The sequence below is a fragment of the Candidatus Neomarinimicrobiota bacterium genome (assembly GCA_030743815.1).
GTDB lineage: Bacteria > Fidelibacterota > Marinisomatia > Marinisomatales > S15-B10 > UBA2146.
Genome location: JASLRT010000046.1, coordinates 1 through 41606, shown reverse-complemented (window position 1 = coordinate 41606; position 41606 = coordinate 1). Strand labels below are relative to the sequence as shown.

The window sequence follows — 41606 nt, the reverse complement described above, 5'->3', positions numbered from 1 at the left end:
TTCGCAAGAAGAACTATGATGACATACGACATCGAGCCGAAGCAATTGTGGAACGTTTGGCTTCTTTTTGAAGTCTACATTTCCGTTTCGTCACAATTGGGCTCATAACCCGATTGGAGATTTATTGATTCTAATAGGGGGTTTTTTTGTTTGTGGATTTAGGTCGGTCTCGTAACCCGACGATTATTTTATTAACCTTTTTGTAAATGCAGTGTCTCTTTATCAATTAAAACCACGAAACCAGGAGAACAAAAATGACACTTAACAAATTTATAGTGTTCTTTCTTGGTTCTTTTGTACTGATCAATAGTATAAATAGCCAGGGGTTTTACGACATCAATACAATAAATACCATAGAAATCACTTTTGTTGAATCCAATTGGGATCAGATTTTGGATCAGTTATACGCGGCCGGAGATGAAGAACGACTGGTTGGGACGGCCCTGATCAATGGTGTGCAATTCAACAGTGTCGGCGTGCGTTACAAAGGCAATAGCTCTTATAGACCCAATCAAATCAAGAATCCGTTGAATATTAAACTGGACCACATTATTAACGATCAAGAACTGGACGGCTACGGTACGTTAAAGCTGGCCAATGCCTTTAAAGATCCCAGCTTTGTGCGCGAGGTTTTGAGTTATGAAATTGCCAGAGAATATTTTCCTGCCAGCCAGGCGAACTTCGCGAATGTTTATATCAATGGTACTCACCTTGGGTTGTATACCAGCGACCAGAGTGTTGATAAATTCTTCATGAGAACTCATTTTGGGAGTGATGAAAATACCAGGGTTAAAGGTGAAATCACTTCTGTTGGGGGACCTCCAACAGGCGGGGTATGGCAATATCTGGGTCAGGACTCAAGCAGTTATTTGGGATTATACGACATGAAATCTGATTATGGCTGGAGTGAATTAATTAATTTCCTGGACACTCTAAACAACCAGAATGCGAGTGTTGATCAGGTCTTAAATATAGATCGTCATCTTTGGTTTTTGGCTTTTTCCAACCTCTTCGTGAATCTTGATGGCCCAATTAACAATCCTCAAAATTACTATCTCTATAAAGATGATACCGGCAGATTCAACCCAATACCCTGGGATCTGAATGAAAGCTTTGGCGTTTTTTCTCATCATCAAACTTTGGGGCCCCTGAATACCTATGGTCTACAGAGCTTGAATCCTTTTGCCAATTTAAATGAGAGTGAATTCCCAGTTATCAGTGAGATATTAAATAATGATACATACCGCAAAATGTATGTTGCCCATATGAAGACCATGATTAAAGAAAACTTCGCTAATGATTGGTATGAAACCAGAGCGTTGGAAATTCAGGATATTATAGCTGCAGATGTACAGGCCGATCAGAATAAATTTTATAGCTATTCTGATTTTATTGACAACGTATATAATCAAATCGGGGGTGGCGGACCACCAGGTCCTGGAAATCAATCAATTATCGGGATTGTTCAGTTAATGGACGCAAGGGTTGATTACTTATTAGGACTCAGTGAATTTCAATATGATTCACCACAGATCAGTAATGTATTCTATTCACCTGAAAATGTATCATCTTCAGATGAGATATGGTTTTCGGTTGAGGTCAGCAATGTGAATGATGTGTTTCTTGCATATCGGTCAAACCCATATGGTGTTTTTGATAAAATAAATATGTATGATGATGGCGATCATGGAGATGGGCAGGAAGGAGATGGGGTTTACGGTATATCCATAATAGCTGGTCCTACTGATATTCAGTATTACATTTACGCTGAAAACAGCAATGCAGTCACATTTTTACCTGCAAATGCTGAATATGAATTTTATGACATTAATGTTGAAACTGGTAATACCAGTGACATAGTTATTAATGAGTTTCTAGCGGCCAGTGAAAGTTGTTGCGGTAATGATATATTTAATGGTAACTCCGAAGATTTTGTTGAGTTGTATAATATTGGTACAGAGCCAATTAATATCAATGAATGGGGGTTTAGCGATACAGATGGTTTAATTAAGACAATTGCCCCAGACACAAGTATTGCTTCAGGAGAATTTCTCGTGCTATGGTACACGGGAGATAATAATGGTTTTCCTGAGGTAAATAAAAAACTTTCAAGCAATGGTGAGACTATTTATATAGCTGATGCAAATGGAAACCCAATCATCAGTTATAATTTTGGTTCTCAAACAGATGATGTGTCTTTTGGAAGAATACCTGATGGTTCTGATGAATGGATATTTATGAATCCGACACCAGGAACGGCAAATGCAGAAGAACTAAATATAGATTATGATAAAACTATACCAGATCAATATATATTATTCCAAAACTACCCCAACCCCTTTAACCCAACGACCACAATAGAGTTTTCAATTCCTCAAACAGAGTTTGTTACGGTTAAGGTGTTTAATATTGTTGGACTTGAAATCACAACACTTATAAATGATGAATTATCTACAGGCAATCACAGCATTCAATGGGATGGAAGCCGTCAGCCAAGCGGTCTTTATTTTGTTCAAATCGAAAGCGGTAGTTTTATTGTAACCAAGAAGATGGTGTTGTTGAAATAACCACTGAAAGAATTTAAGCAAGAGCCCCGCAGTAGCGGGGTTTTTTGTTTGTGGGAAACTGGTAGACTACCTCCAAATGCTCCAAAACGCTGAGTTGGAGAGCGCATTATTCAAAACTTGAGGAATACTCAAAAGAAAGAATCCACGTTCATATAATCAAAGTTGGATCTATTTGATCTATTTTCGTTTAGTAGCACAGTGCAACAACATAACAATTCTCTTCACCGGCGCGGCCGGAGTACATTAACAGGCCTGATGTTGATTAACACCAGACTTGTGTTCTAATCAACTTAAACTATTTTCCCTTCCCGTCTCTTCACTCCCGCCCTAAATTTCACCCATGGCCAGTGAAGAAGCCAAACGCCTGACGCAACTCAGCCACGGCTCCGGTTGAGCCTGTAAGCTCGGTCCAGAAGACCTGGCTCAGGTTCTGAGTCAGCTGCCGGTGTCTGATGATAAGCGTGTAGTTGTCGATTTTCACGGAGTCGACGATGCTGCAGTGGTACGCCTCGACGGCAAAGAGGCCATCGTCCAGACTGTAGATTTCTTCACACCCATCGTTGATGATCCCTACGACTTCGGCCAGATCGCCGCCGCTAACGCCATCTCGGATATCTACGCTATGGGTGCTATTCCGCTCTTCGCTCTGAACATTGTCGCTTTCCCCAGAAAAGACCTCCCCATGGAGATATTGTCGGAAATCTTGAAGGGGGGGAACGACAAGGCGAAGGAGGCTGGAATAAGCATCGTGGGCGGACACAGCATTGATGACAAGGAGCCTAAGTACGGTCTGGTGGTGACAGGGCGGGCTGAGGTGGATCGATTAGTGAAGAATTCGACAGCCTCTGTCGGCGATCTTCTTGTCCTGACAAAACCGCTTGGGACGGGGATCGTCGCCACCGGGATCAAACGTGGTATCGCCGATGATTCTATGATCGCCGAAGCGACAAAGGTGATGACCACACTCAACGCCGATGCATCAGAATTGATGCTCAAACTCGGCGCCCATGCGGCTACCGATGTGACTGGTTTCGGATTGCTAGGGCATTTGCTGGAAATGTGCCAGGCCAGCGACGTTTCAGCCGAGATCAAATTTGAAAAACTCCCATTCATGAACGGTGTGAATAAGTTAGCAGAGAAAGAAATCATCCCCGGCGGAACAAAGAGAAATCTCGCATATGTCTCTTCGTATGTCAGTTTTAACAGCCGTATTTCCAGTAACCAGAAGACCATGGCGGCAGATGCCCAGACTTCCGGCGGCCTTCTTATTGCCATGCCTCGAGACCGTACCCATCAGTTTGTGAAAAACTTTAACGCAATCTCCGACATAAAAGCGACTATTGTCGGACAGGTCACATCGCCGCAAGAGACACGGATCACTGTTGTGTGATCCTCTGATTCCCCGCTAATACCGACAGCAAATTTCTGCTTGACAGTTTACCTGTTATTGACGTAAAATAAATAGGACTGAAATTATCGTATTATTAGAAGTTATTCAATATGGCTGGTTATCAAGAGGATGTTCGGATCGACTGAGAATCGAGAGGGAGACTCATGCCATGAGCAACAAGAATTCAAAATATATTTCTGACAGGCATCGATTCGAATGGAAGTCAAACACGGTATCAAAGACACGTTCTCACAAGACGGTAGCGAGAATGCCTAAGGTTTGCCCCGAATGTCACATAGTATGGGAAGACTGGCTGAGCAATACTATCAGGAAACGATCACACAGTCACGGAGGCTGGGTATGGCGCGAGCTTGAAGACTTCCCGGCCATAGGATGTCTTGCAGAGATTTGCCCAGACTGCGGTGATAATTCCCATAACGCAATGAAGGTCGCCAGCGGCGTCTGCTAACCGACTCCCCAAGTCTGATTGAGAAGCAACAATGTATTTTACCTTAACACTATCTGATGGAACGGGATTATTGTCCCACTATTGATGAATCAAGAAAACCTTACAATCAAAACACGGCTCTCTCAAGAGTATAAATACGGTTTTGTTACCGATATTGATCAGGACCAGATTACTCCAGGACTGAATGAGGAAGTCATCCGCCTCATATCGTCGAAGAAGGGCGAACCTGAATGGATGCTGCAATGGCGTTTGAAAGCCTATCGCCAGTGGACCAAAATGACTGAACCGCAATGGGCAAAGGTAAACTATACAAATCCGGACTATCAGGCTATCAGCTACTATGCAGCGCCCAAACAGGAAGGCGACGGACCTGCAAGCCTTGATGAAGTCGATCCGGAACTGTTGCGAACATACGAAAAACTGGGTATCCCCCTGGAAGAACGAAAGCGTCTCGCCGGCGTAGCCGTGGACGCGGTGTTTGATAGTGTCTCTGTCGCAACAACCTTCAAGGAAGACCTGAAAAAACTGGGCATCATTTTCTGCCCCTTTTCCGAAGCGGTCATGAATCATCCTGATCTTGTAAAACACTATCTCGGTTCAGTTGTCCCTTACACTGACAATTTCTTTGCTTCCCTCAATTCAGCCGTCTTCAGCGACGGCAGCTTTGTTTATGTGCCGCAAGGTGTCCGCTGTCCCATGGAACTGTCCACCTATTTTCGCATCAACGCATCAAACACGGGGCAGTTTGAAAGGACGCTTATCATTGCGGATGAAGGCAGTTATGTCAGCTACCTGGAAGGGTGTACCGCGCCCATGCGCGATGAAAATCAACTCCACGCAGCTGTGGTGGAACTGGTAGCTCACAAGGATGCCACTATTAAGTATTCCACAGTGCAAAACTGGTACCCCGGAGATCCCAAGACAGGCAAAGGGGGCATCTACAACTTTGTTACCAAGCGGGGAACGTGCCTGGAGAAGAACGCAAAGATATCATGGACTCAGGTAGAGACGGGGTCAGCGGTAACGTGGAAGTATCCCAGCGTAATACTCAAAGGTGATAACACGAAAGGCGAATTCTACTCCGTCGCCCTGACCAATAACTATCAGCAGGCGGACACGGGGACGAAGATGATTCATATGGGTAAGAACACACGCAGCACCATCGTCTCCAAAGGGATTTCGGCGGGGAAAGGACAGAATACGTACCGTGGCGCGGTGACTGTCATGAAGGGAGCTGACAATGCGCGAAACTATTCTCAATGTGACTCTCTCCTGGTAGGCGATCAATGCGGTGCCCACACGTTCCCCTACATCGATGTCAGAAATCCCACCGCTCAGATGGAACATGAGGCGTCCACATCAACCATCGGAGAGGACCAGATATTCTACTGCAATCAGCGCGGTGTGACCATGGAAGATGCGGTCTCCATGATCGTGAACGGCTTCTGCAAGGAAGTCTTCCGTGAGTTGCCGATGGAATTTGCCGTTGAAGCCCAGAAACTGATGGAAGTCAGTCTCGAGGGAAGTGTCGGCTAATATTTGAGTGTGGTAAATGAAGGATAGATGAAATGTTAGAGATCAGGAATCTACACGTGGCGGTTGAGGACAAGGAGATCCTTCGCGGTGTCAATCTGACAGTCAATGCTGGAGAGCTCCATGCCATCATGGGACCAAACGGTTCGGGTAAGAGTACACTGGCGCAGGTTATAGTAGGCCGTGAAACGTACCAAGTTACGGAAGGTGAAATCCTTTACAACGGCAAGAACCTGATGGAAATGAGTATTGAACAGCGGGCACTGGAAGGCGTTTTTCTTTCATTCCAGTATCCCGTGGTCATCACCGGTGTAAACGTCGCCTATTTTCTCAAATCGGCCCTGAACGCTGTCAGAAAACATCGCGGACTGGAAGAGCTGGATGCCATCGATTTTCTCACCCTCATCAAGGAAAAGCTCAAACTGGTGCAGATGGATGAGAGTTACCTCAGCCGATCCATCAACCAGGGCTTCTCAGGGGGCGAAAAGAAACGTAATGAAATTCTGCAGATGCTGACGCTGGAACCAAGTCTCGCAGTTCTAGATGAGACTGATTCGGGACTTGATATTGACGCTGTCAAGATCGTAGCAGACGGTGTTAACAAATTCAGGGATGAAGCGCGGGCAGTTCTCGTCATCACCCATTATCAGAGGATCCTCCAGTACATGCAGCCTGAGCACATTCACGTATTAATGAGCGGACGTATCATCAGATCCGGCGGTAAAGAGCTGGCTGTTGAGCTGGAAGAGAAAGGTTACTCCTGGCTTGAGGAGGAAGTGCCGGCGCAGATAAAATGAGTTATCTCGAAGATCAATTCAGCGCCCATCTCACGGCAAGTAACCACGAACCGCAGTCCCTCAAAGATCTGCGAAACCAGGCATTCGGTCAGTTCCATGAAATCGGCTTTCCCGCACGTAACTGGGAAGAGTGGAGATTTACTGGTACGGCAGCAGTGGAGAAGGCCAAATTTCGCCTCACGGGATCCCAGGACCTGCCGGCCTCTGTAGAAAGCTGTATTGATGCTCTCGCCGTCCCTACACTGTTGTTTGTCAACGGTCATTACCAGCCTCAACTGTCTGAAGTACCCGAAGGTATTGAAGTGCGTACACTGCTGGATGCTTACCTTGAGGAGCCGTCCAACGTCTGCAACGGTTTTGCTGCCGGACCGAGCCCTTTTGCCTTCCTCAACACAGCTTTTATGAATACAGGTCTGTTCATACGAATTTCCAGCAATATGCCTGAGAATACGTATCTGCGGATTTCGTTTCTTATTACAAATCCGGCCGAGCCCATCATGAATCATCCCCGCCTTGTTATTGAAGCCGATAATGACAGCCGTTGTACCATTGTAGAACACTACCGGGGTGAAGGCGAGACCGCTTACTGGAATAATGCCGTTACGGTATTCAGACTGGGCAGGAACAGCAACATCTGTCATATCCGGATTCAGGATGAGAGCAGGACAGCTGCTCATCTGGCCTCTACCCACTATCAGTTGGAATCGGGGGCAACAGTCAATTCTCAGCATATGGCCAGCGGATCCTCTCTTCACAGGAATGATGTTCAAGTTAATCTGAGCGGCCCTGACGCCTGTGCCATTCTGAGGGGGCTGTGTCTGGCGCGCGAAGATCAGCACTTGGATTACCACATTAATGTAGATCACCAGGTGGAACAGGTAAGCAGCCTGGTGCTGTTCAAGTACATCCTTGCTGATCGCGCCGAAGGGGTGTTCAACGGGCGAGCTATGGTCAGATCAGGGGCTCAGCAGATCGATGCTGATCAGAAAAATAAAAATCTTCTGTTAAGCGACAATGCAACCATGAATTCAAATCCACAGCTTGAAATCTATGCTGACGACGTCAAATGTACGCACGGCTCTTCCACCGGCCAGCTGGATGTGGATGCCCTTTTCTATCTTCGTTCCAGAGGGATCGATCCAGCAACAGCACAAACGTTGATGACCAGCGGTTTCGCCAACGAAGTCCTGGATAAGATTGAACCGCCAGCCGTAAGAGAACATTGCCAGACCACACTCTCTAACTGGTTACGTGACACAGGTAAGGAGCTCACCGTTCTGTGACTGATTCGATTCCAAGCAATGACTTGAGAGACCTGTACCAAGAGCTAATTCTTGACCATAACCAGAATCCACGCAATTTTAGAGAAATTGAAGGTGCTAATCACAAGTCTGAAGGATTCAATCCTCTTTGCGGGGATAAGATGACAGCCTATATCAATATCGATGCGGATGTTATTGAAGACATCAGTTTTCTCGGTACGGGGTGTGCAATTTCGAAGGCGTCCGCTTCCATTATGACCACCATTCTCAAGGGGAAAACTGTGGCGGAGACAAAAAAAATTTTCAAGCAATTTCACCTGATGGTGACCACCGGTGACGCAGATACTCAAGACTTGGGGAAATTGGCAGTGCTTGCGGGGGTGCATAAGTTTCCTGCCAGGGTCAAGTGTGCTACACTAGCGTGGCACACAGTCAAGAACTCTCTGGACGGTATGACAGAAATAGCCACAACAGAATAGGGATCAACTATGAGTGCTAAAGAAATCGTAACTCTAACGCGTGACTGTCAGGCGACACTCATTCCGTATGGCGAAACAGTGACCCTGAAGAAGGGTGAAGAAGCACAAATTACTCAGGCTCTCGGCGGTAACTATACTTTGCTGATCCGCGGCAATCTCGTCAGGATTGAAGGCAAAGATGGCGACGCCATTGGAAAAACACCTGTCGCTGAAACTGAGGCGCCAGCCGAAGATAACTTTTCAGAACCGGCGAGCGAAAAAGAAATCTGGGATGCCATGAAGACTTGTTACGACCCTGAGATTCCTGTTAACATTGTCGATCTAGGACTCATCTATTCATGCGAGATCACCCCTGTAGAGGAAGGCGGTTCGCACATCGTGATAAAAATGACCCTTACGGCGCCGGGATGCGGACTCGGTCCCGTCATTGCCGACGAAGTGGCGATGAAGATTCGTGCCCTGCGGGGAGTGAAAGATGTCAGCGTGGATCTTGTCTGGGACCCGCCCTGGAGCCAAGATATGATGTCTGAGACGGCAAAACTTCACCTGGGGATGATGTGAACCTGACGACGGGAAAAACGGGAACGATTTCCCAGAGCGTAGAAGACACGACATCTCTGGATGTTGCCACCATACGCAAGGACTTTCCTCAGTTATCGCGGCAAGTGCGAGACAAGCCACTCACTTACCTAGACAACGCCGCCACTTCACAAAAACCGCGGGTGGTCATCAATAAGATTAATGAATATTACCAGCAATACAACGCCAATATCCATCGGGCGATCTATGCCATCGGGGAACAGGCTACTCTCGAATACGAATCAGCCCGCGAAAAAGTGGCTCGATTCATCAACGCGTGGGAAACCAGTTCAGTGATCTTCACCAGAGGGACAACTGAGGCCATCAACCTTGTCGCTTACAGCTGGGGAAGGCACAATCTGGGCCCGGGAGACGAAATCCTCATCACTGAGATGGAACATCACAGCAACATAATCCCGTGGCAGTTGGCGGCCAGAGATACCGGAGCTACACTGAGATACATCCCTATCAGAAGCGACGGCACCCTGGCGCTGAACAATCCCGATGAATACTTCACTGACAAGACCAGACTGGTCTCGTTCATCCATCAGTCCAACGTGTTCGGCACAATCAATCCGGTCCGGGAAATCTATCAGATGGCCAAAGACGTAGGTGCTCTCGTACTGGTAGACGCTGCCCAGAGTGTCCCTCACTCTCCTATGGACATCCAGACGCTTGGATGCGATTTTCTCGCTTTTTCAGGCCACAAAATGCTTGGACCGACAGGCGTGGGCGTACTTTGTGGTCGCCAGGAACTTCTGACCGGGATGGAACCTTTCCTGGGTGGCGGAGAAATGATTAACTCAGTGACAATGGAAGAGTCAACCTGGAATAAGCCACCATGGAAGTTCGAGGCGGGGACACCTAATATTGCACAGGTTATCGGACTGGGTGCTGCCGTCGATTATCTCGAAACGATCGGCATTGACAGTATCGAAAGACACGAGAGGACGCTGACCCGATACGCTCTTGAGGCACTGTCGGCCATTCCTGAAGTCACTATTTACGGCCCCGGCGCTGAACGGGGCGGATTGGTGAGCTTCAACGTTGAAAACGTCCACCCCCACGATCTAGCACAGGTTCTTGATGAGAGAGGCATCGCTATCCGCGCAGGGCATCACTGTGCTCAGCCAATTATGCAGAAACTTGATGTGCCTGCTACGGCCAGAGCAAGTTTTTATCTTTATAATACAACCGTAGAAATCGACGCTCTATGTGAGGGTGTGACGGCAGCTATCGATTTTATGACTTGAGAGGAACAGTTCAGAAAATCAGGAATTGCCTTTGATTGAAAAACGATCACGAGTTAAGTTAAAGAATACGAAAAGGAATTTTATGTCCTTATGCTGAAACTGACGAAGAAGACCGAATATGCGCTCATGGCGCTGAGGTATCTGAGTAACCTTAAGGAGGGTGAAAAAGCGAGCGCAAAGGAGATTTCTGATACTTGCCAGATCCCCTACCCCCTTCTTGCCAAAGTACTTCAAGAGCTATCCAAGAAACGGTTTCTTGAACCGGTACAGGGAGCCCGGGGAGGATACATACTGATTAAACCTCTTAATAAGATCAGCATGACGGAGCTTTTCGAAAGCCTGGAAGGACCTCTCGGTATCATGGACTGTTTCCTTGAGGAGGAATGTGAGATCATCGATTCATGTTCTATTCGAACCCCTATCCAGCGGATTAATAGAAGTCTGAGAAATCTGTTTGACGATATGACTGTTCTAGACGTTACCAATTGAGGGGGCAGGAATGATAAATCGCGATAAAGTTGTTGAAATATTGAAGCAGTGTTACGATCCGGAAATTCCCATTGACTTGTGGAATCTGGGATTGATCTACGATATCGAAATTCTGAAGAGCAACAATGATAAACGGTCAAATATAAATATCACCATGTCACTCACCACGCCAGGCTGCGCTATGGGACAGTACATGGCCAACGATATTAAGGATAAGCTCGAAAGTCTCAACGAAGTCGATCAGGCATCGGTTCAAGTAACGTTCGAGCCACCGTGGACGCCCGACATGATGACCGCTGAAGCAAGGGATAAGCTCGGCTTCAACCCGCAACCGCCGCCTATGGCTCAAGATGAGCCCGGCGGATGGAAACAGGACGACACAACATGACGGAACAGATAGCTACTCAAGACAAAATCCTGGAAGGCATCACGATTACCGGGAAGGCTGCCGAACGGCTACTGCAGATTAGAACGGATATAGACGGAGAATATCTCCGCGCCTCCGTGACTGGTGGCGGCTGTTCCGGACTCAACTACGGCATCGCGTGGGACGATAAAGTTGGAGAATACGATAAAATATTCGAAAGTAGCGGTATTAGAATCGTGGTTGATCTTCAAGCTCTCTTATATCTCAAAGGAATGAAGATTGATTTTTCTTCCGATCTTCTATCGGGAGGATTCAAGTTCGTAAATCCCAATGCCAGCCGAACCTGCGGCTGCGGGACATCTTTCTCCGTTTAGTGGAAACAATTCATCTGGATGATTTCCTCCACGAAGGTGTAATAAAGGAAAAAATCTTCCGGGAAAAGGTTGCTGAGATCGACTGGGCACAGTATCAAAACAAGCGAGTGTTGATTCGCGGCTGTGCAGATGTGCCCGTTCCCACCTGGGCGTTCCTGATCATCACAGCTCGTCTGGCCAAACACGTAGAACGGATCTACTTCGGGGAGTTGCGTTCAGCCGTCAAGATCTTTGTAAGAGATTCCCACACCAAATGAGCAACGATCGCGTAAGCTGGGAGCAGTACTTCATGAATATCGCTGGCGAAGTTGCCAGTCGCTCCACCTGTGATCGCAAACATGTGGGGGCGGTAATTGTAAGAGACAAAGTGATCCTCTCTACCGGTTACAACGGCAGTCTGCGCGGCCTTCCCCACTGCGATGAGGTCGGTCATGAGATGGAAAACGGTCACTGTGTCCGCACCATCCACGCCGAAGCAAACGCCATCGTTCAGGCCGCCAGAAACGGTATCAATATAAGCGATGCCGAAATCTATGTGAGCGCCAGTCCGTGCTACACCTGCTTCAAGATGATCGCAAATAGCGGCATTCGGAAGGTCTACTACGGCGAGTTCTACAGAGACGAGAGGATCAAGGAGCACGCGGCTGAAATCGGCATAGAATTGATCCACCTGGACGGCTAGCAAGTAGATTATAACAACCGGTCTTATCTGAACAACACGGAGTCAAACTGACTCCACGCCGGAAACAAATCAAGAGCTGATGTATCAGCCCATAAGAGGTTTACTGCCGCTAAACCTGAAACCAGTAGTTCAGCTTTATAAAGAGGGTATTTGACTTAGAGGGATCCCAGCTTCCCTCGGAGGAGGAGAAGGTATTCAAATCGTTGAGGTTGTAAACAACGTAAAGCGTACTGCCCGGAAGATACTCCCACCTCCAGACAAAAGTCCCCACTGTATTGTTCAACCTGAAGTCGGGATCGTCAGCATAATCGTACGCTTCAAAATCGAGTGTCTTTGGCGCTGAGAGTGATTTATAGCCGAAATAATCGACATCAGCTTTGAACGGCTGGAAATAGACCTGAAAAGAGAGATCCGGTGAAAATGCCCAGTTCAGCCTCAGCGTGATGTCCTGCGTCTGTTGAGATGAATTGGCATAGATAATCTCATTTCCGCCATCCACATCCTCTACGCCGATCCACTCATCGTTTGTCTCCTTGATTGCTATCACACCGCGTACCGTGGCGCTCAGGTTCTGGGACGGACGGACTGTCATCCCCAGAGAAAATCTATAGCCCCAATTTCCGCTTTCCCTTCTGCCGAAGCCGACAGAGGGATTCAGAGAAATCCACTTCCGATTGTCAGTCCGCAGCCAGACAAACCCTTGGTAGCCGGGCGATTCCCTGATGATCCACGCCCTCGAATCCTTAAACGTGTCATCATCGCTGAAGGCCGGAAGCGTATACTTTGTAAAAAGGCCGAGAGACCAGTAGCTGAGTGTGGTGCCGTTGAGATACATTTCAGCCTCACTATCTAACACGGTCCCATCCGTCCTGGCGGCCAACTCGTAACCGAACCTGAGGTTACCTCTGAGAAGGGGGCCCCAGGGATCCTGTCTTCTGAAACTCAGATTAGCTCCCAGCGATCTAACACCGGCACGCTTCAGGTAGCCGAGGTCATTCAGATCAAAATCGTCATCATACCAGGAACTTCTCAGATTTACATTCCACCAGGCAGGATCATCATAAGCCAGGTATAGTCGTCCGGCACCGCCCCTGGTAACACCTGTCTGAGACATCATTATCTGTCCGATCAAACTGACACGATTATCAAGAAATTTCAGTCGCCAATCGACAGCGCCCGTAGAAGCGGTCTGACCGCCTTGCCGCCTCTGATCAGTCAGCATCAAGCCGATGGTGGACAAGTCATTTATTATTGGCTTACGCAGCCGGCCGACGAAATGATTGGTGTACGGTTCCAAGAGGAATCTTTCCCGAACTACAGTGGTATCATTCGGCATGTACTCCAGCGTACCGTACTCTTCATCTGTCACAGCTTCTACAACTCCAAACTCCAGTCCCGATGACGTCTTGCCCAACAGTTTCGCCGCGCCCAAGATAGTAGTTGCTTCAGGCTGGGTCACAATTGACTCTTCCGCGGGCGAAAAATACCCTGGTTCTTTCCCCAAACGGCGGGAGTGAAATAAGCGCCCCTCGAAACTCGGACTCGGATTCTCAAAGAACGACGCCCCCTCAACAAAGAACGGTCGCTTTTCATCGTAAAACGTTTCGAAGGCTGTCAGATTAAGTACTGACGGGTCAGCTTCCACCTGACCGAAATCCGGATTGAGGGTAAGATTCAGCGTAGTGTTGCTGGCGAGGCCATACTCCAGATCGACGCCAGCGCTCCTAGTCAACTGGTCATCACCATCTGCGTGATAGCCGCCAAGACCATAGGGGATCAGTTCAATCTGCTTGGGAGGAGGAACATGGCTTAGCCCCTTCAGAACGCCGAATCTGGAAACATTCCCCTGAACGCCCCGCTTCTTCCCGGGCCATTCCATCCGTTCCTGTTTACGGAATATGAACCGCTTCAGAGTGACTCCCCAAGTAAGATCCTCGGTATGGGGAAAGTTGAACATGGAAAAGGGGAGGCGAAATTCTGCCACCCACCCTTCATTAGTGATCTTTACCTGAGCATCCCACACCCCATCCCACGAACGATCGTATCGTTCATCATCGTAGATGTAAGCGTCAACTTTTGAACCGGCAGCATTGATAATAAAGTTGTAGGCTGTCCGGTTATCATCACGCGTATCCAGGGCTAAGCCGACCCAGTCGGAACTATTCACGGCGATAGACTCCGGTGAGCGTCTCCTTCCACCACCACCGGTTAATCCCGTACCGATCCAGGTATCTCTTCTGGCCAGACGGGCTACAATCTTCTCAGGATTTTCATCGAAACTGCTGAAACTGACATAAAAATTATCATCATCGTAGAGAATGCGAACCTCTGTCTTTTCGGTAGGCACCCCCAAGTCCATGGGGTCTATCTGGTGGAAATCGGTGATGGGAACAGCATCTAGCCAAACAGGATCGGTAAGTTCGCCATCAATTCTCGGCGGTACAGCCGTTCGGACGGCAATGATGCGCTTGAATACGAGCGACGCGGGATCAATCGTGGAGAGAGACGAATCGCCCGCCGACAAACCGGATGCCAGAAGGAATGAAATCAGAAAAGTGATAGACGATTTCATAACATTAAACTTATGGCGAAAAATATTTCTTATGCAGACAATTGCAAACTGGCGGAAACCAACCGCGCTTCAGCCTACGTCTGAAACCAATAGTTGAGTTTGATAAAGAGGGTATTGGACTGAGATGTAAACCAGTCACTATCGGACTCTGAGCGGTAGTTCGAATCGTTTAGATTGTAGACAACAAACAGGGTGCTGCCGGGGAGATATTCCCACCGTAAGACAAATGTGCCAATGTTGTTCTGCATTTCAAAACTAGGATCGTAGACATCGCCGTCAAACTGAGCAAATTCGAGTGTCTTCGGTCTGAGCAGTTCCTTGAAATCGTAGTAATTTCCTGCGACGAGAAACGGCTGCAAATACATCTGGAGAGACAGATCCGGCGAAAAAGTCCAGTTTGCTCGGATGGTGATGTCTGTAAGCTCTTGCGCCAGTGGCGAGTAGATGCGGTGAATGTTGCCGCTGTCTTCAGTAACGCCGACGTAATACTCGTAGTTCAGATCGTTCCAGTGCATCATTCCGACCGAGAGGCGCAGATAGTCCGTGGGATTGACCGTCAGCGAGAATTGTTGCACATTTCCCCAGCTTCCCGTCGTCCTTCTGCCGCCGAATAGGGAGCCTTCAAAAACGATTCGTTTGCGCGGATCGGTATGGAAAAAGGCAAAGAACCTGAATCCACCGGGGCGTTGGATGATCCACGCATCTTCGTGCTTGAAAAGATCACCATCGTCATGTGACGGCAACAGAATCTGACCGCCGAAACCAAACTCCCAAAAACTCTTGAGCAAGTTGAACTGATTGATTTCAATGCGCCTTGCCAGCGAGATGCCGTCAGTCCGGGAATAGTGGAAAAGAGCGATCCCGAGGCTGTTATTCTGAAAAGGTCCCCAGGGATCTTGTTTCCTCACCCCGCCGCCGGCACGCACTGCCCATACGCCCACTCTCTGCAGGAATCCCATGTCGTTGATGTCAAAGCCGTCGCCGTACCATGTACCGATGAGGTTTATATTCCACCACTTGGGATCGTCGTAGGCAAGACGAACCTGGGTCGCATATCCATCGTTTGCACCTCTGCGTGAAGCAGCTGCCTGTCCGGCAAAGGTAAACTGGCTGTTGATGAACCGCCAGCGCCAGTCAACAGCTGCCGTAGATGCGGCTTCACCCCCCTCCCGCCGCACGTCGGTCACCATGGCGCCGATAGTGGAAACACGGTTAAAGATCGGATTTTCGACCCGGCCGATGAAGTAGTTGCTGTATGGTTCAAGCAAGAACTCCTCCCCGTTCTCCGTTATACCCATCTCCTTATCAGTGACACTTTCGATCAGGCCGTATGCAAATCCCGAAGGGAGTTTACCGATAACCTTGGCGGCGGCCAGAATGGTGGTCGCTTCAGGACTGCTCTGGAGCGAGTCTTCAGACGGCGCGAAATAGTCCGGTGTCTTCCCTATCCGTCGCGAATGAAACAGACGAATGGGCGCAATCATGTGCGACCCTTCAAGCCAACCCTGAATCTCCTCACCGATCTGTGGTGTAAAGAACGATCCGCCTTCCACAAAAAATGGTCGTTTCTCTGGATAGAAAGTCTCAAAGGCGGTAAGATTAAGTACTGACGGGTCGGCCTCCACCTGGCCAAAATCAGGATTGATGGTTAAAGACGCCGTTGTGTTGCTGGCAACTCTATACTTTACGTCTAGACCGGTATTCCTTGTGAGTGATGACTCATCACCCATAAAGCGCCCTCCCAGGACGTACGGTAGAGCTTCAATCTTTTTTGATGGTGGAATATTACTCAATCCCGTCAATGTGCCGTAGCGGGAGACGATCCCTTTGACGCCGCGCGGCTTGCCGGGCCATTCGTGCCACTCCTGCTTTCTGTAGATCATCCGGTTGAGTTCAAGACCCCAAGTCTGTTCCGGCGCTGAACTGAACTGGAAAATGGAAAACGGCAGCTCAAACTCCACACTCCACCCCGCTTCATCAGTAGCCACCTGCGCATCCCAAACCGCGTCCCACAATCCGTCATAATTTTCGTCATCAGAAATGTAAAGATCCATCTTGACCCCGGCGGCGTTCACGATAAACACGTATCCCGTGCGATTGTCGTCCTGTGTATCCAGCGCGACGCCGATCCAGTCAGCATTTGCGTCGGCCGCCTCCATCCAATCATCCCTGCGGGCCAGACGCTTCATGATCCGATCCGGCTGTGAATCGAAGTTGCGGAAGGCTACGTAGAGATTCTCATCATCATACAGGATTCTCACTTCGGTACTTTCTGTAGGCGGCACCAGATTCTCCGGCTCCACCTGAATCAGATCGGTGACCGGTTGAGCTTCCTGCCATACGGCGTCACTGAGATCGCCGTCAATGACAGGCGGAGTCGAAATGCGGACGGCTCTGGTCGTCTTGAGCGGCAGCTCAGCGGGATCGACAGAATCGGCATTCTCAGCCGCCAGCTGTCCCGACAGTACAAGTAGCACAATGATTTCTTTTGTTAACGAATATCTCATATATCCTAGGAATTATCCCTTGCAGGTTCTGGAATGCTATCTGCAAAAGGGAACCAAATTTACTGGCACAAAAGATTAAACAACAAGGTAAAGGTCCATCCACCGCCAGTTCGAAAGATATTTTCTCACCTCTTCTTGCAGTTCGGGCAGTATCTCATTAACTTATAACAGACTAAAATATCCTATTTTCAACTATCTGATTCGGATCAAATTCGGAAGACCAGACGATCATGAAAATCTGTGTTCTGACCAAGCAAGTTCCCAGTGCAGACTCGCCACTCAAGCTCAACGGAGAAGGTAACTGGATAGTAGAAGAAAACGTCTCCTTTGCCATCAATGAATCCGACACATATGCCCTTGAGGAGGCGTTACTTATCAAGGAACAAACGGGAGACGGTGAAGTGGTAGTAGCAAGCCTTGGTCCGCAGCGCGCCCAGCGAGGGATTCGTGAAGGACTGGCGAAGGGAGCAGACAGAGGCATTCATATCGAAGAATTACTCCCCTACACTTCTGACCCTTTCCTAACTGCAACCATTTTTGCAAACGCTCTCAGGGACGAGAGTTTTGATCTTATCCTTACCGGCCTTCAGTCAGACGATCTGGGATTGGGACAGGTGGGTGTCCTGCTAGGAGAGATGCTGGGCATGTCAACCGCTACACTTGTCATAGGGACTGAGATCTCTGAGACCACCGCCCGCGTAAAGCGCGAGCTGGAGGGTGGCTGGTTTCAGTGGACGACGCTGAAGATGCCAGCATCAATCTCCATCCAATCGGGCATTAACACTCCCAGGTATCCATCGCTGAAAGGGATAATGGGCGCAAAGAAAAAGGAAATCCGTTCTGTCACCCGGGAGGAAGTCACCGGCGGCGTAGAGATATTACAGACTCTCGAGAAAATCTATGTCCCTCAAAAAGTAAAACGGACTGAGATGATAGAAGGAGAGACAGATCAGGTCGTCGCCAAACTGATTGATGTTTTCAAACGTGATATAAAGGTTTTATAGGAGCAGTCATGGATATTCTAGTCGTACTGGAACAGAAGAACGGCACTATGCACAGGGCAAGCATGGAAGCCATTGCGGCAGGCCAGTCTCTGGCGAAGGATCTGGGGCAGACTGTTTCGGTTCTAGCCATGGGAGAAGAGATCAGCCAGATGGCCCAGGCGGCCGCAACCAAGGATGTGTCGGAAGTTCTCACGGCAGAGCACTCTCTGCTGAAAGATTATTCGGCGGAAGGTTATACAAAAGTTCTCACTCAAGTTATCAAAGCAGAATCGCCAAACTACGTTATCATGGGTCACACTTACATGGTACGCGATTTTCTGCCAAAAGTGAGTGCCTCTTTAGGCCGGCCGCTGATTGTTGACAACATCGCTTATCGGATCGAAGAAGACACAACCGTTTTTATAAGACAGGTTTTTGCCGGCAAACTGGTGGCCGATGTCCGCCCGACAGGTGATCCCCCATATCTGGTGACGTTTCAATCAGCAGCTTTTCAGGAAGATGCTGTAGCGGAGGGCAGTGGCGCCACGGTGCGGCCGGTAGAGGTAAATCTTGAACCCGACAATATCACTACCACTTCGGAAGAACCGTTTCAGGAAACGACGACCACGGTCGATCTAACCAGCGCCAAAGTTATCGTCTCCATTGGACGGGGAATCGGAAAGGAAGAAAACCTTCCTATCGTCAAATCGCTGGCGGAAGCTTTTGGCGGACAAATTGCATCCTCGAGGCCTGTGGTGGACGCAGGGTGGCTACCACCCTATCATCAGGTGGGAAGCTCGGGTCAGACGGTGGCGCCGACACTCTATCTTGCGCTGGGCATCTCCGGCGCGATACAGCATGTGATCGGAATGAAAGGTTCCAAGAACGTGGTGGTCATCAACAAGGATCCGGAGGCACCGCTGTTCGAGATCGCTGACTATGGCGTGGTAGGTGATATACTGGAGATTATCCCCAAGTTGACTGAAGCCGTTCAGGCAGCCTAGCTCAGCAATTGAGCACGGCCGACAGCTTGAGCCACGTATAACAAGATCGCCATTGAAAGGATCCCCCCCCCTCATGACATTTTCCCTGCTGGAAAAGACAGCTCTTGCCGTTCTCATTGCTGGAACTCTGGGATTGTTCTTCTGGGAAGTAGTGAAACGGCTTCGCATTGTAGCCCGAGGAACAGGGACCCTTCCTCTGGATCGAATTTCGCAACGCCTGATCCGGACTATTCAGGAAGTGCTGTTCCACCGCCGCGTAATCGGCGGACGCTTCTGGCCGGGTCTTATGCACGGACTGGTCTTCTGGGGATTTATCGTTTTCGGCATTATTACTCTAGATCACTTTGCTGCCGGCTTCGAAACTCCACTCCTCTCCCCAGAACAGCATCATTGCTACTCCATCGTCGTATTGCCCTTTTCCATTTTGGTCATCATCGGCATCAGCTTCCTCGCCTACCGCCGTTTCATCCTCAAGCCAGAGGTTCTGGGCAAGCTCTCTCCCACCTCGGGAATAGTGGCTCTCTTCATCTTCCTTCTGATGGTCACTTACATATACGGTGAAACAAGTCCACCACTTCTGCTGGCAAGATTCAACTGGTGGTTGCACGCGCTCCTGGTACTGGCCTTCCTTATATTAATCCCCAAATCCAAACACCTCCACCTCGTTTTTGCCCCATTCAACATCTTTTTGCGTCCGTTTGACACTCCTGATCATGAAGCCGTCAAGATCGACATGGAAGCGCCCGAGGAGGAGCTCGATGCCATGCTGGAGGGGCTGTCGCACTTATCGAAGAATCAAGCTCTGGACGTCTTCTCCTGTGTGGAGTGCGGCCGCTGCACCGATGCCTGCCCCGCCCATCGCGGCGGCGGCACCCTCAGCCCGAAACACCACTTCATGCTCGATCTGAGACAGCCGCTTCTCGACGGCGGCACTACCGCCGTTTTGGACCAGATTGACGTCGAAGCCGGATGGGAGTGTACCACGTGCCAAGCGTGTACCTTTGCCTGTCCTGTCGGCAACCAGGTGGAAAAATCGGACGAAATCCGGCGACTGCAGGTTCTTGTGGAGGGTGCCGTACCTCAGGAATACCAGAAGCTGTTTATGAATCTTCAGGAGACTGGCAATACCGAAGGTGCCTTCCAGAGCCCGTTGGCGGAACGGCTGCCCAAGTTTACGGAAGATAAAGAGTATGTTCTGTGGCTCGGCTGCTTCGCGCGCCATGAGCTCGATCCTGATTTCACCAAATCGGTGGAGAATTACACCAAAATCCTCGACAGCGCCGGCGTCTCTTATGGTATCCTGGAGGATGAATGGTGCTGCGGTGATCCGGCGAACCGCCTGGGAGAGAAAATGACCTATCAGCTCCTGATGGAACACAATATGGAGCAATTGTCAAAAGCGAAAAAAGTGACCTCCATGTGTCCCCACTGCATCGTGAATCTGAGCAAAGAGTACACGAAGTTCACCAACATTGAGTACCGAGTGGAACATCATACACAAGTTATAGCATCTCTGATTGATCAGAAACGAATCGACGTTTCCACAAAGGCAGAAGGCGCCATCACCTACCACGATCCGTGCAATCTGGCACGCATAGTGGGAGAACTGGATGCTCCTCGCCGGACTCTGCGGACGCTGGCGCCAGACTTTTTCGAGATGGAGGAACACGGTACAAACACGCTCTGCTGCGGTGCCGGTGGCGGACTATGGTGGAAGAAAGAAGGGACCGGCCGAACGCACATCGTAAGAGCTGAACAGATCGCTAACTCCGGTGCTGAAACGGTTGTAACGGGATGCAATTTCTGTTACGGCATGTTCAATCAAGGGTTGGATCCAATCACTCCAGAAGGCCGCAAAGCCGTAAAAGTGAAAGACCTGGCCGACCTTGTAGCCGAGAATCTTGCCTGATCCTCCTCGGTGACAGCCGGCAATTTGTGGCGCAAATCACACACTTTAGGAGGCAATAAAAAAATCTTGCCAAGGGACTGGATAATGTCTATTTTTCTGTTTGTGGGGCGACACGGCAACATCACCACAACTCATTCCATGGCTAATTGGAGGATGATGCAATGAAATTGAAATTGATAACAGTACCGTTGGCAATCATATTAATGATTGCAGGAGTTTCCGGACAGGGGCTCAGCGGTAACTTTAAGATGACGGGTGTGCACGTTAAGTGGATCAATGTGGCTCGTGATTCCGGCGCCGCCGTTGAAGATGTAGGCTCAACCCACGATTTGGTTCTGTCGTGGCCCAGCGCGGCGGCCGAACAGTTCACATGGGGCGCGGGTAGCTTTGATCCCGGTGATGTGGTTGCCGTTGCGGAAACACCGGAGGCAATTGCCAACATGGGCTCTGCTGCGACACTTGTAGCTGCCGCCGGCATTGATCTCACTGTGATACTGAACGAGGACGGGTCGTTTGAGATCCCCACCAGCACTTACCCATCCACAGATACGGAAAACTGCTCGACCTTCGCCTCTATGCCGACCGTTGCTGAGCAAGGTACATATGAGTGGGATGGTGAAGACGATCACGGCGGGTTCGGCATCGTGGAATCCGGTGTCTTCGATCTTTTCAGCATGGATGCCACCGATGTGAACCACGGCTATATCAATGTTTACCGCGCCGAAGATGGCTCGGCGATTCGCCATGTCATCCTCGGGTGGAATGCCACTGACGGCATCGGGTCAGCCAGTGGTATCGATGCTGAGGGACTCTTGAACCGGCAGTTGGGTTTCTCCACAGCACCAGCTGATGAAGACTTTGTCACTGGCGTGAATGCAGCGTACGGTAAGAGTCTCAATGTGGGCGATCATGTCACACTTGGCGATAACTGGCCTTACGATGAAGCAGTGGTGGCCAACTGGGGTTACATCTTCGATCCTGCCGGACCGGACGGTGAACTTTTCAGCGGCGATGAACCGCTCCAGTTTACCGGCTATTACATGACCTATCACGATCTGGTTGCACTGGCAACCTTTGGCGGCGCATTCAATGCAGCCGTAACCGCTGGTGACGACGAACTGACGGCGGCTGGTGCAGCGGCCTCAGCGACATTGTCGACCCTAGGGGTAGATGCTACAGTTATCGCTGCTCTGGGGGATCTCGGTGCGCTGGCCTGGGGCGCCATGGAAGGAATTCTGACTGCGGGCGGCGATATAGAAGATGCAATCATTGCCGGTGTTGTGACAGCTCTGGGAGCGGGAGTCCAAGGCGCCGCGGCAGCAGGTATCGACTTTGCAGCTGCCCTTGACGACTCGGATCATAACTTCGACGGCACCAACGGCAGGCTCATCTTTGAAGTGGGCAACCAGTGCGTACCGAACAGACAGACGCGCGTGGTGAAAGCGAAATTTTCCAGTGTAGAAGTTCTGGAAGCGGCGGAAGAAGACGCGTTGCCGACGGAATTTGCTCTGAATCAGAACTACCCCAATCCGTTCAACCCGTCCACGAGCATCACGTTCGATATCCCTGAGAGCGGCGATGTCACCCTGACTGTCTGGAATATGCTCGGTGAACAGGTACGGACACTGGTTGCATCCAACATGACCACGGGCAGCCACAGTGTGCAGTTCGATGGACTGGATGACGCTGGAACGCCACTGGCGACCGGCATCTACCTGTATCGTCTTGATACAGCAAAGTTCAACGCTACAAAGAAGATGTTATTGATGAAATAACATTTCTGTCGTCATAAACCTGATTCATGTTTGACACTTATCAACCCCGCCCCGTAAGGCGGGGTTGGTTTTTTCCGCATAAGAATGAGAAATTAGCGCCTGTGAAAACGGAAACATTCAAACTGCTGCTGATCCTGATGTTCCTGCTTCACGGCGCGCTGCTCACGGCCGCCGGCACCATTAAGGGGAGAATAACCGATAAGAGTACCGGCGATCCGCTCATGGGAGCCAATGTCCTGGTAACGGGTCCGGAACTGGATTCTCCAACGGGCTCAGCCACCGGTATGGAAGGATACTATGAGGTAAAGAATCTGCCGGCGGGAGTTTACACGGTCAAGTCTTCCTTTATAGGCTACGATGAGATTGAAGTGACCGTCACGCTTGAGGAGGGCGCCACTGAAACGGTAAACATGACTCTCAGTCCGGCTGCCATAGAATATCAGACGTATGTGGTGACCGCTTCGCGCCGCAGGGAGCGGGTAGAAGATGCCCCGGCCGCCATCTCGGTCATCACCGAAAGGAATATCCGCCGCGAGAGCAACACCAATCTCGGCGACTACCTGAAAGCCGTTAAGGGCGTCGACTTTACCCAGTCCGGTGTCGACAGCTACAACCTGAGTGCCAGGGGCTTCAACTCCAGTTTCAGCTCTCGCCTGCTGACGCTGACGGACGGCCGCATGGCCAATGTCCCCTCACTGCGGCTGACCGCCTACAACGTCATCCCCATAACGTCTGATGATGTGCAACAGATCGAGGTTGTCCTCGGTCCTGCTTCCGCCATCTATGGTCCCAACGCTCACAGCGGCGTCCTGAATATTATTACCAAACCGCCAAGATTCTCAAAACCGCTCATCGTCAATTTTCAGGCTGGTGACAGGCAGTTGAAGAAATTTTCTGCTCGCGGCGCCCTCACCAGAGGTAACCTTGGCATTAAAGCCTCCGCGGCATACCTAACCGCCGATGACTGGCGCCACTTCAATCCTGATGAGCGGGAAGCCCATCACTTCGCATTCGTGGGAAACTGGGACCTGATTACAGACGGCAGAAACGCTATCTGGCAAACAGGCCTCATCGAAGACGGCAATCCGACCGAAGCGATACTTATACCGGACCCTTGGCCGAACGACGACCGCGAACTAACGGAAGAGTATCTCAATGACGCCGGTATCGACTGGTTCATCGGTAGTGACGGTCAATTCTACACCAACATTGCTGTATCTGACGGTATCGATAACAACGGCAACAGCGACGACTTTATAGATCTGAACGGCAACGGTCAGCCCGACGCAGGCGAACCGGGAGTAAACTCCGACGGACTTATTTGGGCCGACGGCGAGGATAACGACAGTGACGGCCTTGTGGATGAAGGCGTGGATGAAGGTATTGATGACCAGATAGAAAAGTGGTACGACGGTTTTGATAACGATGGAGACGGGCTGATCGACGAAGCAGACGAACGGGGATCGAAATGGCAAAACCGTGTGGGAGAGCGTGGGGCAAACAAGTTCGGTGAATTCGAGTTCGGTAATAATGGTGAAATACTGTTTGATACGAATCAGGACAGTTGCTTCGGCTGTGTTGGTGACAGCACTATCTATACCTACCGCGTTGATGATGCTAACGGTGATGGTGTTGATGATTTCCCTGATTTTGCAGTCAGAAATGTGCGGAGTGACTTCAGACTTGATTATGACCCCAGCGACGATTTCAAGACAAGTCTCGCCTACGGCTACGCCTGGGCCAAAAACATCAATATTACAGGTATCGCCAGATATCTGGCCGATGGATGGATCTACCGTTACGCACAGGGTCGTCTCACCTACAAAAACTTCTTCGCTCAAGCCTATCTGAACTCGAGCAATGCCGGCAGAACAAGAAGTCTTGCAACAGGAGGCCGGATCAAAGACACTTCAAGAAAGTTCTCAGCACAGTTACAGCATCACAAAATGTTCTGGAACGAACGACAGAGAATCGTCTGGGGGGTCGACTATTTCCGTACCATGCCGCAGACATTCGGCACCATCCTGGGTGACAACAACCTGTGGGACAAAATCGACAACGATGGCGATGGAGAGTCAGGGTCACCAATCTCATGGGCCGAAACTATCGATAACAATGCTTACGACAAGGGAGAGATGTACACCCTCTGGGACACTGATTCTGGTTTACAGGACGGAGCAGTCAGCGGAGTAGATAACGCCAGAAGGGCGATAGCTGACGGCATCGACAATGACGGCGACGGACTGGTAGATGAAGGCATCGATGAAAAAGATGAGGACAACCGCTACATCGTCAATGAACTGGGATTCTACTTCCAGTCCAACACGAAACTCACGGACAAGTGGGAGCTGATTATCGCTAACCGGCTTGATGCGCACGACAAGTTAACCGACATCATAGATTTTGGAGAGAAAAACCTTTCCGTTAATCCTTTCCAGTGGACATTCGATTTTGAGAATCAGGAAGGGCTCCAGATTTCACCTAAGATAGGACTGATGTACCGACCCCGTGACAATCAGAACTTTCGCCTCACCTGGGCCAGGGCATTCAACACACCATCGAGCCAGGCACTGTTCCTCGATATTTTTGTGCAGCGATTTTCTGTATTCAAGGTCTTCGCCAAGGGAGCCGGTAACGGTTACCACTACCCAAGAGACGAAAACGGTCATCTCATTTTCTGGGATATCAGCGAAGATCTGTGGCAATACAACACCCTCCACTGGGAAAAGTTCAATGATAGCAACAGCGACGGCGAGTGGTCCTTTAGCGACGGATCGGCCGACACGCTGTCAGATATCTTCGGCAACCAGTATATCTATACTTTTGACAGCAACGACCAATTCGATTTTATGGACTACGGCACTGACGGCAAACCGGCGGAACCGTATACCGACACCAACGGCAACGGCCAGTGGGACTGGGGCGAGCCCTATGAAGATCTCGACGGCAACATTTTCTATACCGGGCTTGACAATAACGGTACTGAAGGGGACGGCATTTTTCAGGAAGGTGAGCCGGCAGAACAACACGAAACCTGGGTGGACGACAACGGAAACGGCATCTGGGATGAGCTTTACAAACTCCTTTTCCCTTCAGTAGATCCTAAGATAAAAGGTACATTTCAGTCAGACATCGCCACCGACCCGGAGCCGATTAATCCCGAGATCGTTCGTACGCTGGAGTTTGGCTACAAAGGCAGAGTAGCCAAGCGCCTTTACGGAACGTTTGATCTATTCTACAGCAAGTACACAAGCTTTGTCAGTCCAATCCTCTTTGTTACACCAGTCGTTGTCAAGAACGATCCTGAGCTGACCATAGACAGATTTTTCAACAGCCCCAGCAGTTATATCCAAGGTGTTACTGTTGTAGGTGATACAGCTGATATTACCTCCGGTCACAACCCTCCTGTGGTTGTGGGATATCTCAACTTTGGTAAAGTCTATATGTGGGGCATAGATGCCAGCACAACCTTTTTCGTCAACCGCAATTTGATCATTGATGTAAACTACTCGTACCTGAGTCTGTCTGATTTCATCAATCCGCTTACAGGAACGAAAGAACCCATCAACGCTCCCAAGCACAAGTGGTCCATGAAGGCAACTTACGAATTCCCTGAAGGTTACTCCATTGCGGCTTATCTCAGACATGTTAACAGTTTCCCGTGGCAGTCGGGGATCTATTACGGTACGATCAAGAAGTACGATATTCTTGATCTGCATCTCGGGTACTCTGTCAATGACCACCTGAGATTATTTGCCAGCATCAGCAATCTGTTCAACAACCGTCACGTTGAAATCATAGGCGGACCCAAGCTGGGGCGGATGGTAGTTCTACGGCTGCAAGGTACACTGTAGTTACGTTTAGCGCTTCATTCTTCTTTTTATAAAGGATTAGGTTTCTGCCATGGCTGAACTGCCCACATCCAGGAAAACACTCCTCTTCGCGGTACTGCTTCTAACGCTCACTTTTCTGGCTGAGCTCATTGGCGGTATCGCTTCCGGCAGCCTGAGTCTGGTATCTGATTCGTTTCACGTTCTCTCGGATCTTTCAGCCATACTCATCGCCTACGTCTCCCTGGCTATTGCCCAGCGGACCGCTCCGACGCAACGGATGGCTTTCGGCTACCACCGGCTGGAAGTCATCAGCGCCCTATTCAACGGACTGCTGCTAAGTCTGATTTCAGCCTTCATTTTTATTGAAGCGTGGTCCCGGTTTACCAGCCCGACTGAAATTGACACAACCTATGCACTCATCATCGCCATTATCGGGCTTATTGTAAACCTGGTAGTGGCCAGAAAATTTCACCAATCATCGTCAGACATCGAGAAGGATGTCAACATTCGCAGTGCTTATCTGCACGTGCTGGGAGATATTCTCGCCTCGATCTCAGTCATCGCCGGCATTGCAGCAGTAAGGCTTCTTGACATGCCTGTAATAGATCCCGTCGTGGCAGGATTCGTAGCAGCCCTTCTGTTAGTTAGCGCCGGAAGGGTTCTCTACAAGAGCGCTGAGATCTTGCTGCACAAATCTCCCCAAGATATTGACCGCGTCCGCAAGCGCGTGTTAGAGCTAGACGGCGTGGAAGATTTTCTCGATGTGAGGCTGTGGCAGGTCTGCTCACACCTGACGGTAGGGACAGCTCACGTGGTAGTGTCAGTGAATTCTCTCGAAGAGACCGAGGCGATCAAGAGAGAAATCAAATCTATAATTCAGGCTGAGTTTGATATCCGGGACATGACGCTGGAATGTGATACAATAGGGACGTCCGGAGATCATCCCCACAGGTTTCAACACGAACATCACTGACACCGAGTGCCCTCATCCCATAGCGTTTGGGTGCTTAGGTCTCTGAAGGACGCTCGCCATACCACGAAGAAATAGGACGGCACCGCTTCCGGCGCACGTCGCAAGCTCAAGCAAAGGGATCAACTACCACGCTAAAGGGTAATCAGAGGCCGTATTCCACATCATCGACCCAAGTGTGGTTCTAGGCGGAATACCTGATGTCAAAGAGAGGACTTAAGACAAAATAACCGTAACAAAAAGAGGCGGTAATATTCTACAAAACTGTCTCATGGGACGGTCGCCATATCAATGGCTTCATCGATGAGCATGATGGGGATGTCGTTCCGAACGGGATAAAGGAACTTACCGTCAGCACATAGAAGGCCGTCGTCAATGGGCTCTGGTACGGTCTCGTTCTTGCGGTTCATGACAGTGCCGTTGGCGATTGCCTGATTAACTCGCTCTCGTTCCTCTTCCGAGAGGGGATGAAGATGATCTTTTGTCTCAGGGCAACAGAGGATGTCCAACAACTCCTGACTGATACTCATGGCTGCCTGCCCTTGCTCAGCGATCGGTGTAAAAACCTGCTCTGATCAGTTCGGCAATGACCCTTCCGGAGGCTTGACTCCGAATGGCGCAAGTGCTTCCTTCTCCGGCACAGTGATTTCGCCGTACTGCTTTTCGTAGCGCGAGATGTTGTCCTTCAGCGCATTGAGAAATGCTTTCGCGTGCGGTGGTGCCATAATAGTCCTGGCATTTACCTTCGCCTTAGGCATTCCGGGAAGAAGGCGCGTGAAATCAAAAACAAATTCCGCCGGTGAATGAGTAATCACCACAAAATTTGCATACTCTCCGCTGCCTACCTTTTCATCAAGTTCAATACTGATCTGCTGCTGTTTTCCCTTTGTCATTTCTTCCCAGACTCCTCTTCGTCATCTCGTCTGTTGAATTCTTCCCAATCTTCTTCCAAGCCTTCCCATTCGTCAATATCCTCAGACTCAGACTTCTGTTTCACCGGTTCAGAATCTTCTTCAAAGAGAGAAAACGTATCTTTTTTCTTCTCGTAATCCTGTGGATCGACCTCTTCCTGATCTGAAGGATCAAGCCTCTCCAACTCGTCTTTGTAAAGCTTCATATCGAAAAAATCAATATCAACTACAATACCGTTCGCAATCAGGTACTCGACGAAATCGAGATATTTGGGCTGCTTCAGATCTGTATTGCAACTGGGGCAGACCACCTTTTCTTTCAGCTCATCCTCATGAAGAGGAACGCTGCACTCGGGGCAAATGATTCCTTCTAACGCCATAATACTCAGTTCTTCTCCTAATTTCGGAGGGTAAATATAATCGGCGACTCCACTGTCGCCAACAATAATTTTTAGGAGATGTTCTGAAAATCTAGGAGCTGTTCAGCCCCGCATCCTGAAACAACCGTTTGTAGAACTGCTCTTCAACAGTAGAGATGTGCTGATTTCTTCTCTCCTTTGCGACACGGGCCGCCAGCATGAACTTCTCAAGAAGGTGGATCCTTCGTCTCCCGTTTACCATCCATGAAAAGGGGGCGATTGTCCTGGGAGGGAATCCGTAACCGACAATGTTCGATCCAGGACCAACGGCAGTACCGGTGTTAAACATGGTGTTGATGCCTGTCTTTGAATGATCTCCCATAAAGAGCCCCACGAAGAGAGATCCAGAATCAACGACTTCGCCATTTACCGAGACTTTCACATTTGTGTAGTTATTTTTTAGATCACTGTTATTTGTGTCGGCACCGAGATTAACCCACTCGCCTATAAATGCATTGCCGATAAAGCCGTCATGCTGCTTGTTGGACCAGCTCTGGAAAATGGACTCAGTCACTTCGCCACCGATCTTACAGCCAGGACCGATAGTGGTACCGCCGTATATTCTGGCGCCCGCTTTGATGAGAGTACCGTCACCGATCACAAGAGGACCTTCGAGAAAGGCTCCCGGCAGAACAGTCACTTCCTGGCCGATAATGACAGGTCCACCTTCAGCATCCAGAACAGCCCCCGATTTTACGCGTGAGCCGGAGCCTAGATACAGTTGCGCCTCATTGAGCAGGTGGACGCCGGAATCGATAGTGCCTTTTGAACTTCCCAGATCAAACAGTGCACTGTCTTCCGTAATCACTTCCCCATTAGCATGGACATAATCCCACAGATAGACAGGACATTCCACCGAAATATTCTCACTGGCCAGTGGCGTTTGCGGCCGAGTTGTGACAGGTCCGCCCCGGTTAAGCCACTTCTCCCCTATCTCTCTGTCAAGGATAGCGCCGACAAAATTCTCTTGTGTAAAAAACACGGTGTTCTCGAAGGGCAGCATAGTGTCTATTATACGTTTGCGCCACAAAGCACGACTGTTGAGCCAGAGAGCAGCCTCCACACCACCGGGGTTAACTTCCTGTTCAGGAAACCTCTCCCGCACAACATCAGCCAGCTCCTCACGGACAAACAAGCTGATATGCGCATCCGGAAGCTCCAGGCGGATTCTTTCCAGCACGCTGAAGACACCGCAGCGCAGATCAAACGATGGGCGCGTAAGGGAGAGCGGCTCCAGATTGAGCGTTTCACTTTTATTTTCAAACAGATAGATATTCATAGATCGAGAACCTTCTGAATCGCCAGATAACCGCGTTCAACAAACTGACTGTCTTTTCTGTCAATCTGTATATTGAAGAAATGTTCCGCAAAACGACTGCTGAAACCGACGCGCAGAGGCGCCCTGGAAAGGTAGGTCAGATAAGCTGTTGATAAATTGAACGAGGAGTGCATATCCACCACCGCATGATACGACTCTGCAAGGGCTCGCTCGATTAAACTCTTGCGCGGCAGTTGGAACCAATCGATGTCTTCATCAGTATAGATCTGGACACGATCCGGAAGTCCGTCGGCAAAACTGTGATAGAGTGCCTTATCCATCAGGAAACTGAGTTCGGCTTTACCGTTGTGGTAGACAGACTTGAGGAAATACCTGGCGACGCGGGAATTTTCCCTCCCTTCCGGTAAAATGATCAGGACACTGGACACACCAGAGCCTTCTTTGCGAATCGCTGCCAGCTCTTCGTGGATGCGCAATTTTCTGGTTAACCTGAACCACCAGATAACCAGCCGTACCTTGATTTTTTCTAACTGCGGATACACCAGACGCAATATATAACTTTTGCCGAAATATATTAAACTTCTTATCTTGTTTTCGCCATGAAGAAAATTCTTATAGCAAACAGGGGGGAAATTGCTGTTCGTGTCATCCGGACCTGCCGTGAGTTGGGTATAGAAACTGTGGCTGTTTTTTCCGATGCAGACAGGACTTCGCCCCATGTTCTGCTCGCTTCTGAAGCTTACGCCATCGGTCCAGCCCCATCTGGTGAAAGCTATCTGCGGCAGGATAAGATTGTGGACGTGGCGCAGGCGTGCGGTGCCGATGCAATTCACCCCGGTTACGGCTTTCTTTCCGAAAACACTAATTTCGCCAAAGCCGTGGTGGATGCTGGTATGACCTGGATCGGCCCGCCACCTGAAGCGGTGGCCATTATGGGAGATAAAGTATCTGCAAGGGCGATTGCCATGGAAGCGGGCGCCTCTGTGGTACCGGGCTCCGCCGAGCCTGTTGCCGATGAAAAAAGATCCGCTGAAATCGCCACCGAAATCGGCTATCCTATCCTTATGAAAGCTGTGGGCGGCGGAGGCGGCAAGGGGATGCGAGTTGTAGCATCGGAAAAGGAGCTGAAGAGTGCTCTCAAGACGGCCCAATCAGAAGCGGATGCCGCATTCGCCGACGACCGCGTCTTTATCGAAAAATATCTCCTGGGCCCGCGACATATCGAAATCCAGATTGTTGCGGACAACCACGGAAATGTAGTAGCGCTACAGGAGCGTGAATGTTCAGTCCAGCGCCGCTACCAGAAAATTATTGAAGAATCTCCTTCGCCCTTCATCAGCATGGAGCAGTGGTTGCAAATGGCCAACTACGCAAAACAGATTGCTGAGAATTGCGGCTACGTCAGTGCCGGGACAATAGAGTTTCTCGTCGATGAAAATCATACTGTCTATTTCCTGGAAATGAATACGCGTCTCCAAGTGGAGCACCCCGTTACGGAAATGATCAGTGGAATCGATCTGGTGAGAGAGCAGATCGCTATAGCCCAGGGGGATCAGCTGACCCTGTCTGAGGAGAGCGAAGTTAACGGCCATGCCATCGAATGCCGCATCTATGCCGAGGACGGTTTCAACCGTTTCGTGCCCAGCATCGGAACTGTGGCGGGGTTCGATGTCCCCGACGGACCTGGCGTCCGTTTCGACCACGGCATCCGTCTCGGACAAGAGATTACACCCCATTACGATCCCCTCCTGGGAAAACTGATCGCATGGGACAAAAATAGGACCGGCGCCATTGAAAGGATGAAACGGGCTCTTTCTGAGTGCCGGATTGTGGGCATAGACACCACTATCCCCTTTTGCCACGCCGTGCTCAGTCACACCAGCTTCGCCAGGGGCGACTACAACACAAACTTTATCATTGACGAGATGGAATCGTTGCGCAAGATCAGTGCTGAAAACGTCGCTACCTACCGGCATCCCGCCTCGTACCTGACTGCTATTCACTCATCGCAAGAGATGTCAGCACCTTCAGCCAACGGCGAAGTTCCTGCACCACAGTCAAGCTGGAAACGAGAGGGACGGAAGGACTCTTTGCGGTGATATTCAAGACTATTCTTGATGGCAAAGAACTTACCTTCACTATGCGGGCGAACGGAGAGAATATGCACGTCATCACAGAAGACAGCACTGCCGATATAGACGTTTCTCGGCTGAGCGCCAACGAGTATTCGTTGCTCATTAACGGCAACTCGCACTATGTGGGGATCACTGAAGATTCCAGTATCTACAAAGTGACAATCGACCATAACACTATCTGGGTCAATCTCAAGGATGAAACTGAACTGGTGCTAGAAAGAATAGGTATGGTAGACAGTTCAAAGCAACCCCACGGAGAGATACGGGCGCCCATTCCCGGACTGGTATCCCGCATCCACGTTTCGAAAGGAGACAAAATAGGCCTTGGCGACAAGCTTCTGATTCTGGAAGCTATGAAAATGGAGAACGAGATTGATTCTCCAGTCTCGGGTGTTGTTGAAGAAGTTGCCGTATCTGCCGGCCAATCCGTGGAAAAGGAGACTCTTCTCATAACCATCAAACCGAACGGCCATGAGCACAGGTAAACGAATACTGTGGAGCGGCCTCGGCTGGGTTCTGGCTGGGCCCATCGGCGCCATCATCGGCTTCTCGCTGGCATCGCTATCAGACGATCGTCAGCCCGGAACCAGCTACCGCTCGCAGTTTGGTATCGGCGGAGATTCGCCTGAATATCCCAGAACAAAACCGGGCGATTTTGCTGTATCACTGCTGGTTCTGTTTGCGCATGTTATGAAAGCCGACAAAAAAATGCGCAAGTCTGAGCTGGAATATGTAAAACAGTTCCTGAGCGGCAATTTCGGTGCGGAAAACTCACGGGATCTGATGGTGATGTTCAAAGATATACTTAAACAGGACTACTCTATTCCGACAATCTGCCGTCAGGTTCAGAAACATATGGATCATCCGAGCAGGCTAGAACTTGTGCATGTCCTCTTCGGCCTCTCCCGGGCCGACGGCGAAATTCATCCTATGGAGATAGAGGAGATTCGAAAAATCTCAAACTACCTTGGTATCTCCCACGCCGATTACGATTCCATCAAAGCTATGTTTATCAAAGATGCTTCATCTGCCTACAAGGTACTTGAAGTGTCCCCACAAGCATCAGACCAAGAAATCAAGAAGGCGTACCGGCGCATGGCCGGCAAGTTCCATCCCGATAAGGTCCATCACCTGGGAGAGGATTTTCAGGAACTGGCGGAAGAGAAATTCAAAGCCATCAACGAGGCGTATCAAGAAATAAAGGGCGAAAGAAAGTTTACCTGACTTTACTCTCATATGGCGGACGAAAAACCCGGCCAATACCCCTTTACCCGGGGCATCTACCCCGATATGTACAAAGAACGTCTGTGGACCATGCGGCAATACGCCGGCTTCACATCGGCTGAAGAATCCAACAGACGATATCACTACCTCCTGAAGCAAGGCGTCACCGGCCTTTCGGTGGCGTTCGACCTTCCGACACAGATGGGTTACGATTCTGATCACATCATGGCGGAAGGAGAAGTGGGCCGCGTCGGCGTTCCCATCTCCACCCTTGACGATATGCGCACGCTTCTAAAGGATATTCCGCTGGATGAGGTTTCCGTATCCATGACTATCAATGCTACCGCCGCCATTCTGCTGACGTTCTACCTTGCCGTCGCTGAGGAGAACGGTGTTCCGCTCGATAAGCTGCGCGGCACCATCCAGAACGATGTGCTTAAAGAGTATGTTGCAAGAGGAACACACATCTTTCCGCCGGAAGCTTCTCTGCGAATCGTCACCGATATTTTTGAGTTCTGCCACCTTACGGTTCCCAAGTGGAACACCATTTCGATTTCGGGATATCACATCCGGGAAGCGGGCGCCACCGCCGCCCAAGAGCTGGCGTTCACATTCGCCAACGGCGTTGCCTACGTCCAGGCCGCCCTCGAGCGCGGACTGAAGGTGGACGACTTCGCACCGCGCCTCTCATTCTTCTTTAACGCACAAATCGATTTCTTTGAAGAGATCGCAAAGTTCCGTGCCGCAAGACGGCTCTGGGCAAGAATCATGAAGGAGCGCTTCGGCGCCAAGGATCCCAAATCGATGATGTGCCGCTTTCACGTCCAGACGGCCGGCTCGTCCCTGACGGCGCAACAGGTGGACAACAATGTGGTGAGGACCGCCGTGGAAGCTCTGGCGGCAGTTCTCGGCGGTACCCAGTCTCTTCATACCAACGCGCGCGACGAGGCTCTGGCTCTGCCGACAGAAGATTCGGTTCAGTTGGCTCTGCGGACTCAGCAACTGATCGCTTACGAGACCGGTGTCACGGAGAACGTCGATCCTCTCGGCGGTTCTTACTATGTGGAGAGTCTCACCAAGTGTCTTGAAGAGGAGGCTGAAAAACTCATCGGAAGAATTGACGATTTGGGCGGGGCGGTTACGGCCATTGAGAAGGGGTTCATTCAGAACGAAATCGGACGCAGTGCCTATGAATATCAGAAACGTATTGACCTGGGAAGACGGAGCGTCGTCGGCGTCAACAGGTTTATGGCCCAAGATTCAGAAATTCCGGCGACTCTCTTCATCGATACCGAAGCTGTCGCCTCACAAGTAAACAGGACAAAGGCCTTCAAGTCTGACAGAGATCCGGACGATTTGCGAGCCGCGCGGAAGACTCTGCAAGAAGCTGCGGCGGGCGATGATAATCTGATGCCTCACATCATACTCGCAGCAAAAAGCGGCGCTACTCTCGGAGAGATTTCTGACACGCTGCGGCAGGTCTTCGGCGAGTACGATCTCCCCTGACTGTGATCTTTACGCAGCTCATCCAGGCTAACCTCCAGACCAACAAGCTAGGCAAGAAGATTGAGTACTACGCCCGGCTCGAATCCACCAATGCAGCGGCAATGGCGCTGGTTGAAGCTGGTGAAGGTGAAGAGGGAACGGTGGTTGTCACTGACCGGCAGACGGCCGGAAAAGGGAGACGTGGGAGGGAGTGGTACTCAGCACCGGGAAGGGGGCTAGCCTTTTCCGTCATTCTTGAACCGGAAATAGCAGCCTCTGATTCGGGACTGCTCTCCCTCTCGGCTGGCCTGGCCGCGGTGGAAGCGCTGGAGAGATTCGATCTCCAGCCTCGACTGAAGTGGCCGAATGATATCTTCCTATCCGGGAAGAAGTGCGGCGGCGTGCTGGTGGAGAGCAAGATCCAAAGCGATACTATGACACACGCCGTAGTCGGCACAGGAGTCAATGTGAACGAGATAACGGAGGACTTCCCAGATGACCTGAAGCCGGATGTCACTTCCGTGGCTATAGAGAAAGGATCGCCTGTTCAGAGGGAGCTTATGCTTGCGTGGATGCTCAACTCACTTGAGCGGTTGTACGGCCAGTTGAGAGAAGGTGGAACTCAGCCGGTAATCAACGACTGGCTTGAGCGTTGCGCTCACGTTGGGAGCATCATTACTTTTTTGCAGGGAGAGAAAGAAGAGTCAGGAACGTTTGCGGGACTCACGCCGTGGGGCGGTGCTGTCATCGAGACCGAGAAAGGGGAGCAGCATCTTTCCGGGGAGGATATTTCAGTGCTTTAGCTACGGACGCCCCAGTATTTGCCGATGTCAATGGGCTCCTCCAATTCCTCATCCAGCCTGTGAACAGCGCGAAAATACTTGGCCAAAGACTACACCTTCGATGTGCGACTGAGGGAGAGCCTTACCGCTTCACACTTTCGCCGTCACTGCCTCTGCCATCGCCAAACTCGTATCATTCCCACCCATGTCATAGGTCTTCACCTTACCTTCAGCGATTACCTCCGCTACCGCATCTTCGAGAGTTGCCGCCAAGTCTGTCTCCCCCAGCCACTCTAACATCATCTTTGTGGTGAGGAGCATAGCCATGGGATTAACCTTGTACTGACTGGAATACTTTGGCGCCGAGCCGTGGGTCGGCTCGAAGACGGCGTAGTTATCGCCCACGTTGGCGCTGCAGGCAAAACCGAGACCGCCCACAAGCTGCGCCGCCAGATCGGAAAGAATATCACCGAACATATTCTCTGCCACGATGATGTCGTAATCCTGAGGATTCTTCACCAGCCACATGCACTGGGCGTCTATGTTGGTCTCCCACAGAGGGATGTCGGGATAGTCAGCGGCCACCTCCCGGGCTGTGCGCAGCATGAGCCCGCCCGTCTCCCGCAGCACATTTGGTTTATCTACCACCGTCACTGATTTCCGGCCGAACTTCTTCACATATTCAAAGGCCTGTGTCACGATATTTTCACACCCCTGTCTGGTCATAATCCTGGTAGATATGGCGATATTGTCGAGGCCGAATTTCTCGAACTTGCCCATCTTCGGATGATTCCGGTCGAGAACGTCGAACACTTCCTGGGGTAGCGGATAGAATTCCACTCCGCCGTACATCCCTTCTGTGTTCTCCCGGAAGATGACGATATCGATGTCATCCTTGTAGTTGAGGGGGTTGCCGGAATAAGCCTTACACGGGCGACGGTTGGTGTGGAGATTAAACTCTTGGCGTAACTGGACGATCGGACTGAAATAGACGAATCCCTTGTCTTGAAGCTCGGGAGTCAACTCCTTGGCCGCCTCCTCCTTCGGCTTGGACGTGATGGCGCCAAAGAGGGCGCAGTCGGTCTCCTTCATCATCTTCTTCGTTCGGTCCGGAAGTGCGTTTCCCTCCGTCTTCCAGAACTCCCAGCCGATGTCGCCGTGGATGTATTCGGCATCAAAGTCCATTGCGTCCAATACGAGCCGGGTGCACTCCATAACGTCGTTGCCAACGCCGTCCCCCGGCAGCCATGCGATGCGATATTTAGCCATTATGCTTCTCCCTTAATGAGTGTTCGGGATCTCCCGCCTTAACGGATCTCCACCGACAAGTTGGTCTCCAATAAGCTTCAGATACCGCGTTCCAGTTTTTCCTGTACCCAATTCTCCAGTCCACCCGCAATAATCAGTTCCTGAGCCGTCGCGCCAACCGGATCGATGGGATAGTCTTTCTCCGCCGTACGGATCACTGCCTTCCCGAAATCAATCTGCGCCACAATTACCGTTCTCATCGTCAATTTCGCCTCACCAAAAGACGCCTTCAGATCTTGTGCCAGTTCAGGACACTTGAGTACAAGAAAACCGTTGTTGATGGCATTGCGGGCGTAGGTCTGACTGAAAGATCCGGCAATCACCAGCCGGATGCCCGCATACTTCAGCGCCGTGGCGGCCTGCTCCCGCGAACTCCCCGAGCCAAAGCTGAATCCCCCCACCAGAATGTCCCCGTCACGAACAATCTCCACAAAGGCGGGATCGTAGTTCTCCATAGCAACTTCAGCCTGCTGCTCCGGCGAAAAATCATCGATATAGGTGTACTTCCCCGGGAAGATACCGTCTGTGTTCAGATTATCCTGATGGCAGAATATCAATTCTCCCTCCACCGTTGCGGGGAAACCTTTGAGCATCTGAATATCACCGGGCGGCTTCTTCTTCATCTCTGCAGTTGTGATACTTGTGAGAGGCTCACCTGAACCATAATCGCCCACTCCCGAGATGAAGCCGTTGACAGCAGAGGCGGCTACAACAGCCGGCGATGCCAGATAGGCTTGAGCATCTCTCGATCCCATCCGCCCTTTGAAATTCCGGTTTGTGGCCGAGATACCCACTTCACCGTCTTCAAGCAGCCCCACGCCAAGGCCGATGCACGGTCCGCATCCCGGCGGTAGCGGGACGGCTCCCGCATTCACGAGTGCCCACCAATCACCACGCTCCTCACTTTCGGTCTGCACTTCGCTTGACGCCGCCGCCACGTAGAACTGAACGGCGTCAGCAACTTTCCTGCTGCGGATCACTTCCGCGGCCTGAGCAATATCCGCCGCCCGGCTGTTAACGCACGAAACGAGATACGCTTTATTCACCGGGATATGCTCACGCTCAACATCAGCAACACTACGCACTGTTTTCACATAATCGGGACCGGAAATGTGCTGACGGACAGTGGCAAGATCGAGGGATAACTCCTTTACATAGACGGCATCTTCATCAGCAGATAATGGCTCCTTTTCCAAGCTGTCAATCCGGTCGTGGTTCAAGCGCGGATGGGGTTCACTTCCGCCTGAGGCCAATACAGCGTCGGCTCGCGCGCGGAGCCACTCGATGGTAACTGAGTCCACGGGGAAAAAGCCGGTGAGAGCACCCCATTCGGTAGTCATGTTGGCGATAGTGAGGCGATCGTCCAGCGACAGATGCGCCAAGCCGTCTCCGGCGAACTCCACTGCGTGGTTTAACACTTCATTATTATTGAAGACGCCGCAGAGGGTGATGATGGCATCCTTCCCGGTCACACCCTTCTGAAGTTCACCCGTGAGCGTCACCTTCGCCACCGGGGGAATCTGCCACCACGTCTGCCCCGTCGCCCAGATTGCAGCGGCGTCGGTTCTCACCACGGGAGTTCCCAGACAGCCAAGCCCGCCGTACATATTGGAGTGACTGTCGGAGGCAACCACCACGGTGCCAGGCCATGCATACCCTTCTTCACAGATTATCTGATGCCCGATGCCGCGTCCCGCCGGATAGAAATCGACGCCCATCCTCCCAGCAAACGCCTCGATGTTGCGGTACTTTTCCATGTTCTTTTCACTCTTGTCCTGGATATTGTGGTCCAGAGCGAAGACGGGCTGGCACGGATCCGCCATTCCGGTGGCCCCGATACCGGCAAACTTCATCATGACAGCACCGGTGTTGTCGTGAGTCATAACATGGGCAGGACGGACGAAAAGGTAGTCACCACAACGTACCTTCTGACCAGACTTGAGTCCGACGGCGAAACGCTGCGCAATTTTCTCCACAAGATTCTGCATGATACTCTGGATCAGAGAGCTAACCTAACTTCAAACCTTGTCAGATCAATCCGTGATCGGCAAAAGAATAGGTCTCTTCGCCAGCGATGATAATATGGTCGTGAACGGAGACGTCAATGGTCGCCGCCGCATCCTTCAGTTTCCGGGTGATCTCAAGATCATCCTTGGACGGCTGTGGACTTCCAGACGGGTGATTATGGACGACAATGAGTGCCGCGGCATCGTTGTCCAGAGCCTGTTTCACCACCTCCCGCGGATAGACTGCTGATGTGGTCAGTGTCCCATCGAATACTTCTTCCATTGACATGATCTGGTTGCGGCCGTTCAGATAGATTACCATGAATACTTCCCGGCTTCTGTCGCGGAGGTTCACTTTCAGATAGTCTATCACTTCCTGAGATGACTGAAGAAAGTCCTTCCCTTCGATGCGCTCAGCCAGATATCTGCGGGCAATATCCCTCGCCAGTCTCAAACCGAAAATGTTGTTCGGTCCAAGACCTTTCACTTCGGTAAGTTCCCTGGATGACGCTTCAAGAACTCCCCGGACAGAACCGAACTTCCGTACCGCCGCCTTGGCCATCGGCTTACAGTCTTTCATGGGCTGACCGAGCGTCAGTAGAAGTTCGATGATTTCGTAGTCGTGGAAGGCGTCCAGTCCCGATTTCAGGAACTTCTCTCTGAGCCGCCGCCTGTGACCTGCGTTAGGCATGATATCTGTCCAGTCTTGCTATGATGACCAGTTCACGCAGGGTCGCCCCACCCACGTAATTAATTCAGCGCTATCCCGCCAATTCTTGCAATTTAGATTTGAATTCGCGCATCTCCCTCACATTCCCGGTGTCAATTTCACCCGATTCCCATTTCAGTCGGAAATCGGTTTCAGAATCGGAACCGCCCTGTTTCAGATAGAGCCGATAAAGTTCGTCGTTTTGTCGCGGTTTGTTCTTGTGGAGCGTGGCCGTAATCTGATAGGAAAGGTCCTCGAGAAGATCATCAATTATCCTTTTCGGGAGGCGTCGGCTCAACAGACTCTGTTCAATGCGGGAATAACGCATGCCGTTCAGAACATAGTCTTCGAAAGCTTCGTAGGCGATGGGAGCGATTCCCTGAACAATTGAAGCCATGGCTTCCGCGTAAATGCGGATCTCATACTGAGCATGCTCATCCAGCCGCAGCGAAAGAAAATGAATGATATTATGCAGGTCGTTCTTCCAGTACCACTCTGTGTAGAGGTTCACCGGAAGGACAGCCCGCGCTAATTCCCTTGCAATGCCGGCTTCGTTCAGTTCGGAATAGATGGTATAGGACTTCTCAGACATCTCTTTGAAATAGCTTATCACCTTCTTCTTCAGATTCTGCGGCACCTCCCCGGAGCGACCTTGCTTGTTGAGTTTACTCTGGTAGAGAATGTGCTCCGGATCGGGGATGTAGAATTCGTCCCTCGCCTCAGAGTAGCGCAAAGAGTATTCATTGATGTTGGCTGTGCGGTGACGAACCCACTGCCGTGCCACGAAGATGGGCATCTTAGCATGAAACTTGAACTCTACCATTTCGAAAGGGGTGGTGTGGCGGTGACGCATGAGGTAACGGATCAACCCCCTGTCCTGGGACACTTTGCTGGTGCCCTTACCATAGCTCACCCGTGCCGCCTGAACGATGGCATCATCTCCGCCCATGGAATCAACCAGTCGGACAAAACCTTTATCCAGACAGGGAATAGCACCTTCAGGCATCTTTTGTTTTTCAGGCACCCATACTCTCCGAACGAGTTAGTACATTGAATGTATTATCCACAGCCTGCGGATCACCTGCCACCAATCCCGGCGTGATGAGTGTCTTTTCATTGTTGTACGTGACCGTATTTCCGTTGAGATCCATCAGAACCCCTCCCGCCTCATTAACTATACAATGTCCCGCGCAAATGTCCCACTCATTTTTTGGACGCAAAGAGGCGAAAACGTCTGCCTTGCCTGCCGCAGTTAACCCTAGTTTATATGCCACACTCCCCACACCTTTCAACTCTTTGAACTCATCTTTATAAGGAAACCAGAGGCCATCCCGGGTCTCCGTCCTGCTGTTAAGGATCACCATTTGAGAAGGGTCCGTCTCAGTGGAACAGGAGACCCTTTCACCGTTCAATTTTGCCCCTTCACCCTTTACCGCACTGAACAGTTCCTCTTTCACAGGATTGTAGAGAATACCCAAAACAGGTACCTTGTTCTCCACCAGTGCAATGCTCACAACCCACATGGGCACTTTTTCAATATACTCTTTTGTCCCG

Annotated in this window: 36 protein-coding genes and 1 pseudogene; 25 read left to right on the top strand and 12 right to left on the bottom strand. The window is 50.5% G+C overall.

The features are described from left to right. Window positions 1-254 precede the first annotated feature (254 nt). From QF669_04350 to QF669_04285, 14 genes and pseudogenes are all read left to right on the top strand, one after another. Window positions 255-2567, top strand: a complete 2313-nt coding sequence (locus QF669_04350; protein ID MDP6456674.1) for a CotH kinase family protein — start codon at window positions 255-257, stop codon at window positions 2565-2567. A 409-nt stretch (window positions 2568-2976) separates the two neighbouring features. Then, a pseudogene (selD, locus tag QF669_04345) lies at window positions 2977-3957 on the top strand (selenide, water dikinase SelD). A 169-nt stretch (window positions 3958-4126) separates the two neighbouring features. Then, a complete protein-coding gene (locus tag QF669_04340; GenBank protein MDP6456673.1) occupies window positions 4127-4426 on the top strand; it encodes a hypothetical protein in 300 nt (99 codons plus the stop codon). An 84-nt stretch (window positions 4427-4510) separates the two neighbouring features. Next, complete coding sequence (gene sufB, locus QF669_04335; GenBank protein MDP6456672.1) at window positions 4511-5962, top strand: Fe-S cluster assembly protein SufB; 1452 nt, start codon at window positions 4511-4513, stop codon at window positions 5960-5962. A 32-nt stretch (window positions 5963-5994) separates the two neighbouring features. Next, a complete protein-coding gene (sufC, locus tag QF669_04330) occupies window positions 5995-6756 on the top strand; it encodes a Fe-S cluster assembly ATPase SufC (protein ID MDP6456671.1) in 762 nt (253 codons plus the stop codon). After that, window positions 6753-8039: a Fe-S cluster assembly protein SufD gene (gene sufD / locus QF669_04325; GenBank protein ID MDP6456670.1), complete on the top strand. Its 1287-nt coding sequence runs from the start codon at window positions 6753-6755 to the stop codon at window positions 8037-8039. Before sufC ends, sufD begins: the two co-directional genes overlap by 4 nt. Then, the gene (locus tag QF669_04320; GenBank protein ID MDP6456669.1) at window positions 8036-8497 is read left to right on the top strand and encodes an SUF system NifU family Fe-S cluster assembly protein; all 462 of its coding nucleotides are present in this window, start codon (window positions 8036-8038) and stop codon (window positions 8495-8497) included. Before sufD ends, QF669_04320 begins: the two co-directional genes overlap by 4 nt. Before the next feature lie 9 nt (window positions 8498-8506). After that, window positions 8507-9058 (top strand): putative Fe-S cluster assembly protein SufT, encoded by a 552-nt coding sequence (gene sufT / locus QF669_04315; protein ID MDP6456668.1) that lies wholly within the window; start codon window positions 8507-8509, stop codon window positions 9056-9058. Window positions 9059-9114: 56 nt separating this feature from the next. After that, on the top strand, window positions 9115-10329 hold the full coding sequence (locus tag QF669_04310) for a cysteine desulfurase (protein MDP6456667.1): 1215 nt from the start codon (window positions 9115-9117) through the stop codon (window positions 10327-10329). 90 nt (window positions 10330-10419) lie between these two features. Beyond that, on the top strand, window positions 10420-10818 hold the full coding sequence (locus QF669_04305; protein MDP6456666.1) for an Rrf2 family transcriptional regulator: 399 nt from the start codon (window positions 10420-10422) through the stop codon (window positions 10816-10818). 10 nt (window positions 10819-10828) lie between these two features. Next, on the top strand, window positions 10829-11206 hold the full coding sequence (locus tag QF669_04300; GenBank protein MDP6456665.1) for a metal-sulfur cluster assembly factor: 378 nt from the start codon (window positions 10829-10831) through the stop codon (window positions 11204-11206). Then, window positions 11203-11559, top strand: coding sequence for an iron-sulfur cluster assembly accessory protein (locus QF669_04295; GenBank protein MDP6456664.1), 357 nt, complete (start codon window positions 11203-11205; stop codon window positions 11557-11559). The genes QF669_04300 and QF669_04295 overlap by 4 nt, the downstream gene beginning before the upstream one ends. Next, window positions 11559-11816 carry a DUF2480 family protein gene (locus tag QF669_04290; protein ID MDP6456663.1) on the top strand — a complete coding sequence of 86 codons (258 nt, stop codon included), beginning with the start codon at window positions 11559-11561 and terminating at the stop codon, window positions 11814-11816. The genes QF669_04295 and QF669_04290 overlap by 1 nt, the downstream gene beginning before the upstream one ends. After that, the gene (locus QF669_04285) at window positions 11813-12241 is read left to right on the top strand and encodes a dCMP deaminase family protein (protein ID MDP6456662.1); all 429 of its coding nucleotides are present in this window, start codon (window positions 11813-11815) and stop codon (window positions 12239-12241) included. The genes QF669_04290 and QF669_04285 overlap by 4 nt, the downstream gene beginning before the upstream one ends. 109 nt (window positions 12242-12350) lie before the next feature. On the opposite strand, the gene QF669_04280 is transcribed toward QF669_04285, so the two are convergent. Then, window positions 12351-14813, bottom strand: coding sequence for a DUF5916 domain-containing protein (locus QF669_04280; protein MDP6456661.1), 2463 nt, complete (start codon window positions 14811-14813; stop codon window positions 12351-12353). Between the two features lie 74 nt (window positions 14814-14887). Continuing rightward, a complete protein-coding gene (locus QF669_04275; GenBank protein ID MDP6456660.1) occupies window positions 14888-17320 on the bottom strand; it encodes a DUF5916 domain-containing protein in 2433 nt (810 codons plus the stop codon). Between the two features lie 230 nt (window positions 17321-17550). On the opposite strand from QF669_04275, the gene QF669_04270 reads away from it, so the two are divergent. From QF669_04270 to QF669_04245, 6 genes are all read left to right on the top strand, one after another. After that, window positions 17551-18324, top strand: coding sequence for an electron transfer flavoprotein subunit beta/FixA family protein (locus QF669_04270; GenBank protein ID MDP6456659.1), 774 nt, complete (start codon window positions 17551-17553; stop codon window positions 18322-18324). 8 nt (window positions 18325-18332) lie between these two features. Further along, a complete protein-coding gene (locus tag QF669_04265; GenBank protein ID MDP6456658.1) occupies window positions 18333-19307 on the top strand; it encodes an electron transfer flavoprotein subunit alpha/FixB family protein in 975 nt (324 codons plus the stop codon). Window positions 19308-19380: 73 nt separating this feature from the next. Next, entirely contained in the window at window positions 19381-21216 is a 1836-nt protein-coding gene (locus QF669_04260; protein ID MDP6456657.1) for a heterodisulfide reductase-related iron-sulfur binding cluster, read from the top strand. A 161-nt stretch (window positions 21217-21377) separates the two neighbouring features. After that, window positions 21378-22991: a FlgD immunoglobulin-like domain containing protein gene (locus tag QF669_04255; GenBank protein ID MDP6456656.1), complete on the top strand. Its 1614-nt coding sequence runs from the start codon at window positions 21378-21380 to the stop codon at window positions 22989-22991. 101 nt (window positions 22992-23092) lie between these two features. Beyond that, window positions 23093-26845 carry a TonB-dependent receptor gene (locus QF669_04250; protein MDP6456655.1) on the top strand — a complete coding sequence of 1251 codons (3753 nt, stop codon included), beginning with the start codon at window positions 23093-23095 and terminating at the stop codon, window positions 26843-26845. Window positions 26846-26894: 49 nt separating this feature from the next. Continuing rightward, window positions 26895-27797, top strand: a complete 903-nt coding sequence (locus QF669_04245; GenBank protein MDP6456654.1) for a cation diffusion facilitator family transporter — start codon at window positions 26895-26897, stop codon at window positions 27795-27797. A gap of 266 nt (window positions 27798-28063) precedes the next feature. Here QF669_04245 and QF669_04240 read toward each other — a convergent pair whose 3' ends face one another. The 5 genes from QF669_04240 to QF669_04220 form a co-directional block, all read right to left on the bottom strand. Continuing rightward, window positions 28064-28324, bottom strand: coding sequence for a Trm112 family protein (locus QF669_04240; protein ID MDP6456653.1), 261 nt, complete (start codon window positions 28322-28324; stop codon window positions 28064-28066). A gap of 45 nt (window positions 28325-28369) precedes the next feature. Further along, window positions 28370-28687 carry a DUF3467 domain-containing protein gene (locus QF669_04235; protein MDP6456652.1) on the bottom strand — a complete coding sequence of 106 codons (318 nt, stop codon included), beginning with the start codon at window positions 28685-28687 and terminating at the stop codon, window positions 28370-28372. Beyond that, on the bottom strand, window positions 28684-29085 hold the full coding sequence (locus QF669_04230) for a hypothetical protein (protein ID MDP6456651.1): 402 nt from the start codon (window positions 29083-29085) through the stop codon (window positions 28684-28686). Before QF669_04230 ends, QF669_04235 begins: the two co-directional genes overlap by 4 nt. A gap of 91 nt (window positions 29086-29176) precedes the next feature. Beyond that, window positions 29177-30403: a putative sugar nucleotidyl transferase gene (locus QF669_04225; GenBank protein MDP6456650.1), complete on the bottom strand. Its 1227-nt coding sequence runs from the start codon at window positions 30401-30403 to the stop codon at window positions 29177-29179. After that, window positions 30400-30954, bottom strand: coding sequence for a hypothetical protein (locus QF669_04220; protein ID MDP6456649.1), 555 nt, complete (start codon window positions 30952-30954; stop codon window positions 30400-30402). Before QF669_04220 ends, QF669_04225 begins: the two co-directional genes overlap by 4 nt. Window positions 30955-31002: 48 nt before the next feature. On the opposite strand from QF669_04220, the gene QF669_04215 reads away from it, so the two are divergent. From QF669_04215 to QF669_04195, 5 genes are read left to right on the top strand one after another with little or no spacing between them, the layout of a single operon-like run. After that, window positions 31003-32502: an acetyl-CoA carboxylase biotin carboxylase subunit gene (locus tag QF669_04215; protein ID MDP6456648.1), complete on the top strand. Its 1500-nt coding sequence runs from the start codon at window positions 31003-31005 to the stop codon at window positions 32500-32502. Further along, window positions 32499-33023: a biotin/lipoyl-containing protein gene (locus tag QF669_04210; protein MDP6456647.1), complete on the top strand. Its 525-nt coding sequence runs from the start codon at window positions 32499-32501 to the stop codon at window positions 33021-33023. Before QF669_04215 ends, QF669_04210 begins: the two co-directional genes overlap by 4 nt. Further along, window positions 33010-33762, top strand: coding sequence for a TerB family tellurite resistance protein (locus tag QF669_04205; protein ID MDP6456646.1), 753 nt, complete (start codon window positions 33010-33012; stop codon window positions 33760-33762). Before QF669_04210 ends, QF669_04205 begins: the two co-directional genes overlap by 14 nt. 12 nt (window positions 33763-33774) lie before the next feature. Further along, a complete protein-coding gene (locus tag QF669_04200) occupies window positions 33775-35268 on the top strand; it encodes a methylmalonyl-CoA mutase family protein (protein ID MDP6456645.1) in 1494 nt (497 codons plus the stop codon). Between the two features lie 2 nt (window positions 35269-35270). Beyond that, a complete protein-coding gene (locus QF669_04195; GenBank protein ID MDP6456644.1) occupies window positions 35271-36050 on the top strand; it encodes a biotin--[acetyl-CoA-carboxylase] ligase in 780 nt (259 codons plus the stop codon). Between the two features lie 129 nt (window positions 36051-36179). Here the strand turns inward: QF669_04195 and QF669_04190 are convergent, their stop codons facing one another. The 5 genes from QF669_04190 to QF669_04170 all read right to left on the bottom strand — a co-directional run. Beyond that, entirely contained in the window at window positions 36180-37298 is a 1119-nt protein-coding gene (locus tag QF669_04190) for an isocitrate/isopropylmalate dehydrogenase family protein (GenBank protein MDP6456643.1), read from the bottom strand. A 77-nt stretch (window positions 37299-37375) separates the two neighbouring features. Further along, the gene (gene lysF, locus QF669_04185) at window positions 37376-39325 is read right to left on the bottom strand and encodes a homoaconitase (GenBank protein ID MDP6456642.1); all 1950 of its coding nucleotides are present in this window, start codon (window positions 39323-39325) and stop codon (window positions 37376-37378) included. A 40-nt stretch (window positions 39326-39365) separates the two neighbouring features. After that, a complete protein-coding gene (gene radC / locus QF669_04180) occupies window positions 39366-40034 on the bottom strand; it encodes a DNA repair protein RadC (protein ID MDP6456641.1) in 669 nt (222 codons plus the stop codon). Window positions 40035-40104: 70 nt separating this feature from the next. Continuing rightward, window positions 40105-41076, bottom strand: coding sequence for an FAD-dependent thymidylate synthase (gene thyX / locus QF669_04175; protein MDP6456640.1), 972 nt, complete (start codon window positions 41074-41076; stop codon window positions 40105-40107). Then, window positions 41069-41606 (bottom strand): inositol monophosphatase family protein (locus QF669_04170; GenBank protein ID MDP6456639.1); only part of this gene is annotated, 538 nt, incomplete at its 5' end. The genes QF669_04170 and thyX, both read right to left, overlap by 8 nt.

What these genes read in the sequence shown, in the direction of transcription:
- QF669_04350 (MDP6456674.1), top strand. Translation starts at nt 255, where the DNA reads ATGACACTTAACAAATTTATAGTGTTCTTTCTTGGTTCTTTTGTACTG.
- QF669_04340 (MDP6456673.1), top strand. Translation starts at nt 4,127, where the DNA reads ATGAGCAACAAGAATTCAAAATATATTTCTGACAGGCATCGATTCGAA.
- sufB (MDP6456672.1), top strand. Translation starts at nt 4,511, where the DNA reads ATGAATCAAGAAAACCTTACAATCAAAACACGGCTCTCTCAAGAGTAT.
- sufC (MDP6456671.1), top strand. Translation starts at nt 5,995, where the DNA reads ATGTTAGAGATCAGGAATCTACACGTGGCGGTTGAGGACAAGGAGATC.
- sufD (MDP6456670.1), top strand. Translation starts at nt 6,753, where the DNA reads ATGAGTTATCTCGAAGATCAATTCAGCGCCCATCTCACGGCAAGTAAC.
- sufT (MDP6456668.1), top strand. Translation starts at nt 8,507, where the DNA reads ATGAGTGCTAAAGAAATCGTAACTCTAACGCGTGACTGTCAGGCGACA.
- QF669_04305 (MDP6456666.1), top strand. Translation starts at nt 10,420, where the DNA reads ATGCTGAAACTGACGAAGAAGACCGAATATGCGCTCATGGCGCTGAGG.
- QF669_04300 (MDP6456665.1), top strand. Translation starts at nt 10,829, where the DNA reads ATGATAAATCGCGATAAAGTTGTTGAAATATTGAAGCAGTGTTACGAT.
- QF669_04295 (MDP6456664.1), top strand. Translation starts at nt 11,203, where the DNA reads ATGACGGAACAGATAGCTACTCAAGACAAAATCCTGGAAGGCATCACG.
- QF669_04285 (MDP6456662.1), top strand. Translation starts at nt 11,813, where the DNA reads ATGAGCAACGATCGCGTAAGCTGGGAGCAGTACTTCATGAATATCGCT.
- QF669_04280 (MDP6456661.1), bottom strand. Translation starts at nt 14,813, where the DNA reads ATGAAATCGTCTATCACTTTTCTGATTTCATTCCTTCTGGCATCCGGT.
- QF669_04275 (MDP6456660.1), bottom strand. Translation starts at nt 17,320, where the DNA reads ATGAGATATTCGTTAACAAAAGAAATCATTGTGCTACTTGTACTGTCG.
- QF669_04270 (MDP6456659.1), top strand. Translation starts at nt 17,551, where the DNA reads ATGAAAATCTGTGTTCTGACCAAGCAAGTTCCCAGTGCAGACTCGCCA.
- QF669_04265 (MDP6456658.1), top strand. Translation starts at nt 18,333, where the DNA reads ATGGATATTCTAGTCGTACTGGAACAGAAGAACGGCACTATGCACAGG.
- QF669_04260 (MDP6456657.1), top strand. Translation starts at nt 19,381, where the DNA reads ATGACATTTTCCCTGCTGGAAAAGACAGCTCTTGCCGTTCTCATTGCT.
- QF669_04255 (MDP6456656.1), top strand. Translation starts at nt 21,378, where the DNA reads ATGAAATTGAAATTGATAACAGTACCGTTGGCAATCATATTAATGATT.
- QF669_04245 (MDP6456654.1), top strand. Translation starts at nt 26,895, where the DNA reads ATGGCTGAACTGCCCACATCCAGGAAAACACTCCTCTTCGCGGTACTG.
- QF669_04240 (MDP6456653.1), bottom strand. Translation starts at nt 28,324, where the DNA reads ATGAGTATCAGTCAGGAGTTGTTGGACATCCTCTGTTGCCCTGAGACA.
- QF669_04235 (MDP6456652.1), bottom strand. Translation starts at nt 28,687, where the DNA reads ATGACAAAGGGAAAACAGCAGCAGATCAGTATTGAACTTGATGAAAAG.
- QF669_04230 (MDP6456651.1), bottom strand. Translation starts at nt 29,085, where the DNA reads ATGGCGTTAGAAGGAATCATTTGCCCCGAGTGCAGCGTTCCTCTTCAT.
- QF669_04225 (MDP6456650.1), bottom strand. Translation starts at nt 30,403, where the DNA reads ATGAATATCTATCTGTTTGAAAATAAAAGTGAAACGCTCAATCTGGAG.
- QF669_04215 (MDP6456648.1), top strand. Translation starts at nt 31,003, where the DNA reads ATGAAGAAAATTCTTATAGCAAACAGGGGGGAAATTGCTGTTCGTGTC.
- QF669_04205 (MDP6456646.1), top strand. Translation starts at nt 33,010, where the DNA reads ATGAGCACAGGTAAACGAATACTGTGGAGCGGCCTCGGCTGGGTTCTG.
- QF669_04200 (MDP6456645.1), top strand. Translation starts at nt 33,775, where the DNA reads ATGGCGGACGAAAAACCCGGCCAATACCCCTTTACCCGGGGCATCTAC.
- QF669_04190 (MDP6456643.1), bottom strand. Translation starts at nt 37,298, where the DNA reads ATGGCTAAATATCGCATCGCATGGCTGCCGGGGGACGGCGTTGGCAAC.
- lysF (MDP6456642.1), bottom strand. Translation starts at nt 39,325, where the DNA reads ATGCAGAATCTTGTGGAGAAAATTGCGCAGCGTTTCGCCGTCGGACTC.
- radC (MDP6456641.1), bottom strand. Translation starts at nt 40,034, where the DNA reads ATGCCTAACGCAGGTCACAGGCGGCGGCTCAGAGAGAAGTTCCTGAAA.